Source organism: Enterococcus sp. 5B3_DIV0040 (genome assembly GCF_002140755.1).
Classification (GTDB): domain Bacteria; phylum Bacillota; class Bacilli; order Lactobacillales; family Enterococcaceae; genus Enterococcus_D; species Enterococcus_D casseliflavus.
Genome location: NZ_NGLC01000001.1, coordinates 105944 through 163614, shown reverse-complemented (window position 1 = coordinate 163614; position 57671 = coordinate 105944). Strand labels below are relative to the sequence as shown.

The 57671-nt window shown below is 43.4% G+C and carries 58 protein-coding genes, 1 tRNA gene and 1 other annotated feature (1 of these 60 cut by a window edge); of the genes, 26 read left to right on the top strand and 33 right to left on the bottom strand.

The window, feature by feature from the left end; translation table 11 throughout:
* The 6 genes from A5883_RS00855 to A5883_RS00830 form a co-directional block, all read right to left on the bottom strand.
* A protein-coding gene (locus A5883_RS00855; protein WP_015510428.1) for a YaiI/YqxD family protein crosses the window boundary here: on the bottom strand, positions 1 to 3 show its 5' end (the start). 450 nt of this gene lie to the left of the window's left edge; the window shows 3 of its 453 coding nt (coding positions 1-3); its start codon is at positions 1 to 3; its stop codon lies beyond the left edge, outside the window.
* 167 nt (positions 4 to 170) lie between these two features.
* Entirely contained in the window at positions 171 to 836 is a 666-nt protein-coding gene (locus A5883_RS00850) for an ABC transporter ATP-binding protein (RefSeq protein ID WP_086337799.1), read from the bottom strand.
* 10 nt (positions 837 to 846) lie between these two features.
* Complete coding sequence (locus A5883_RS00845; protein ID WP_086337798.1) at positions 847 to 2331, bottom strand: ABC transporter permease; 1485 nt, start codon at positions 2329 to 2331, stop codon at positions 847 to 849.
* Between the two features lie 170 nt (positions 2332 to 2501).
* Positions 2502 to 4358: a carbohydrate-binding domain-containing protein gene (locus A5883_RS00840; RefSeq protein ID WP_016621916.1), complete on the bottom strand. Its 1857-nt coding sequence runs from the start codon at positions 4356 to 4358 to the stop codon at positions 2502 to 2504.
* Between the two features lie 15 nt (positions 4359 to 4373).
* Positions 4374 to 5051, bottom strand: a complete 678-nt coding sequence (locus A5883_RS00835) for a DUF4956 domain-containing protein (RefSeq protein WP_086337797.1) — start codon at positions 5049 to 5051, stop codon at positions 4374 to 4376.
* Entirely contained in the window at positions 5041 to 5763 is a 723-nt protein-coding gene (locus A5883_RS00830) for a polyphosphate polymerase domain-containing protein (RefSeq protein WP_015510432.1), read from the bottom strand. The genes A5883_RS00835 and A5883_RS00830 overlap by 11 nt, the downstream gene beginning before the upstream one ends.
* 132 nt (positions 5764 to 5895) lie before the next feature.
* On the opposite strand from A5883_RS00830, the gene A5883_RS00825 reads away from it, so the two are divergent.
* The 3 genes from A5883_RS00825 to A5883_RS00815 are packed head-to-tail and all read left to right on the top strand — an operon-like array spanning position 5896 to position 8377.
* Positions 5896 to 6570, top strand: a complete 675-nt coding sequence (locus tag A5883_RS00825; protein ID WP_005227933.1) for a response regulator transcription factor — start codon at positions 5896 to 5898, stop codon at positions 6568 to 6570.
* A gap of 3 nt (positions 6571 to 6573) precedes the next feature.
* The gene (locus A5883_RS00820) at positions 6574 to 7890 is read left to right on the top strand and encodes a sensor histidine kinase (RefSeq protein WP_005227932.1); all 1317 of its coding nucleotides are present in this window, start codon (positions 6574 to 6576) and stop codon (positions 7888 to 7890) included.
* Between the two features lie 13 nt (positions 7891 to 7903).
* The gene (locus A5883_RS00815; RefSeq protein ID WP_005227930.1) at positions 7904 to 8377 is read left to right on the top strand and encodes a GNAT family N-acetyltransferase; all 474 of its coding nucleotides are present in this window, start codon (positions 7904 to 7906) and stop codon (positions 8375 to 8377) included.
* Between the two features lie 348 nt (positions 8378 to 8725).
* Here A5883_RS00815 and udk read toward each other — a convergent pair whose 3' ends face one another.
* The 3 genes from udk to A5883_RS00800 all read right to left on the bottom strand — a co-directional run bounded on the left by udk (position 8726) and on the right by A5883_RS00800 (position 10847).
* A complete protein-coding gene (udk, locus tag A5883_RS00810; protein ID WP_005227927.1) occupies positions 8726 to 9349 on the bottom strand; it encodes a uridine kinase in 624 nt (207 codons plus the stop codon).
* A gap of 83 nt (positions 9350 to 9432) precedes the next feature.
* Positions 9433 to 10116 (bottom strand): YjjG family noncanonical pyrimidine nucleotidase, encoded by a 684-nt coding sequence (locus A5883_RS00805; RefSeq protein WP_016609901.1) that lies wholly within the window; start codon positions 10114 to 10116, stop codon positions 9433 to 9435.
* Between the two features lie 14 nt (positions 10117 to 10130).
* Positions 10131 to 10847, bottom strand: a complete 717-nt coding sequence (locus A5883_RS00800; protein ID WP_005227924.1) for a 16S rRNA pseudouridine(516) synthase — start codon at positions 10845 to 10847, stop codon at positions 10131 to 10133.
* A 300-nt stretch (positions 10848 to 11147) separates the two neighbouring features.
* Between A5883_RS00800 and A5883_RS00795 the strand changes: the two genes are divergently transcribed.
* The 3 genes from A5883_RS00795 to A5883_RS00785 all read left to right on the top strand — a co-directional run bounded on the left by A5883_RS00795 (position 11148) and on the right by A5883_RS00785 (position 13691).
* Positions 11148 to 11762 carry a 50S ribosomal protein L25/general stress protein Ctc gene (locus A5883_RS00795; RefSeq protein ID WP_005227923.1) on the top strand — a complete coding sequence of 205 codons (615 nt, stop codon included), beginning with the start codon at positions 11148 to 11150 and terminating at the stop codon, positions 11760 to 11762.
* 316 nt (positions 11763 to 12078) lie between these two features.
* Complete coding sequence (locus A5883_RS00790; protein WP_086337796.1) at positions 12079 to 12396, top strand: DUF960 domain-containing protein; 318 nt, start codon at positions 12079 to 12081, stop codon at positions 12394 to 12396.
* Between the two features lie 248 nt (positions 12397 to 12644).
* Positions 12645 to 13691 (top strand): helix-turn-helix domain-containing protein, encoded by a 1047-nt coding sequence (locus A5883_RS00785; RefSeq protein ID WP_005227921.1) that lies wholly within the window; start codon positions 12645 to 12647, stop codon positions 13689 to 13691.
* A gap of 38 nt (positions 13692 to 13729) precedes the next feature.
* Here the strand turns inward: A5883_RS00785 and A5883_RS00780 are convergent, their stop codons facing one another.
* The 6 genes from A5883_RS00780 to A5883_RS00755 all read right to left on the bottom strand — a co-directional run bounded on the left by A5883_RS00780 (position 13730) and on the right by A5883_RS00755 (position 18632).
* The gene (locus tag A5883_RS00780) at positions 13730 to 14584 is read right to left on the bottom strand and encodes a MetQ/NlpA family ABC transporter substrate-binding protein (RefSeq protein WP_086337795.1); all 855 of its coding nucleotides are present in this window, start codon (positions 14582 to 14584) and stop codon (positions 13730 to 13732) included.
* 44 nt (positions 14585 to 14628) lie between these two features.
* Positions 14629 to 15315, bottom strand: a complete 687-nt coding sequence (locus tag A5883_RS00775; RefSeq protein ID WP_005227919.1) for a methionine ABC transporter permease — start codon at positions 15313 to 15315, stop codon at positions 14629 to 14631.
* Complete coding sequence (locus A5883_RS00770; protein WP_005227918.1) at positions 15308 to 16342, bottom strand: methionine ABC transporter ATP-binding protein; 1035 nt, start codon at positions 16340 to 16342, stop codon at positions 15308 to 15310. Before A5883_RS00770 ends, A5883_RS00775 begins: the two co-directional genes overlap by 8 nt.
* Before the next feature lie 71 nt (positions 16343 to 16413).
* Positions 16414 to 16663, bottom strand: a binding site (T-box leader).
* A gap of 77 nt (positions 16664 to 16740) precedes the next feature.
* Positions 16741 to 17079: a glycine cleavage system protein H gene (locus tag A5883_RS00765; RefSeq protein WP_010749086.1), complete on the bottom strand. Its 339-nt coding sequence runs from the start codon at positions 17077 to 17079 to the stop codon at positions 16741 to 16743.
* Positions 17061 to 17438, bottom strand: coding sequence for an arsenate reductase family protein (locus A5883_RS00760; RefSeq protein ID WP_010749085.1), 378 nt, complete (start codon positions 17436 to 17438; stop codon positions 17061 to 17063). The genes A5883_RS00765 and A5883_RS00760 overlap by 19 nt, the downstream gene beginning before the upstream one ends.
* Positions 17439 to 17447: 9 nt before the next feature.
* The gene (locus A5883_RS00755; protein WP_086337794.1) at positions 17448 to 18632 is read right to left on the bottom strand and encodes an FtsW/RodA/SpoVE family cell cycle protein; all 1185 of its coding nucleotides are present in this window, start codon (positions 18630 to 18632) and stop codon (positions 17448 to 17450) included.
* 453 nt (positions 18633 to 19085) lie between these two features.
* Here A5883_RS00755 and A5883_RS00750 point away from each other — a divergent pair, with 453 nt between their 5' ends.
* Genes A5883_RS00750 through A5883_RS00720 form a run of 7 tightly spaced genes read left to right on the top strand, consistent with a single transcriptional unit; the run spans position 19086 to position 25213 of the window.
* Positions 19086 to 21029 carry a BglG family transcription antiterminator gene (locus tag A5883_RS00750; protein WP_086337793.1) on the top strand — a complete coding sequence of 648 codons (1944 nt, stop codon included), beginning with the start codon at positions 19086 to 19088 and terminating at the stop codon, positions 21027 to 21029.
* Between the two features lie 2 nt (positions 21030 to 21031).
* Positions 21032 to 21487, top strand: coding sequence for a PTS sugar transporter subunit IIA (locus tag A5883_RS00745; RefSeq protein WP_086337792.1), 456 nt, complete (start codon positions 21032 to 21034; stop codon positions 21485 to 21487).
* Between the two features lie 15 nt (positions 21488 to 21502).
* On the top strand, positions 21503 to 22840 hold the full coding sequence (locus A5883_RS00740) for a PTS galactitol transporter subunit IIC (protein ID WP_010749081.1): 1338 nt from the start codon (positions 21503 to 21505) through the stop codon (positions 22838 to 22840).
* 15 nt (positions 22841 to 22855) lie between these two features.
* Positions 22856 to 23140, top strand: coding sequence for a PTS sugar transporter subunit IIB (locus tag A5883_RS00735; protein ID WP_015510443.1), 285 nt, complete (start codon positions 22856 to 22858; stop codon positions 23138 to 23140).
* Between the two features lie 12 nt (positions 23141 to 23152).
* Positions 23153 to 24001 carry a class II fructose-bisphosphate aldolase gene (locus tag A5883_RS00730; protein WP_005227902.1) on the top strand — a complete coding sequence of 283 codons (849 nt, stop codon included), beginning with the start codon at positions 23153 to 23155 and terminating at the stop codon, positions 23999 to 24001.
* The gene (locus A5883_RS00725; RefSeq protein ID WP_015510444.1) at positions 24001 to 24693 is read left to right on the top strand and encodes a triose-phosphate isomerase; all 693 of its coding nucleotides are present in this window, start codon (positions 24001 to 24003) and stop codon (positions 24691 to 24693) included. Before A5883_RS00730 ends, A5883_RS00725 begins: the two co-directional genes overlap by 1 nt.
* Positions 24694 to 24697: 4 nt before the next feature.
* Positions 24698 to 25213, top strand: a complete 516-nt coding sequence (locus A5883_RS00720) for a YjbQ family protein (protein WP_005227898.1) — start codon at positions 24698 to 24700, stop codon at positions 25211 to 25213.
* 102 nt (positions 25214 to 25315) lie between these two features.
* Here A5883_RS00720 and A5883_RS00715 read toward each other — a convergent pair.
* Positions 25316 to 25388 (bottom strand) — tRNA-Thr (locus tag A5883_RS00715).
* A gap of 126 nt (positions 25389 to 25514) precedes the next feature.
* Between A5883_RS00715 and A5883_RS00710 the strand changes: the two genes are divergently transcribed.
* Positions 25515 to 25751: a hypothetical protein gene (locus A5883_RS00710; protein WP_005227896.1), complete on the top strand. Its 237-nt coding sequence runs from the start codon at positions 25515 to 25517 to the stop codon at positions 25749 to 25751.
* Positions 25752 to 25925: 174 nt separating this feature from the next.
* Here A5883_RS00710 and upp read toward each other — a convergent pair whose 3' ends face one another.
* The 9 genes from upp to A5883_RS00660 form a co-directional block, all read right to left on the bottom strand.
* On the bottom strand, positions 25926 to 26555 hold the full coding sequence (gene upp, locus A5883_RS00705; protein ID WP_005227894.1) for a uracil phosphoribosyltransferase: 630 nt from the start codon (positions 26553 to 26555) through the stop codon (positions 25926 to 25928).
* A 248-nt stretch (positions 26556 to 26803) separates the two neighbouring features.
* Positions 26804 to 28048 (bottom strand): serine hydroxymethyltransferase, encoded by a 1245-nt coding sequence (gene glyA / locus A5883_RS00695; protein ID WP_005227890.1) that lies wholly within the window; start codon positions 28046 to 28048, stop codon positions 26804 to 26806.
* Between the two features lie 81 nt (positions 28049 to 28129).
* A complete protein-coding gene (locus A5883_RS00690; RefSeq protein WP_086337790.1) occupies positions 28130 to 29158 on the bottom strand; it encodes an L-threonylcarbamoyladenylate synthase in 1029 nt (342 codons plus the stop codon).
* A 176-nt stretch (positions 29159 to 29334) separates the two neighbouring features.
* The gene (gene prmC / locus A5883_RS00685) at positions 29335 to 30192 is read right to left on the bottom strand and encodes a peptide chain release factor N(5)-glutamine methyltransferase (protein ID WP_086337789.1); all 858 of its coding nucleotides are present in this window, start codon (positions 30190 to 30192) and stop codon (positions 29335 to 29337) included.
* Positions 30185 to 31258 carry a peptide chain release factor 1 gene (prfA, locus tag A5883_RS00680; RefSeq protein ID WP_005227884.1) on the bottom strand — a complete coding sequence of 358 codons (1074 nt, stop codon included), beginning with the start codon at positions 31256 to 31258 and terminating at the stop codon, positions 30185 to 30187. Before prfA ends, prmC begins: the two co-directional genes overlap by 8 nt.
* A 3-nt stretch (positions 31259 to 31261) precedes the next feature.
* Positions 31262 to 31846, bottom strand: coding sequence for a thymidine kinase (locus tag A5883_RS00675; protein WP_005227882.1), 585 nt, complete (start codon positions 31844 to 31846; stop codon positions 31262 to 31264).
* 135 nt (positions 31847 to 31981) lie between these two features.
* Positions 31982 to 32563 carry a GNAT family N-acetyltransferase gene (locus tag A5883_RS00670; protein ID WP_074934063.1) on the bottom strand — a complete coding sequence of 194 codons (582 nt, stop codon included), beginning with the start codon at positions 32561 to 32563 and terminating at the stop codon, positions 31982 to 31984.
* A 100-nt stretch (positions 32564 to 32663) separates the two neighbouring features.
* Positions 32664 to 33053, bottom strand: coding sequence for a GNAT family N-acetyltransferase (locus A5883_RS00665; RefSeq protein WP_254907807.1), 390 nt, complete (start codon positions 33051 to 33053; stop codon positions 32664 to 32666).
* A gap of 91 nt (positions 33054 to 33144) precedes the next feature.
* On the bottom strand, positions 33145 to 33576 hold the full coding sequence (locus tag A5883_RS00660; RefSeq protein ID WP_254907806.1) for an AAA family ATPase: 432 nt from the start codon (positions 33574 to 33576) through the stop codon (positions 33145 to 33147).
* Between the two features lie 92 nt (positions 33577 to 33668).
* Between A5883_RS00660 and msrA the strand changes: the two genes are divergently transcribed.
* Positions 33669 to 34187 carry a peptide-methionine (S)-S-oxide reductase MsrA gene (gene msrA / locus A5883_RS00655; RefSeq protein WP_016609916.1) on the top strand — a complete coding sequence of 173 codons (519 nt, stop codon included), beginning with the start codon at positions 33669 to 33671 and terminating at the stop codon, positions 34185 to 34187.
* A 162-nt stretch (positions 34188 to 34349) separates the two neighbouring features.
* Complete coding sequence (locus A5883_RS00650) at positions 34350 to 35414, top strand: iron-containing alcohol dehydrogenase family protein (RefSeq protein WP_086337788.1); 1065 nt, start codon at positions 34350 to 34352, stop codon at positions 35412 to 35414.
* A gap of 150 nt (positions 35415 to 35564) precedes the next feature.
* On the opposite strand, the gene A5883_RS00645 is transcribed toward A5883_RS00650, so the two are convergent.
* The gene (locus tag A5883_RS00645; RefSeq protein ID WP_333493769.1) at positions 35565 to 36359 is read right to left on the bottom strand and encodes an HAD family hydrolase; all 795 of its coding nucleotides are present in this window, start codon (positions 36357 to 36359) and stop codon (positions 35565 to 35567) included.
* Positions 36360 to 36673: 314 nt separating this feature from the next.
* On the opposite strand from A5883_RS00645, the gene A5883_RS00635 reads away from it, so the two are divergent.
* The 7 genes from A5883_RS00635 to A5883_RS00605 all read left to right on the top strand — a co-directional run bounded on the left by A5883_RS00635 (position 36674) and on the right by A5883_RS00605 (position 44738).
* Positions 36674 to 38131, top strand: a complete 1458-nt coding sequence (locus A5883_RS00635; protein WP_223597487.1) for a TrkH family potassium uptake protein — start codon at positions 36674 to 36676, stop codon at positions 38129 to 38131.
* 198 nt (positions 38132 to 38329) lie between these two features.
* Positions 38330 to 39679 (top strand): Mur ligase family protein, encoded by a 1350-nt coding sequence (locus A5883_RS00630; RefSeq protein WP_005227862.1) that lies wholly within the window; start codon positions 38330 to 38332, stop codon positions 39677 to 39679.
* Positions 39672 to 40343 carry a type 1 glutamine amidotransferase gene (locus A5883_RS00625; protein WP_005227859.1) on the top strand — a complete coding sequence of 224 codons (672 nt, stop codon included), beginning with the start codon at positions 39672 to 39674 and terminating at the stop codon, positions 40341 to 40343. The genes A5883_RS00630 and A5883_RS00625 overlap by 8 nt, the downstream gene beginning before the upstream one ends.
* A gap of 187 nt (positions 40344 to 40530) precedes the next feature.
* Positions 40531 to 42123 (top strand): alpha-glucoside-specific PTS transporter subunit IIBC, encoded by a 1593-nt coding sequence (locus tag A5883_RS00620; protein ID WP_016609922.1) that lies wholly within the window; start codon positions 40531 to 40533, stop codon positions 42121 to 42123.
* Positions 42124 to 42136: 13 nt separating this feature from the next.
* Positions 42137 to 43468 carry a 6-phospho-alpha-glucosidase gene (locus A5883_RS00615; protein ID WP_008379332.1) on the top strand — a complete coding sequence of 444 codons (1332 nt, stop codon included), beginning with the start codon at positions 42137 to 42139 and terminating at the stop codon, positions 43466 to 43468.
* A gap of 63 nt (positions 43469 to 43531) precedes the next feature.
* A complete protein-coding gene (locus A5883_RS00610) occupies positions 43532 to 44305 on the top strand; it encodes a MurR/RpiR family transcriptional regulator (protein ID WP_005227853.1) in 774 nt (257 codons plus the stop codon).
* Positions 44298 to 44738, top strand: a complete 441-nt coding sequence (locus tag A5883_RS00605; protein ID WP_074934056.1) for a hypothetical protein — start codon at positions 44298 to 44300, stop codon at positions 44736 to 44738. The genes A5883_RS00610 and A5883_RS00605 overlap by 8 nt, the downstream gene beginning before the upstream one ends.
* 56 nt (positions 44739 to 44794) lie before the next feature.
* On the opposite strand, the gene A5883_RS00600 is transcribed toward A5883_RS00605, so the two are convergent.
* Both A5883_RS00600 and A5883_RS00595 read right to left on the bottom strand, forming a co-directional pair.
* Positions 44795 to 45625, bottom strand: a complete 831-nt coding sequence (locus A5883_RS00600) for an endonuclease/exonuclease/phosphatase family protein (protein ID WP_016609923.1) — start codon at positions 45623 to 45625, stop codon at positions 44795 to 44797.
* Between the two features lie 93 nt (positions 45626 to 45718).
* Positions 45719 to 47893 (bottom strand): PTS transporter subunit IIBC, encoded by a 2175-nt coding sequence (locus tag A5883_RS00595; RefSeq protein WP_086337787.1) that lies wholly within the window; start codon positions 47891 to 47893, stop codon positions 45719 to 45721.
* Between the two features lie 251 nt (positions 47894 to 48144).
* Here A5883_RS00595 and A5883_RS00590 point away from each other — a divergent pair, with 251 nt between their 5' ends.
* Positions 48145 to 50409, top strand: a complete 2265-nt coding sequence (locus tag A5883_RS00590; RefSeq protein WP_086337786.1) for a glycoside hydrolase family 65 protein — start codon at positions 48145 to 48147, stop codon at positions 50407 to 50409.
* Between the two features lie 107 nt (positions 50410 to 50516).
* Positions 50517 to 51536: a LacI family DNA-binding transcriptional regulator gene (locus A5883_RS00585; RefSeq protein ID WP_005227844.1), complete on the top strand. Its 1020-nt coding sequence runs from the start codon at positions 50517 to 50519 to the stop codon at positions 51534 to 51536.
* A gap of 77 nt (positions 51537 to 51613) precedes the next feature.
* Here the strand turns inward: A5883_RS00585 and A5883_RS00580 are convergent, their stop codons facing one another.
* Positions 51614 to 52579 carry a ribose-phosphate diphosphokinase gene (locus A5883_RS00580; RefSeq protein ID WP_010749060.1) on the bottom strand — a complete coding sequence of 322 codons (966 nt, stop codon included), beginning with the start codon at positions 52577 to 52579 and terminating at the stop codon, positions 51614 to 51616.
* 71 nt (positions 52580 to 52650) lie between these two features.
* On the bottom strand, positions 52651 to 53190 hold the full coding sequence (locus tag A5883_RS00575) for a C39 family peptidase (protein WP_005233534.1): 540 nt from the start codon (positions 53188 to 53190) through the stop codon (positions 52651 to 52653).
* A gap of 140 nt (positions 53191 to 53330) precedes the next feature.
* Here A5883_RS00575 and A5883_RS00565 point away from each other — a divergent pair, with 140 nt between their 5' ends.
* Positions 53331 to 55223, top strand: coding sequence for a M13 family metallopeptidase (locus A5883_RS00565; protein ID WP_086337785.1), 1893 nt, complete (start codon positions 53331 to 53333; stop codon positions 55221 to 55223).
* A 63-nt stretch (positions 55224 to 55286) separates the two neighbouring features.
* Here A5883_RS00565 and A5883_RS00560 read toward each other — a convergent pair whose 3' ends face one another.
* From A5883_RS00560 to A5883_RS00550, 3 genes are all read right to left on the bottom strand, one after another.
* Positions 55287 to 55898, bottom strand: a complete 612-nt coding sequence (locus tag A5883_RS00560; RefSeq protein WP_254907805.1) for a hypothetical protein — start codon at positions 55896 to 55898, stop codon at positions 55287 to 55289.
* 106 nt (positions 55899 to 56004) lie between these two features.
* The gene (locus A5883_RS00555; RefSeq protein WP_086337784.1) at positions 56005 to 56613 is read right to left on the bottom strand and encodes a hypothetical protein; all 609 of its coding nucleotides are present in this window, start codon (positions 56611 to 56613) and stop codon (positions 56005 to 56007) included.
* Between the two features lie 137 nt (positions 56614 to 56750).
* Positions 56751 to 57335, bottom strand: coding sequence for a hypothetical protein (locus A5883_RS00550; RefSeq protein WP_254907804.1), 585 nt, complete (start codon positions 57333 to 57335; stop codon positions 56751 to 56753).
* Positions 57336 to 57671: the final 336 nt, after the last annotated feature.

The following is a 57671-nucleotide window of genomic DNA, read 5'->3' as shown; positions in this document are numbered from 1 at the left end:
CATCTCCACACTCCCCTCACAAGTTTCTTCGTTTACAATTACTTCTATTGTAAGAGGAGCAAGGCGAAGATGCAAGCAGACTTTACAGCCGTTTCCTTGAGGATGTATTTAAAGCCTCAAGAAGAGCAACTGCCTCCGCCCTAATAACTAGCAGTTGCCATAAGTAAAGCTTATCCTTCAATTCTAGAAAATGCTCGTTCTTTTAGCTCATAAACGACATCGCAAGCTTTTGCTACCTCTTGTTCATGGGTCACTAAGATGATACATTTTTTTTGCTCATGGGCAATTTCTTGAAACAGTTTGACGATTTCTTTAGATGTCGTTTCATCCAAATTTCCAGTCGGTTCATCGGCTACGATCAGCTCATGTTCACAGCACAACGCGCGAACGATAGCGACCCGCTGCTGTTGCCCACCCGATAATTGGGTCACTTTTTTCAGTGCCAGCTCTTCCGTGATGCCAACTTTGGCTAAGTTGGCTAAAGCATAGGCCTTTTTATCGGCTTGCTGCGACTTCGCGATCGCCATGGCTGTGATCACATTGTCCAGTGCCGACAGATAAGGCAATAGATTATACGCTTGGAACACGATGGAAACATCTTTGCGGCGGTATTCTCGCAATCCGATTTTTGCTAACGTTTCTTCATTGTAGAAAATTTTTCCTTCTTTCGGTGTATCTAGGCCCGTGATCAGTGACAGGAAAGTTGTTTTCCCCGATCCGCTGGAACCTAAGATCGCATACATCTTGCCAGGTTCAAAGGTCAAATCAACGTCACGAAACAGCGCTTCTGCTTCGCTTTGATACCAATATCCTAATTGTTCTGTTCGTAATGTCATGTCGTTCCTCCTAAGAAACCAAGATTTTTTTCGGATTCAACCGCAAAATGCCCGCGGAAGAGAGTAAGATCGAGCCAAAACTGATCCCTAGACCGAGTAATGCCAATAAACCAATTTGTTGAGGGGAAACGGTGATCTCCAAGGACTCCACTTCTGCTGATTGGGTGAAGGATGGGAAAGAACCACCACGATTTCCGCCCATTTGCGGCATCTCCCCGCCTCCAGGACCAGCGTTTTCAGTGGCTGCTTGATCAGTCGTTGTCTCTGTTTGTTGTGCCAATAATTGCTCTCCGACGGCATTACCGACAAGATTGCCGCTAGCGGCCGCGATCCCTAAAGCAAACACCATACAGACAAAAATCTCTGTGAAAAACTGTAGGATCACTTTAGCCCGTGACTCGCCTAAAGAGAGCAATACACCAATCTCATAGCGACGTTCCCGAATCGACATCATCACGATCAACGTCAAAATAATGATACCGGCAGCAGCAACTAACACAATAATATTTTTTGCAAAGCTAGCGACATTATTCAATGGTGTCAGCATCGACTGATACATTTGATCGTTGGTTTGAATGCTGTAGGTTTCTGTATCGATCAACCCTTCCGCTTCTTCCACGAATGCTGTCATCTCAGACGGATCACTCAAGGTATAGGTTGCTGAATCAATGGTGTCCTCATTGCCGCTCAACGTATTGGCAAGAGTATAAGAGGCAATGATCGTGTTGGCTGGGTTGAGAAAGTTAAACATTTGGCTCATGCTGTTGCCAACTTCACTCGTTTCATAGATTCCCTTGATCGTCACTTCGACTTCATTGTCCTCTGCATCAGTGATCGAAAACGTATCTCCGACCGCCAAATCATTCGCTTCAGCTAGTGAGGATTCGATCAGGACTTGGTTCGTACCTTCATCCTCAGAAGTAATTCCTTCTCCATCCGTGATCGTCGCTGTTCCTTCCGAAAAAGTCGTATACGCCGCACTGCTTGATACACCAGTGATTTGGAAATCACCCGTACTCATATTCCCACCAGGCATTCCTCCTGGCATACCGCCCATTTGCCCCGATTCGCTGCTGTCGGTTGCTTCTGACTCTGTCGATGAGTCACTGCTGGAGATCGGTTCGATCCCGCTGACGGCATCAGCAGAGGTGCTGACTTCAAAACTATATGAGGCAACCCCGTCTAAATCGGCGATCGCTTGGGCATCAGTAATCGCTACTGGTGTCGATTGAAAACTCCCTGGATCTGGTCGGGTGCTTTGGTCATCGCTGTCAGAAGAAGAGCTCCTTTGCTGAAAAGCCTGCTCGCGGTTTGCTTGCAACGTCACAGTTGCGCCAACACTTTTCTGGGCATTTTCAGTCGCTACTAGTGCCGCACTGCGAATCGTCAGACCCGCCAATACAAAAATCAAGATTGCAGAAAATACGGCGATCAGCAACAGGCTCCGGCCTTTTTTCGCCCATAAACTTTGGAGACCTCGTTTCAAAAAATTCATCTTTGTTCCTCCTGAATAGCTATTTATTGTCTTTCGACTATAAGGATCCTAGCTTAAATTGACCTTAAACCGTCTCCTGATTTTTTGAATCATAGAAACAGACCGCAACGGCTGCCTGCGATCTGTTCGATTTATTGATAACCATTTGGTGATGATCGGTGAAACTTCAACTAACGACCAAAACCACCGCCCATCTGATTGGTTGTCGCTGTTGCACCTGATTGGGTCAAGTTAGCGATAGTATCCGTGACGGACAATGTTCCTAACTCTGTCCCATCACTGAGGGTTCCGCCAGCATAATAACCGGAGACTGCTTGTGCATCATTCGTCCCACCACTGACCAACGTATAGCTGCTATCGGTCAAATCTGGGCTGGAAAGAACCACGTGTTGGTAGCTTTTGCTTGGGGCATAGGACAAGATCGTCTGACCTTGACTGTCCTTTAAGGTCACTAGGGTCTCGGCTGATTGGGTTTGATCGAAACTGATTCCGATCGACTGTTGACTACCACCGCTAACGTTCATGGCCATATCGGTCGTGCCTGCCGCTAACAAGACGCCGCCGGTGAGTTCAAATGTGCCGTTATAGTCCAAAGCACCATTGCCACCGGTCGTTGGACCATTTACGATGACGACGCCATCACTCATGGTGACATTGCCATTACTATCCAGGCCATCCCCTTCGGCATCAATGACCAACGTTCCACCAGTGATCGTGATCTGTTTACTGTCATCCGCGGTATCGCCGCCGCCAGGGCCGCCGCCAAAACTGTCTTGACCAAATTGTCCCGTTGTTTCATCCGTATCACTGCCACCACCGGCATTGATCCCATCATCGCTAGCCACGACGTGTGTCGTGCCACCTGCAATCGTGATTACACTTGCTTCTAATCCTTCATAGGATTCTTCGATAGAAATCGTTCCGTCGGAGATCGTCAATTCATTGTCGGCGTGGATCCCATCATCGCCACTGCTGGCAGTGATCGTGCCACCTGCAATGTTGATCGTATCATTGGCATGCAAGCTATCATCCGCACTATCGATCGTAAAGGTGCCGCTGCTGATGGTCATCACACCGCCAGCTTTCAATCCTTTGTAACTTTCATCCGTCACTAGCGACTGACTTTGGGCTCCGTCAGCCGTTTTGATCGTGATATCAGCTGATTGGATGCTTAAATTTGTTTCTGCTTGGATCCCGTCACGACCACTTTGGATCGTAAAGGTACCACCATCAATCGCAACGTAGCCTTTTTCCGCATCTTCCGTATTATTCGCTTGGATGCCATCTCCTTCAGTGGTGTTCAGTGTGTAGTTCCCCGCCAAGATCGACACGGAATCTTTTCCTTTGATGGCATTGTTTTTCGCTGTGATTTCAATCGTCCCCCCTGCTAAAACCAAATCATCTTTGCTGCGCAATCCGTTGCTGTAATTTCCTGTGATCACCAACGTCCCATCGCCGTTGATGGACAAATCTTCTTTACTATAAAAGGCAGCATCTGGTTCTGTCTCGCCTTCAGCCAAGGTGTAGCTGCTGCCATCCGTCAGAGTATTCGTCGTATCACTGGCTAAGGTCGTGATGACTTTTTCTGCTTGTTCGATGACGACGGCCGCCCCGTCTTCATTGGTGATCGTGACACCGGCAAAGATCAGATGGACTTTTTCTTCTTTGTTGACGTTGACAACCAGTTGGCCATTACTTAACGACCCGCTGACGACATAGGTGCCGGCTTGGGTGATCGTCACGGTTTGGTCTTCCACTGAAACGCCATCAACAGCCGTCGTGTCGCTGCCATTCAATTCAAGTTGCGTAGCAGTTGCCTCATCGTAGGAAGCATCAACATCTTCTTCTTCGTAACTACCGTAATAGTCCACAGAATCATCAAGGGTCGTTGAAACGTTGGTCACTGCGGCAGAACCGGAAACTGCTGCTGCGGAACTGGAACTGCTGCTCGTGCTAGTACTATCGGTTTGCCCGCAAGCGCCTAAGAGCAGCGATGAGAGCAAGAGTGGATAAATGAGTTTTTTCATAAAAGGTTCCTCCTTCTACAGCTCATCGCGGTTAGCGGTGAGCTTGCCTAAAACAACGGGTAAATTGCCATTACGAACCCGAACTTCATCAATGATTTGCTTTTCTTGCGCTTGGTCTTTTAACAGCAACTGATAGCGCAATTCATACAAGCTTCCCATCGTCGTCGTTCGAACCGATGTCAGTTTGGCAGAATGCGTATATTTTTCAAAGAGATCATCGAATAATTGCGGATAATCCAAATCTTCCGGAATCGTGACCTTCAGTTCCCGTTCACTCGTGGCTTGTCGATCGCCAAAGGGCATCGTATATAAAAGGGTCAAGAAAAGCGCCACGATAATGGAAAAAATGACAACATAGCCGACATACCCCATCCCAGTTGCCAGACCGATCCCCATCGACCAAAAGACGCTGGTGATCTCTCTAGAACCCCCGGGAACCGAGCGGAAACGAATCAAACTGAAGGCACCTAAGATTGCCACCCCTGTGCCAAGATTGCCGTTGACTAGCATGATCACCGATTGAACGAGAATCGGTAAGACTGCCAAGGTAATGACGAAGTTTTTCGTATAGACATTGCGGATCATATGGATCGCAGCTACCAATATTCCTAAAAGCAATGAGGCGGCAATACAGATCAATAAGCTACGCCATTCAAGGGTGCTCGTATCGCCAGAAAATAGACTAGATAACATGTAACCATTCCTCCTTCTTGAACAAATGCCGTTGATACGTTTGGGCATATTTTGAAAAGCTACCTTTGCGCACGCTGTATTTGTTCAACAGCTCCACAAACCATAATGGATAAGCGCCGAGGGCTTTCACTTCCATCAACACCCCGATTTCAGGTGCTACCAGCGCCCCCTCACTGCCAGAACCGAACATAAGATCATAGGTGCGAAAGCGAATGTTTTGGTCGAATGTCACGCGAAATTCACTATCATCATCAATAAACAGCGACAAGCGATCATAGGCAATCAACACTTTCGGCAGCAAGTCTGGGTTTTGCTTAAATAGCCAGTGAATCTCTGCAGCGATTTGCGGTGCTTCTGCCATTGACGGCAAGACCCCTGTTTGCAACCAGCCGCAATAGTCAGCATAGGGCATCGGGACTCGGCGTTTGTAGACCACGCCATTGACTTTCTTTTTGATCTCTAAAAAAATTAACTGCTGCTCTGTCGGTATGCCATAGCTGCGGACCCGAAATTTTTCTTTGTATTTCGGTTTGTCCATCGAATGACGAATAAAGCGGTAATCGTGGGTATCGTAATACAAGGACATAATCGTGTGCTGCCCATATTCATCGATCGCCATTCTTTGCTGAAGCTCAGCAAGAAATGCAGGAAATTGCTCCTTGGCTATTAAATATTTTGTCTCTTTTCTTTGAAAGACTTTTTTCAATTTCATAAAAATGTTCCTCCCTTGAAATCCATGCACTGAATTTACGGCAGCTATCTTAAATGCAGCTTAAGGCAAAACAGTTTTTTTAAGCATTTTTTATGCTATTCGTGCTATTCTTATCCTTAAAGAGGTGGGAACATGATTAAACTATTAGTGATCGAAGATGACAAAACATTATCTGATAATATGAAAGAAATCGTCAGCGAGATCGGTGACGTCACACAAGCCTATGATGGCAGTGAAGGCTTATACGAGGCAGAAACGGGGATCTATGATTTGATTATTCTCGACTTGATGATGCCAGAGATGAACGGTTATGAGGTGCTTTCTGCCCTAAGAAAAAAAGGACTCCAAACACCCGTCCTGATTTTAACAGCCAAAGACGGCTTAGAAGACAAAGTGACTGGTTTTCAAAAAGGGGCAGATGATTATTTGACCAAGCCTTTTTATCGGGAAGAATTATTGATGCGGATCAAAGCGTTGCTAAAACGCTCCTTAGGTTTGTTCAATGAAAATACACTGGAATATAACGGATTGCTGTGCAACCTTGGCACCAATGAGGTCAGTTACCAAGGGCAGCTTTTGCCGATCCAAGGGAAAGAATTTGAGCTGCTGCTTTATTTTCTACAAAATAGAAACATTATTTTGACCAAGGAACAGATTTTTGATCGCATCTGGGGGTTTGATTCAGAAACGACCTTGACTGTCGTCGAAGTCTATATGAGCAATCTGCGGAAACACTTGCGCCAGACAGGAATCGACAAAGAAATCCGTACGTTGCGAAATGTCGGCTATATTATGCAAGGAGCCTAGTCTATGAATAAAGAACGCTCTAAGAGACAACGGCTGCACTCCTTTCTCCTAAATGTCAGTGCCTTTGCGTTGGTTTTCTTACTTTTAGGAACCATCGTCCTCCAATTGTTCAACCAATCGGCTTATCGGCAAACCGACATTTCTTTGGAACAAGCAGTCAAAGATACCCGCTTGATCCAAGCAGAGATCAGCGCTTCGCAATCCAATCTAGAGGTATTGCCACCAGATAGTGCCATGCCAAAGATCCCTGGGACCAATCGCTTCAATACCCAGTTGATTCTCTGGTCTGAAGACGGTGAGATATTAAACAAGCAGACCTTGGGCGGCCGCTTTTCACAACTGGCGAGTTTATCTTTAGATACAAGCCACTTAGACAGTATCACATCTTTTTCAGTGGTGGATCAGTCCTTGTCAGAGGAAGAAGAGACCCTTTTGTTTCGTTCGATCACCACCAAAGCACCAACAAATGATGCTGGTGTCGGCTATATCCAAGTCTTGGCGAACACTAACCAAATCAAAAATGCCATGAACAATTTCCAAACAATTTTGATTTTATCGATGATCTTTTTCTGGATTCTTTCGATCGGGATCAGCTATTTGCTTTCCAGCTTGAACATGCGCCCCATTTTAGCCTCCTGGAAAAAACAGCAGGAATTTGTCGAAAATGCATCCCATGAGCTGCGCACACCATTGACGATCATTCAAAACAGTCTGGAACGCCTATTTACCAAGCCCAATCATACGATCATTGAAGAATCTGAAAGCATCGCCCAAGCGTTAGCGGAAACTCGGCGGCTGACTGGATTAACTGCGGATTTGCTGACGATCGCCCGCAGTGATTCCAATCAATTGCTTTTGACAAAAGAAACCATCGAGCTAGCTCCTTTTATCGATGACTTAGTCAAACCTTTCAAAGAAATTGCCGAATTGGATCAAAAACACTTTGTTGTCGAAAACTTTGCCAAAACGACCGCTTGCTTTGACCAAAAGAAAATCCATCAAGTCCTCGTGATCCTCCTAGATAATGCCTTAAAATATACCAGCAGTGGTGATAAAATCACCCTCTTATCGGAGATTTCTAACAAGCAATGGCTGATCGAGGTCAAAAACACAGGACCAGCCATTTCCGATGAAGAAAAAGCCCGTATCTTTGACCGCTTCTACCGCGAGGATCGTTCCCGCTCCAAAGAGACCGGCGGCTATGGTTTAGGCTTAGCGATCGCCAAGCAAATCGTTGAAGAGCACAAGGGACAAATCCAGGTCAAAGATTTGCAGCCACGAGGGGTTATTTTTCAGATTCGTTTACCTAAAGAAGGATAAAGGAGAAAAACAAATGCAGGTCATCACCCTTAAAGAACACCCTGACTACTTAGCAGAAGCCATTCGTTACTTCCAAAAACAGTGGGCTGGTCCCGACTCCCTCATGGTTTATGAGGATAGCCTGACCCATAGTTTTTCAGCAAATCCTTTGCCGCAATGGCTGCTGCTGGTCAACGAAGAAATCGCAGCAGACGGACGTTATCAAATCATCGGCTGCGGTGGCTTGATCCCCAACGACTTCATCAGTCGGATGGATTTGACCCCTTGGCTTTGCGCCTTGTATGTGGACCCTTTGTGGCGTGGCCAAGGCGGTGCCCGCCTTTTGATCGAAACAGCCAAGCAACGTGCTGCTGGAGCTGGTTTTGATTCTCTGTATCTATGTACGGATCTTTCTACTTTTTATGAGAAATTTGCTTTTGAACCGATTGGAACAGGCTACCATCCTTGGGGAGAGTCTTCCACCATCTATCGCTGTTCTCTCACCTAAATGAACAAAAAAAAAGCTGTGAACAAAAATGTTCACAGCTTTCTTCACTCACAGTACTATTGCTAGTAGAATACCCTATCTCCACAAAAGGAATATTCCGACACCCTACAAATCCGGTAGGTTGCTTACGCGGTGTGCCTCTGCTATCAATCTGGTCAGCTAATGCTAGACCTTCTCGACTCGTCGCATGAGGATTACTTTACCATAAAACTAGTCGGAATACTACTGTTTTTTATAAAATTAAAACTGCTGATAAGCATTTCTCAAGAAAGAGTGCCTATCAGCAGTTTTCCATGAATCAATTGTTACTTTTCAAATAGAAACATTCCAATTGATGGATAAAAAAACTTAGGATAAGAAGGTCGCTACTTTGGTCGTAATCAAATCGATGGCTACGTGGTTTTCGCCGCCTTCTGGTACGATGACATCGGCATACCGTTTGGTCGGTTCGATGAATTGATGATACATCGGTTTTACCACCGTCAAGTATTGTTCGATCACAGAATCCAATGTCCGGCCACGTTCTTCCATGTCACGTTTGATTCGGCGAATGATTCGAATATCATCGTCTGTATCAACATAAAGTTTAATATCCATTAAATTACGCAATCGCTCATCTTCTAGAATCAAGATCCCTTCCAAGATAATGACTTCTTTGGGTTCTTGAATGATCGTTGCTTCGCTGCGGGTATGCGCGACATAATCATAGACGGGTTTTTCGATCGTTTGATATGCAAGCAGCTGTTGCAAGTGATCGATCAACAAATCAGTATCAAATGCAAAAGGATGGTCATAGTTGGTGTTCAACCGTTCTTCAAAGCTCAGATCACTTTGGTCTTTATAGTAGGAGTCTTGTTCAAGCATCATAATAGAATGATTGGGGAAATGATTAAAGATCGCCCGACTCACGCTTGTTTTTCCACTACCTGATCCACCTGTCACACCAATAATAATGGGCTTGCCATTCGTCATTCAATTAACCTCTTTCATCTTAAAAAATTCACACTGGTTCTATTATAGCGAAAATTCGGCAAATTACTACTGTTTCTGTAGAATCAGTGCTGCAATAAAGGAAGTAATTGCTGCAAACGTTCGATCTCATAAGTAGGCTGAATCTCACCACTGTTTTTTTTCTTTGGATTGAACCAAATCGTATCGATCCCTGCCAGTTGTCCGCCTAAGATATCTGAAGTCAGTGAATCGCCAATGATGACTGTCTCTTGTTTTTTAACGTTTGGTATGCGAGCAAACACATAGTCAAAATATTCTTTCATTGGTTTTTGATACCCTGTATCTTCTGAAACAAAAATATCACGGAAATACGGCTTTAATTTGGCATCTTCCAAGCGGCGATATTGGGTTTCAGAAACCCCGTTCGTCACCACGTATAGGTCAAAATGCTGCGCCAACTCCGCTAAGATCTCATCACTGTTGTCTAACAGTTTATGTCCTTCATTTAGAAATTCCCGATAGGCCAATTCAACTGCTGGACTATCGACCTGAATGCCTTGCGTTTCAAAAAACAAACCGAAACGCTCATTGATGACTTGGTCTCTCGTGATTTTCCCTTGCTCAAACTGCTGCCACAAATCATGATTGATCGTTTGATAGCTTTGTTTGCGCTCTGGGGTCATTTCCAAGCCATGAGCTTCAAATAGTGCTTTTAAGGCTTGATCTTCGGTATCTTGAAAATCGAGGATCGTGTCATCGACATCAAATAATAATGTTTTATACTTCATTTTCTCCCTCTTTCTCAGCGGAAATGCGCCGCCAGTCCTTTTAATTCTTCTTGCGTCAGCGAGCGATAGCTGCCCACTGCTAAATCATCTGGTAGAACTAGCGACCCCATCGCTGTTCGTTTCAGCTGAATGACTTTTTTCCCTCGGGCTAAAAACATCTTTTTCACTTGATGGAACTTGCCTTCAGCAATTTCTAACGAAACAAAGGAACGAGCCGCTCGGGCATCGATGATCGTTAGGGCAGCTGGTTTGCAAGTGACACCACCATGAAAGGTGATCCCTGTGGCAAATGCCGCCACATCTTCAGGAGTCACCAAGTCATTGACCACCACTTCATATCGCTTGGTCACCTTTTTCGTGGGATGCAGCAAGTCATAGCCTAACTGACCATTCGTCGTAACTAATACCAACCCTTCCGTGTCCCGATCCAATCGACCGACGGCATAAAGATCTGGGTGCTGGTCCTTTGGTGCAATCAAATCGATCACTGTCTGGTGCTGTTGATCAACATTCGCTGTAACAACACCATTGGGCTTGTTGACGATATAATAGCGTTCCTGCGTCTCCAACTGCCGACCCGCAACGATGATTTGATGGATGGCGCTATCGACATTGCGCTCAGGTCGCCCTTCAATCCTTTGATCCACGAGGACTTTTCCTTGCTGAAACAACCGTTTCATCTCTTTACGAGAAGTATTCAATTGTTGCTCGATCACTTTATCTAAACGCATAAATTTTTCTCCATAGTGGCTATTATAGCTCAGGATCTAGTGAAAGGAAACTGCCAGGATTTCAAATGATTTGACTTTCTTTGTCTTTTTGCGTAAGGTTAAAGAGTAAAGTAAATATAGTTTCTCATACACAGCGTTATGACCTGGTGGAGAAAAGTTGAACCAAAACTTTCTGGGGCAGTTGTGTACACAACTGCCCTTTTGCGTGTTTTCACTCACGTACCACTTAATGTGCAGAGTTAACAAAATTTGCTTAAAAAATCTCGTTATTAACGAGAAAACTTTAGGAGGAATTGAGTTATGTCAGTATCATTAGAAGTTACGAAAAGAGAAGTTCGCCCACGTTCTTTACGGAACAAGTTGCGCCACGAAGGAAAAGTACCTGCAATTGTCAATGGGTACAAAGTAGAAAGCACACCGATTGCTGTCAATGCAGCAGAATTAGAAAAAATCTTGCGTGAAAATGGATTGAATACCGTAATCACGATCAGTTTAGAAGGCAAAAAAGTCAATACTCTGATCAAAGAGTATCAATCAGATACCTTCACACGCAATTTAACCCACGTTGAATTCCTATCTGTCGATATGAATGAAGAAACAGAAGTAGAAGCAGAAGTAACCTTAATTGGCGAATCTGCTGGTGTCAAAGCTGGTGGTGTTCTAGCACAAAACTTGTATACAGTCGTTGTATCAGCAACACCAGACAAATTGCCTGAACGTGTTGAGATCGATGTAACGTCATTAGAGATCGGCGATTCATTAACAGTGGCTGATCTGCCTAAGAACGACGAGTACACGATCGTGACCGATCCAGAAGAACAAATCGTTGCGGTTACTGAACCACAAGAAATCTCTGAAGATGAAGAAGCTGGCGAAGCTGCTGAACCAGCAGTTATCGGTGAAGACGAAGAATAATCATAGAACATCGTTCTTAAGATCGCGTCTTCAATCAACAGACACTTCTAAGAAATGCAAGACTCTTGAAGGGCTTTTCCTTTAAGAGTCTTTTTCATTCTTACGAAGAGCTAGTGAGCTGCAACTGACTATTTTCCACTGAAAGACGCCATGGGAAAGCTTGGTCCAGCCAACCCAACAAATTTTTAAAAAAATAGTTAAAATGCGTCGCTGACCAAAAAGAAAAGCAGAAGTAGTTGCATTTTTGACGGTTCTTCATTATGATAAATAGACAAATTTGATGTTATTGGCAAGCCTACTTGAAGGAGGGGTTTTTATGTTTGAAACATTTGATGATCACCGCAGCCGCTACGCTTCTGGCGGGATTGTTCAAACACTGCCTGGCGAACTGATCGATAGTATTTGGTTAATCATCGATCTCGATTTAAAAGGGTTTATTCCGTTGACAAATCTGCTCACCTTTGAAGTCCAAAACAATCACGGTCGTGTCACACTGCTTTTTTCTCAAGCACAAAGTCAAATCGAACTCGGCGTTGATCTGCCTTGCCGTTATTCCGACCTCTATCCCCAAAAAGTCTATGTGTATGACGATGGGCAACGGCAAACGATTTTATTGCCTAGCGAGACTCGTTAACAGCGCTTCGTGTTTCTCTTTTTATAACGTTACTTACATAAAAAACCACCCTTTTTATTTTAAAAGGTGGTTTTTTTTGATTCCTTCCTCTCATTTAATTTCATATTATAAAGGGTTCGAGGAAGCAACCAATGAATCCCCCGTTTTTTATTACGTTTTATTGACTATTTTTTGTATGTGAAAATAACGTGTGAAGTTCCCTTATAATAAGGACAGTTGCAAAATTCAGCTGAAAGAGGTGCCTGGTTTTGAAAAATATCCTTGAAAAAGATATTATGCAAATGCTGCGTCTGTCCACGATGCTCTTGAGCGAAAATCCCCTTCCTTTGAATAAAGCTGCTGCCGACCAAAATCTTTCCGTCAAAACGATCCGTCGGCTACTGTCCAGTTGTTTAAACGAGGACCCTTCCTTCCATTATGATGTGCAGCAAGGACACATTCGTGCCTTTCATGATTTGCAGCAGCCCCTAGCCAGCAAAAACTTCCCCCATACAGAAATGCTTGCTGCATTGTTTAATAAAAGTACAAACTATCAGTTGCTCTTGTTACTGTTAAAAATGCCGACCATTTCCTTTGCAGACCTCCACAAGCGGTATTACCTGAGCCCCTCCAGTTTGCATCGGCGCTTTTTGTCCTTTTCCTTTTTTTTGGCACCTTATCGTCTAAGGATCGACCGTCGCAGTTTTCCTTTGATTACTGGCAATGAACGGCAACTGCGCTATGTGATTTTTCGACTCACCCTCTTAGCAAGCCCAACGCTTTCTTCTAATCAAGCGTTTCAAGAACTGAAGCAGATTCATCAGTTGCGCGCAAACGCTTTTTATCCCAACACCCCCGCCACGTTTACTCAGCAAGTTTATCCAACATGTTTTGTGCCGCGTTTTTATTTAGTTGGTGAACGCAGCTATTTATTTTTGTGGCAACAACTGCTAGCACTGGAGCCTTTTTATGTGCCAACAGAAGAAGCCTTCCTTTTGCGACGAATCATCACGCCGATTTTGTCGGAGCATCCGCTCCAGCAGCCATTAGAAGTGCTTTTGTCGAAAATTTTCCAAGCCCATCTTTTGGGCGCCTTACTGGAAGGCAATTTATTTGTCTATCCGCCACTAAATCCTTGTCTATCTGAACGTTCCCAACGCTTGGTCCAGGCTTTTTTGACTCAGCTTCCCCATTACGAAAAACTCTTAAAAAAGCATCCCGAGTTGCCCTTACTCTATGAATGCATTTGGCAAGAGCTCTCTTTTTTCCAACCGATCATTGCCTTTCCGCAAAAAAAAGAGCGTCCGCTTAAGTAGCGACACGCTCTTTTGAGGTTCATTTAGTTGGCAGTGAATTATTTTGCGTCAGCATCAACGATTTTCACTGAACCTTGCCATTGTTCTTCCACAAAGTCTTTGATTTCGTCTGAATGCAGCACTTCGATCAATTTCTTGATTTTGTCGCTATCTTCGTCACCACTGCGGACAGCGATCACGTTGACATAAGGCGAATTATCCGCTTCTAATAAAACAGAATCATCCGCTGGGTTCAAATCGATCCCGAATGCGAAGTTCGCATTGATGGCGATTAGGTCTGCTTCGTCGTTTTGATAAGCAGTCGCCAAAAGAGATGGATCGACGTCATGTTTAAATTCTAAGTTTTTCGGATTTTCAGCAATATCATCAAAGGTTGCCGTTTCTGTATCAACGCCGTCTTTTAAAGTGATCAAGTTAGCATCTTGTAAAATCGTTAGGATACGACCCCAGTCAGATTCAGAAGTGGAAGTAAGAACCGTTGCACCATCTTCTAGTTCTGAAATATCAGAGATTCGTTTTGAGTAAAGCCCCATTGGCTCGATATGGATCGCACCAGCATTGACAAAATCATAGCCATTGTCGGCGATTTGTTTGTTCAAGTAAGGAATGTGTTGGAAGTAATTGGCATCGATATCGCCATTTTCCAATGCTTTGTTTGGCAACACATAATCATCGAAGGTTTTGATTTCAAGATCAATGCCTTCTTCTGCTAGTAAAGGTTTGGCTTGTTCTAAAATTTCCGCATGAGGCGTAACTGATGCACCAATCACTAATTTTGTTGATTCTCCCTCAGCCGCAGATGAGTCAGAGCTTCCTGAATTTGAGCCTGTGCCACAAGCAGCTAAAGCGGCAGTTAACAATAAGGTTGTTGCAATACCAAAAATCTTTTTCATATCCATTTCCTCCCATATTTTCCACTTTTTGTTCTTCGTTTCATTTACCGTTTATCGGTGGCTTTCGCAAGGAAATCGCCGATTCCTTGGATAATGAAAACGATAATTAAAATAATCACTGTTGCAACAAGCGTAACAGTGTAATTTCCACGTTGAAATCCTTCTTGCCAAGCCAAAGCGCCTAGCCCGCCGGCACCGATCGCGCCTGCCATGGCAGTATAACCAATCATTGAAATCGTTGTGACCGTCAGTCCTGAAATCAATGCTGGAACACTTTCGGGAATCACGATCTTGTAGATGATCTCCCAGTAACTAGCACCCATCGCTTCCGCTGCTTCAATCACACCAGGATTGACTTCACGAAAAGCAATTTCCACCATCCGAGCATAAAACGGTGCCGCCGATAAAACTAATGCTGGGATCGCTGCTTTTGCCCCTAGGAATGAACCGACTAATAATGTTGTAAACGGAATGATCAAGACCATCAAAATCATGAATGGCGTTGAACGAAAGGCGTTACTGATGATGGAAACCACGTTATAGAAAATGTTGGCTCCCGCTGTTTGTTTACGCCCTAGTGAATAAAGCGCCAATCCTAGAAGTAAACCGATCACAACCACTAAAACCATGGAGAAGAAAGTCATAAACAAGGTGTCTAGGGTTGCTTGCTGCATATTGGCCCAGTCGACCTTTTCAAAATTAAAATAGGTTTCTACAAATGACTTATCCACGTTCAATCACCTCCACGCCTACTTGCTGCTCTTTGAAAAAGGCGATCGCTTTTTCGATCTCACTTGCTTCACCTGTCAATAAAACCGTCAAGCCGCCAAAGGATCCCTCATTGGTTTGTTGGATCTTTCCGTAAACGACATTGACATCGATCTGGAAGCGACGGATCGCTTGTGAAATCACTGGTTCATTGGCGTTGTCTTGTGTGAAAGTCAAAGTCACTAAATGCCCTTGCGGATTTTCTCGTAAGAAGGCTTGCCGTAATTCTTCAGCATCTTCTTCTGGCTCCAAATCTTGCTGAACAAAACGTTTGGTCACTTCCTGCTGTGGGTTACGGAAAACCGATTGCACTGACCCTTCTTCCACGATCTGCCCATGCTCCATCACCGCGACCTTATTGCAGATTTTGCGAATGACGTTCATTTCATGGGTAATCAGGACGATCGTCAAATGCAATTTTTTATTGATGGAAAGCAAGAGATCCAACACTTCTTCTGTTGTTTGTGGATCTAACGCACTCGTTGCTTCATCACACAGCAAAATTTCTGGTTCATTCGCTAGTGCACGAGCAATCCCGACTCTTTGCTTTTGTCCGCCAGACAATTGTGCCGGATAGGCATTCTCCCGTCCTTCCAACCCAACTAATTTAATCAGCTCTTGCGCTCGTTGACGGCGTTTTGCTTTTTCAACGCCAGCCAACTCCAATGGCAATTCAATGTTTTCCGCCACCGTTCGAGACCATAAAAGATTAAAGTGCTGAAAAATCATGCCGATTTTTTTGCGGAAGTTTCTCAATTCTTTGTTTTTCAATGCCAAAATGTTTTGACCGTTAATGACTACATCTCCTGCTGTCGGCAATTCTAAGCCGTTCAACAAACGTACTAATGTACTTTTCCCAGCACCAGAGTAACCGACGATTCCGTAGATATCGCCTTTTTCCACTTGCAGTGAAACATCATTGACGGCGTGGACAGCCGTTTGCTTTTTGCCGAATGACTTTTTTACATGCGACAATTCGATTAATGCCATGTTATTCCCATCTTTCCTCTTTGGTTGGTTAAACACAAAAAAAGCTTTCATCCTCTGTACATTATACTGTTACAAAGGACGAAAGCACAACTTCCGCGTTACCACCTTGATTTACTGTCGATTCGCATCAACAGCCTCGCTCAGTACTTGAATTGCTTCGCATACTGCTGCACTGTAACGGGTGCCTCCCGTGATAGGCTTGTTTCCACTCACCTATCATGCTCAAAGACCATCTTCCATCCTCTCTCCGTTGCCCATTTGCACCAAACAGGGCTCTCTGTGTACGTTAAGAACATGTACTCTTCTTTTCAAAGCATTCATTTATTGAGCAAATTATAGCAACGTCTTATCCGACTGTCAATTCTTTTTGAAAAAATAGTCGTTTTTACAGCTTTGACTTACAAGGCTTCAAATTGACTTGGGTCAACCTCTTTGAAGCTGACCAGCCAAGCGTTCATTTCGTCTTCATCATTTAAGGTATCAATCGATTGATCGATTTTTTCATTTACGGAAGAAATCACGCCCGTCAATGGACTTGGAAATTCACTGACTGCTTTTTCCGCTTCCAGCTCAACAAGGGTCTCTCCTTGTTTTAAAGCAGTTCCTGCTTTTTGAATCGAAGCAAACGTGACCGCACCAAGTTCTTCTTGCGCTTCTTTTGTTAAACCGACACAATATTCTTTCCCGTTAAACAAAACCCACAAATTATCTTTTTTTCTTAAGCATTTCTTTTCCATGATTCTAGTAAGACTCCTTCATATTCATTTTCTTTAAATCCATTAATCAAAAAGCGGTCGCCGCTAACCAGCAGTGGGCGCTTGATCAACATACCATCGGTTGCCAGCACATCGGCTGCGTCTTGGGCAGTCATGGTCGGCACTTTTTCTTTTAATTGCAATTCACGGTATTTCATGCCGCTTGTGTTAAAGAAACGGGTTAACGGTGCTTCGCTTGATTGGATCCAAGCCAGCAATTGTTCCGGTTGAGGCGGTGTAGCTACCATATCGATCGCTTCAAAGGGAATCTCGTGCTCTTCTAACCAACGCTTCGCATTTCGGCATGTACTGCATTTTGGGTACCAATAAAATGTAATCATGTGAACTCCTTAAAGTGTTTTTGGTGCGGTCTCAGCTTGATAGCGCATCGATAAAATCAAACCGATCCCAATCATATTGCTTAATAGGGCAGATCCTCCTTGGCTGATAAACGGCAGTGGAATCCCCGTCAACGGTAAGAGACCGATGTTTGCGCCAATGTTTTCAAACACATGGAAGAGAATCATCATAATGATCCCAGTTGCCAAGTAGGCATAAAATTCATTGTTGGTATCGAAACATACGCGGATCATTCGATAGATCAAAATAAAATACAATAAAATGACAAACGCGCTGCCAATAAACCCAAAATTCTCACCGATCACCGAAAAAATCATATCGGATTCTCGGACTGGTACATACACATCGCTGACATTAAATCCTTTCCCGAACATCCCGCCAGAGGCGATCGCCATCAGAGCATACGCCAATTGGAAGGATTGCCCTTGGGTATCATGAAAAGGATCTAGCCACGAATCGATACGGGCGAATTGGTATTCTTTAAAGATTCCTGTATTGTACAGAAACTCGCGACCAATATCGGTGGTCACTAAGAAAATCGTTCCACCGCCGAGAATCACAAATGCCGCAATCACTGGCACGATGATTCGCCATGAGATTCCTGACATCAAGAAGACCCCACCGAAAATCGCTAGAAAGACCAACATCGTACCAAAGTCGTTTTGTAAGGTGATCAGGATCAGGACTGGGATCGTGACAGCTAACATTTTTGCAATCAGTAACCCATCTGTTTTCAGATCCCGTTCCCGATGCTTGACATTGTGCTGCGTGACGACTAACGCCAACATCATAATATAGGCGATCTTCATCAATTCTGAAGGCTGCAAGGTAAAGGGACCAAAACGGAACCAGTTTTTCGACCCTGTCGATGCTTCCATCGTCCGATCATAAAATTTCAGTAGCGCCAACATAACGGCTAACCCAGCTCCATAAATATAGGGCGTCAATTTCCAGAGCCATTTTGATTTGATCTGCATGATAACGATCACGGCAACAACGCCTAACACATACCATAAAGCTTGAAACCCTAACGTTCGCAGCATACTCGGGTTATTCGGATCGTGTGTCAGCGCCACATACAGGGACGCCAAACCAATCAGACATAATAAAAATACGGGTAGAATCACACCGTAGTCAATTCGATTATCGTTCGTTTTTATTCGTGAATTTTCCATGTCCACACTCTCTTCTGTAGAATCTTTATCCATTATAGTGATAATTGAGGAGAAAAGAAAGGATTGTCCATGAGCATTCACAAAAAATTTAGAAACTTTAATGATTTTCGGGAAAAGAGGGTTAAAAACAATCCAAAATTGTTTAGAATTACAACGAAATAATCGCTGAATTCGTCCATTCTTCTTATTAATCAAATACCTTATTCTATGTATTCTTCTTTATTTTTGATAAATCTTTGCTCTATGTAACAGAATAAAGCAACTTTAACTCCATGATAGATCCCCGCCTAGTTTCCGTTTCAAATAAATAGCAACAAATGACTACTTTTTACAAAATATAAATTGATATACGACAATCGTATTTACCACATTAATGTGGTAATGAAATGTTATTTACGCCACCATATAATTTCACTAGAATACAATTAAGGAAGCGCTTCCGGAGGTGAACCAATGATTTTAAGTAATCGAGAACAGCTACTGTTGCAATTGCTATTAGAACAAAAGGAGTTTCGCCCTGCCTCTTTTTTTCAAAAGCAGTTAAATGTATCCCAAAAAACAGTTTATAACAATTTAACGACTTTAGAAAAGAAACTAAAAGATTCGGGACTAGCTATCAAAAAAGTACCAAGAAAAGGAATCTTTTTATCTGGTTCTGAATCAGCGAAACAGAATGGATATCGATTGTTAGCAAAAAAAGAGACTAAACTCGAACTATTTTCACCTAATTATCGTAAAATCTTTATTTTCGCTAACTATCTGTTTTCAGCAAAGCCAATGCACTATCAGGAATTCTCTGAATATTTTTATATTAGCAACCAGTCAATAAAGAAAGATGTTGATGAAATCGTTGCTTTCTGTCGATTCCATCACGTATCTACAAAAATGACTACAAGCGGACTCAAACTAACCTCAGTTGAATCTGCTACTCAAAACGTATTCAAATCTTTTTTAGAGAAGTATACCGACGCCAAAGCCAGTGAAAATCTTTTGGTCAACAATCTCTTTGACTCTAAGGTACTCGATTTAACGAAGAAATTTGTCTCAGATATGACTCAAACAATCGGCCATCCAGTCAATAATTATTCTATTGAATCCTTGAAGCTTTCATTGCGAATTTTTCTTTCAAGACTTCTTATAGATAAACACATTGAAAAACAAGAGCAGCTAGTATTTGACGAACTTAGACGAATGAAATTCTATATGATCGCGGTTGATTTTTCTGAAATGATCCAACAGCAACTACCTGTTCAATTTAGTGATACAGATATTCAATATGTATGTTCCCTGTTATTAGCACACGGTATCGAACCTTTTGGACAAATGGATGAGCCTCACGAATCTACTATCACAAATTGTACGAAACAAATTATTCAAAAAATGTCACATATGTTAAACGCAGATCTGACACAAGATAAATTATTACTGCAAACATTATTGGCTCATATCGTTCCCATGATCCATCGATCAAAGACAGGCATTTTATTGAAAAACCCACTGATAAAAAGTATCAAAAAACAATACTCAACAATGTATACATTGACCAAATATGCAATTGGAGATTTAGAGGAGCGATTTCAAATCTTATTAACAGAAGACGAAGTTTCTTTTCTGACGATCCATTTTCAGTTAGCCTTTGAAAAGATAAAAATTACTAACCATATACTAATTGTTTGCCAATCAGGTTTTGCTACATCGGAGTTGATTTTTAACCGTATCAAACAGACGATCGCGGCTGATACCGTATTGGAGATCATTCCTTTAAGTAAACTGGCCAGTACATCTCTTGAGACTGTTGATCTGATCATATCAACTATTCCATTGGACATTACAGCACCGCCAGTTATTTATATTTCGCCGCTTCCTACTACCGAAGAAATAGGAAGAATCTCAGCAAAGATATCTAATCTTAATGAGAATGAGAAAAATTTTTACTCAAAAAAATACCAGAAAACGACTTTATTACAAAAATATTTAGATCCTACTTTCCTTTTTGTCAAAAAAAAGTTTCGAACAAAAAAAGATGTACTGGATTTTTTAGCAGATGATTATCTGAAAAAAAAGCTTGTTACAACAAAATTTAAGCATTCTCTATTTGAACGAGAGGAACTAGGAAGCACTGGATTAAAGACGGGAGTAGCCATTCCACATGCTGATCCACATACAGTGAAAGAAACAAAACTTGCTTTTCTCACCCTCGATGCGCCAATTACTTGGGGAGACACAAAAATCCAACTAATTGTTTTGCTTGCGATTGCTGAAGAAAACATGATAGAGGCAAAAGAGTTGATCGCTTCGATTTACGGATTGTTTAACTCAGCCGAAGAAATTCAATGGATCGTTAATAGTCAAACGCAAGAAGAACTGTATCAAAGATTGTTAAGAGGAGGAAATTGATCATGTTTTTTGATCACCAAATCGTGTTACTTGAAAAAGATTCTAAAACAAAAGAGGAAGCTTTTCGACTATTAGCAGACGAACTCATCAAAACTCATTGTGTAAATGATCAGTTCTATCAAAATATCGTACGGCGAGAAGAAACCTTTCCTACAGGTTTAAAAATTAACGGCATTGGGGTAGCGATCCCACACACGGACAGCAAATTTGTTTTACGATCCCAAGTCGCTTTTATGTCACTTGCCTCTCCCCTTTCATTTATTGAAATGGGTTCACAAGAAAAGAAAATCGATGTATCCCTGTTGTTCATGCTTGCACTGAAGGAACCACATGAGCAATTGGGTATGCTGCAAAATCTTATCTCTATGTTTCAAACACCCGGGGTTTTGGAAGCCCTATCCTCAGTAACGACTAAAGAAGCGTATCTTTCGATTATTGAAAAAAATGGACTGCAATAAAAAGGAGGAACAATTATGTTAAATGCATTACAGTGGTTCGTTGATCTAGGTTCAATCGTTGTTTTGCCGATTTTAATTTTTATTTTTGGAATAATTTTGGGGACAAAACCTAGCAAAGCCTTTACTTCAGCCTTAACTGTTGGTGTTGGGTTTGTTGGATTGAATTTGGTGATTGACCTTCTAAGCAGCAGTTTGGGTCCCGCAGCACAGCATATGGTTGAACGTTTAGGATTAAATTTGACAACGATTGATGTCGGATGGCCTGCCGCAGCGGCAATTTCTTACGGGACGATTTTAGGAAGTCTTGCGATTCCGATTGGTGTGGTCCTAAATGTTCTACTCATCATTTTAGGGTTGACTAAAGTATTGAATGTAGATATTTGGAATATTTGGCACGCAGCCTTCATCTCTTCTCTGATTTATGCCCTCACTGGAGATTTTGCAATGGGAATCGCGGCGACCGTCATCTATTTGATGATGATTCTTTTAATGGGAGATATTTTAGGTCCGATCATTAATAAGTTCTACGGATTTCCTAATATTACTTTTCCTCATGGAACCGCCGCACCAGGATTCATCTTTGCACTACCTATGAATTGGCTCTTTGATCGTATTCCAGGACTAAAAGATTGGAAAGCAGATCCAGAAACCATTCAGAAAAAATTTGGTGTCTTTGGCGACTCTACTGTTATGGGCTTTTTGATTGGTCTCATCATGGGAATACTTGCCGGATATGACACAGCAGGGGTCGGCCAATTAGCCGTCCAAACAGGCGCTGTGATGGTTTTGATGCCCAAAATGGTGGCTTTACTGATGGAAGGTCTAACGCCTATTTCTGAATCTGCAAATGAATTCGTCAAAAAACGGTTTCCTGGAAGAGAGCTTTACATCGGTATGGATGCAGCATTATCGGTTGGTCATCCAGCTGTCCTATCTTCCTCATTGCTTTTAGTTCCGATCACTATTTTGTTAGCCGTAGTTCTACCAGGCAATACGACCTTGCCTTTTGGTGATTTAGCAACTATTCCCTTTCTGATTTGCTTGATGGCTGCTGTTTTTGGAGGAAACATTATTCGAACAGTAATTGCTGGAACGATTTATATGGTAAGCATTCTATATATTACTTCGTGGGCAGCACCGCTTGTCACTACTGCTGCTCGATCCGCAAACTTTGATCTACAAGGAAACTCTATGATCACTGCTATGGCTGAAGGTGGTTTATGGACCACATTCCTTTATGTCGGCTTAACCAAAATATTAAGCTGGGGCGGTTTAGCCATAATTGGCGTCTCTGTTTTGTTTGGATTGATTTATGTAAATAAAATTCGTCCCAAGAAACAAACATCGAAATAATAGGAGGAAATGATAATGAAAAAATTACTGATTATGTGTGGCACAGGTGTTGCAACTTCAACGATTGTAACAAATAAGGTAAAAGAATGGTTGAAAGAAAAAGGATTAACTGATCAAGTGAAACTGTATCAATCCAAAGTGGCAGATGAGATGAATAAAATTGATAACTATGACATCGTGGTGAGTACAACGGTTGTTCCAGACTCAATCAAAGATCGTGTAATTATGGGGCTACCGCTCTTAACAGGGATTGGTACAGAAGAGATGTACGCGGAAATCGAAAAGAAAATCAAAGAGTAAGGAGAATGCCCTATGTTGGTCACAACAAAAGAACTATTCGCACATGCAGAAAAACACAACTATGCATTACCCGCAGCAAATTTTTTCGACTTAACTAGTGCAAGAACATACGCGGAAACTGCTGAAAGTTTGAACAAACCTTTGATATTGGCCTTCGCTCAATCCCATATGAACATGTTGACTTTAGAAGAGGCTGCCATGATTGGAAAATTTTTAGCAAAAAAAAGCACTACACCTATCGCTCTGCACCTAGATCACGGTACCGATGAAGAGGTCATCAAAAGAGCCATTCATTTAGGTTTTACTTCCGTAATGATCGACGCTTCTGAGGAGTCATTCGAAGAAAATGTCCGTCGGTCAAAGGAGATCGCCGATTACGCTCATAAAAATGGTGTCGTTGTTGAAGCGGAAATCGGGCACGTTGGGTCGGAAAACAGTCTGGAATCAGCCCTAAATAGTCAATCTATTTACACAGAACCTTCTGAGGCTGTTGCATTTGCCAAATTAACCGGTGTTGATTCGTTGGCAGTTTCTATTGGCACCTCTCACGGACATTATCAAGGGATACCCAAAATAAATTTTGACGTTTTAAATGAAATACACCATGCCGTCAATGTTCCTCTTGTTCTGCATGGCGGATCCTCTTCTGGCGATGAAAACCTTGAAAAATGTGCCTTAGAAGGTATCCGTAAAATAAATATTTTTACGGACTTCGTCACTGCTGCTATGAATGAAATTCATAAAAATCAACCAAATGACTATTTCGATCTACTTCACTCAGCAAGCAATGGAATGTCCAAGACACTCGAGCACTATTTTAAAGTCTTTCATACCAAATCTTATCGTGAAGGAGAAAGCTAATGAAAAAAAGAACTTTAAGAACGCCATTCTTTGTCGTCAATCCCAAAGCCTATCTTTATGGAAAACAAGCATTGGCATTGGCAAAAGCTGCTGATGAGTTGTCGTCTTTATATGACATCGACATTCTATTTACTGTGCAGCAAGCAGACGTTTCTCTAATTAAACAAGCAACAACACATTTATTCATCACTGTTCAACATTTAGACGGAATCGAAATCGGTCGAGGAATGGGTTATGTTTTACCCGAAGCAGTGGCAGAAGCCGGTGCTGAAGCTACCTTTTTAAACCATGCTGAACACCCCATGACATTGCAAGAACTGACTAAAGCGATGCAACGCTCAAATGAATTGGGAATTTTAACAATTGTTTGTGCGAATTCATTGACTGAAGCAAGAGCCGCAGCTTCCCTAAAACCCGATGTGATGGTTTGCGAGCCAACAGAACTAATTGGAACAGGACAAACCAGTGATCTTCAATACATGACGGAAACAAATCGTGTTGTTCGTGAAATTGATCCAGAAATCCTAATTCTGCAGGCAGCTGGTATATCTAGTGCTGTCGATGTTGAAAAAGCTTTGTCGTCAGGGGCTGATGGCACTGGTGGGACAAGCGGCATTGTGCAAGCAGAAGATCCAGTTCAAACCCTTACAGAAATGATCAAACAAGCGGTGAAGTATAAAAAGGAGGATTAACACTGTGAAATTTTTAAAAGAGCAACTGACGTTAACTTCTAACGGGAATCGAGTGTCTTACCACAACATCACAGAAGAAGTGAAAACGATGGTTGAAAAAAGTGGAATTTCAAATGGAATCTGTCTCGTACAGTCTCCTCATACGACCTGTTCGGTTATCTTTGAAGAATACATGCATGATACAGACTTTAACGGAGATGAATTTCTTCAAGTTGATTTAAACCGAATTCTCGATAAGATTATTCCTCGTGAGTTATCAGAAAATACCGATTACCGTTATCCTGGACCAAAGCATTTAGAATTTTTGATGAGTCTGGACGATCCAAACTACCCAACAGATCCAGCAACGATTTTAAACGGCGATGCACATATTCGCTCGAGTTTTTTCGGTGCAAGCGAAAGCTTTATTTTAAGTAACGGCAAGCTAGAGATCGGTTCCGTAGGCTATATCTATTTTGTTGATTTCGATCAAAATCGTGTGCGAAATAGGACATGCCATGTAATGCTAATGGGCGAATAAAAACAGTTACCGGGTAAACCAGAAAAAATTGAGATTACTTATCGCATGCAAAAGAAAAACCATGAATCCTCTAAAAGAAGATTCATGGTTTTTTATTTCTTATGCCAGCTGCAGGATTCGAACCTGTGACCTACGCGTTACGAGTGCGTTGCTCTACCAACTGAGCTAAGCTGGCGTTGTATGGCACAAAGAAAATTATATGCAAAAACGGTTGTTTTGTAAAGAGGTCTGCTGAAAAAAATCTACTTACTGAAATTTTCCGAAAATTGTGATATAATAGAAGTATCAAGGAGGTTTTTACATGGCAACATTTGGTAAATTCGAAACAACAATTGTCCCGTCACAAGAAGGTTCAACGTTTGAGGTCGCTACTCCTGTCATGTTCACGTTCCATGGGAAGAAACAAACTGGTACCATCACAAAGCAGTTGAAAAACTCTGCGGTGGTCGAGCTGAACGAAACCCCAGAAAACCAGAAATTAGTTTCGCAAAGTAATGGTGTATTGATCATCAATTACAAACAATTAACCAAACTATAACCCGTTTAATGCAAGGAGAAAATCAGTTGATTTTCTCCTTTTTTCATTGTCTGATTTTATGAAAAGCTAAAAAAAGCCATGGATAACCGATCGAACCGTTTTGGCTGTCGATCTTCTTCCATGGCATCATTGACGAGGCAAAACTTCAGTTGCCTTTGTCTTATTTGTATTGATTTATTTTGTACCGAATAGACGGTCACCGGCATCGCCCAAACCAGGAACGATATAGCCGTGTTCATTTAGGCGTTCATCAAGATTTGCAGTATAGATGTCAACATCTGGATGGGCATCTTGCAATGCTTTCACGCCTTCTGGTGCAGCAACTAAGCAGACGAATTTCATGTTTGAAGCGCCGCGTTTTTTCAGTGCGTCGATCGCCATGATCGCTGAACCGCCCGTAGCTAACATTGGGTCAACGATAAATAATTGACGTTCATCGATGTCTTCAGGTAATTTTACGAAGTATTCGTGTGGTTCTAGCGTTTCTTCATCACGGTACATCCCGATATGACCAACTTTTGCGGCTGGGATCAATTCAAGGATACCATCAACCATGCCTAGACCTGCGCGCAGGATCGGAATGATCGCTACCTTTTTACCAGATAGTGTTTTTTGTGTTGATTCTTCAATTGGTGTTTCAATCACTAGATCTTCAAGCGGCATGTCGCGAGACACTTCATACGCCATCAACATTGCGATTTCATTAACAACTTCACGGAAAACCTTTGTTCCACAGTTCTTGTCGCGGATCATTGTTAATTTGTGTTGGATCAGCGGGTGATCGATTACTTGAAATTTACCCATTTAAAAAAATCTCCTTTGGTTTTTCTCTTATTTTAAAGCAAATCGGCTCTTGTTACAACCATCTGCCACAGGCAATACTGCTTTTCCTCAAAAAAAGGATTGTGTTAGAAGGAAGGAGACAAGACGGCATGAAAAGCGCCTCTGCGTTCATTGTAGCCCCTTTTTCACTTTCGGTGATCAAAGAGCTGTAGCGCAGGAAAAACGCGTGAGACGTCTTGTCTGACCTTAACTTCTGTCACAGTCCCCTTTTATTTATTTTTATAAAGTGGATAGTTGTCCGTCAATTCTTTGACTTGCGCCGTGACTTCTGCCAAAACGGCTTCATCATTTGGTTTTTCTAAAACTTTGACGATCAATTTCGCCACTTCGACACAATCTTCTTCTTTAAAGCCGCGACTAGTGATCGCTGGTGTCCCCACGCGAATTCCACTCGTTTTGAAAGGACTTAATGATTCGAAAGGAATCGAGTTTTTATTGACGGTGATATTGACTTGATCCAGCAAAGCTTCTGCTTCTTTGCCGTTCAAATCAAAGCCGCGCACATCGATCAATAATAGGTGATTGTCTGTTGCACCAGAGACCAAGCGGGCTTGTGGTGCTTGGTTGAAGACTTTCGCCATTGCTTGTGCATTGCGGATGACTTGCTCAGAGTACTCTTTGAACGACTCATCTTGTGCTTCTTTAAAAGCAACAGCTTTCGCTGCGATCACGTGCTCTAATGGGCCGCCTTGGATACCAGGGAAAACGGCACTATTGATTTTTTTCGCTAAGTCTTCATCATTTGTTAAAATCAAGCCGCCTCGAGGGCCGCGTAATGTTTTATGGGTCGTAGAAGTCGTGATGTCCGCATAAGGAACTGGGTTTGGATGAAGACCAGCCGCTACTAAACCAGCGATATGCGCCATATCCACCATCAATTTTGCGCCGACTTCATCAGCGATTTCACGGAACTTCGCAAAATCGATCGTACGTGAGTAAGCACTGGCACCAGCAACGATCAGTTTCGGTTGATGCTTACGCGCCAAAATACGAACGACATTGTAGTCGATGACTTCTGTTGCAGGATCAACACCATAACTAACAAAATTATAGGTCTTGCCGCTGAAATTCACTGGTGAGCCATGAGTCAAATGACCGCCTGCGGAAAGATCCATCCCTAATACTGTATCGCCTGTTTCGATCAACGCTAAATAAGCTGCTGTGTTGGCTTGAGAACCAGAATGCGGTTGAACATTGGCATATGCCGCACCGAAAATACTTTTCGCCCGTTCAATTGCTAAGTTTTCTACCACATCAACAAATTCACAACCGCCATAGTAACGACGACCTGGATAACCCTCAGCGTATTTATTTGTCAAAATACTACCTTGCGCAGCCATTACACCTTCTGAAACGATATTTTCAGACGCAATCAATTCCAAATTGTTTTGTTGACGATTCGTTTCTTTTTCGATCGCTTGCCACAATTCGGGATCAAACGTTTGATAATCCATGCTTACAACACCCCTTTACCTTAATGGTAGCATTGTATCACATTTCTTCATAAGCTACCTATAATGAATTCTGGTTTTTTGCTAATTTTCTTGAAAGAAACTTTGATTTGCAGCTTTTTTCAACCGATTCATATAAGCAACCCCTAAGCCGCTTTCTGGAAACGTGGGTGCAAATAAGACATCTAACTCAGCAATCGATTCATCTAACGCCCGTAAACCAGCAAACAGCCCTTTTGTCGCGGCTTCCACACTGTCATCAAAAAATAAATAGATGGCTGCAGCTTCAAAGCGGACTTGCTCGGCGATCGTTGGTCCAGCTAAAACCCCTACCTTAAACTGCTGTTCTTTTGCCCAAGCCATGGCTGCCGGCCAATCTTGGTCATTGACCATCAGGACATTGGTATTCGGTGCATAGTGCTTGTATTTCATGCCCGGCGCTTTGGGTGCTTCACTTTCTGTTACTAAGTGCTGATCGACGAGGACTTTTGTTTGTAAAACTGCTTCAAGCTGTTCTTTAGAGATCGCACCAGGACGTAAGATGATCGGCGGCGCCGTTGGGTCACTCAAATCTAAGACCGTTGATTCGACACCGATCTGCGTCACCCCATCATCCAAGATGCCAGCGATTTTGCCTGCCAGATCATGCTGAACATGCGCAGCTGATGTTGGGCTTGGTTTACCAGAAGTATTCGCGCTAGGGCCAACCAATGGCTGTTGGGCTTGTTTGATCAACGCTAACGTCTTGGTGTTGTTTGGCATCCGAAAAGCCGCTGTGGATAAGCCGCCAGTAACAATGCTAGGTAAACTGTCTTTTTTGATCGAAAAGATCAAGGTTAAAGGCCCAGGCCAGAAAGTTTCCATCAATTTATCAGCAAAAGGATGCTTGTTATCCACAAACGGTTCCAACTGCTCTGGCTCGGCAATATGAACGATCAAAGGGTTGTCACTAGGTCGCCCTTTGACTTGATATACTTGCGCAACAGCCGTGGGCAAAAGCGCGCTAGCCCCTAGTCCATAGACGGTTTCCGTCGGGAACGCCACCAATCCCCCCTCAGCTAAAATAGCTGCTGCTTCGTTCAACTGTGTTTGATCAAAAATTTTTGTTTCCACAATTTATCCACATCCTTTTTTGAGAAGTTTCCACACTTATCAACATTTTCTCGTTTCTTTTCCACATTTTGTGGATAAGTCGTTTGTCAAGTGTGGATAACCCTGTTTATAACTCGGTTTATTTAGAAGTCGTTCATTTCATAAGGTTTTTGCAATTTTTCTGTAGCAAAAAAAATTTATTTATCCACATCTTGTGGATGACTGACGAACACCATCCGGTCTTGACCCGCAAGATCTTTTACTACAGTGACTTCTTTGTTGGGAAAAGCGGCTGCAAAAAGCTGTTGAACAGCTAATCCTTGCTGAAAGCCGATTTCTAGCGCCATTTGCCCGTTAGGCGTCAAACAATTCGGTGCTTGCTGTGCCAATTGCTTATAGATCGCCAATCCTTGTTCTTGTGCAAAAAGCGCCATTTTAGGCTCTTTTTCTCTTACGCTGATATCCATCAGCGGCCACTCTTCAGCGCTGATATACGGTGGGTTGGAAACGATCAGATCCCATTGCTGATCTGCCACGGGCTCTAAGGTATCTCCTTGGAAAAAGCGAATCTTCGCGCCTAAGGCTGCCGCATTTTCTTTAGCAACGGCTAATGCCTCTGCTGAAAGATCTACGGCACTCACGGCCCACTGGGGACGTGCTAATTTCAAGGCAATGGCGATCGCTCCAGTACCTGTGCCGATGTCTACGACTTGCAGCGGCTGATCTGCTGGTAATTTTGTCAGACAGTTTTCCACCAGCTCTTCGGTTTCTGGACGCGGGATCAAGGTTGCAGGAGTTACTTTTAAGCGATGCCCATAAAATTCTTCATATCCTAATAAATATTGCGGTGGTTCATGCTGCAACAGCTGTTCAAGATCTGCTGCGATCTGTGCCTCATCTTCCCTTAAGATGGGTTGGTCCATCTGCAGCAGCCAATCGAGTTGCTGCCAGTTTTTTCGCTGTAAAAACAGGTATTGGATCGCATACCCGTCCAGCCCTTTCGTTTCTAAAAAAGAAGAAGCCCGTGAAAGGACTTCTCGATAGGTTTTAGCCATTTTGCATCTCATCTAATTTTGATGTTTGATCGTAAACGATCAGTGCATCAACAATTTCATCGAGTTTTCCAGCTAAAATTTGATCCAATTTTTGAATAGTCAACCCGATACGGTGATCTGTTACGCGGTTTTGCGGGAAGTTATAGGTGCGAATCCGTTCAGAACGATCGCCGGTACCCACTGCTGATTTACGGTTTGCATCGTATTCACTTTGTGCTTCTTGCTGCATTTGGTCATAGACCCGCGCCCGCAAGACTTTCATCGCTTTCTCACGGTTTTTCAGCTGTGAACGCTCATCTTGCATCGCAACAGCGATCCCTGTTGGCAAGTGCGTCAGACGAACAGCAGAAGCTGTTTTGTTGACGTGCTGACCACCAGCACCAGAGGCATGGTAAATATCGGTCCGAATATCTTTGTCTGCGATATCGATTTCGACTTCTTCAGCTTCGGGCATAACCACGACCGTTGCCGTAGACGTATGGATTCGGCCTTGTGATTCGGTAGACGGTACCCGCTGCACTCGGTGGGCGCCGCTCTCATATTTCAATTTTGAAAAGACGTTGTCGCCAGTGATCATCATGATGACTTCTTTGTACCCACCGATCCCAGTGACGTTGGCATCCATGACTTCGACTTTCCAGCCTTGGTTTTCCGCATATTTTTGATACATATTGAAAAGATCGCCAGCAAATAAGGCTGCTTCATCGCCGCCTGCTGCACCACGGATCTCCATGATGATGTTTTTGTCATCATTCGGATCTTTTGGCAATAACAAGATTTTGATGCGTTCTTCTAAAACATCTTTTTCTTTTTTCAAGTCAGAGAGTTCTTCTTTGGCCATCTCTGCCATTTCCGCATCAAGGTTTTCCCCAAGCATTTCTTCGGTATCCTTGATTCCCTCAACGACTTCTTTGTAACGACGGTAGACTTCCACCGTTTCCCGTGTATTGGCTTCTTCTTTTGAAAGCTGCATGAAGCGTTTGGTGTCAGAGATCACGGCTGGATCACTAAGTAATTCGCCTAATTCTTCGTAACGGTCTTCGATTGCTTGTAACTGATCGTACATTGATTATTCTCCTTCTTTTTTCATTCCCGGGTGAAAGTAATGTTTGCGGCAAACAGGATAATACGCTTCGTTACCGCCGATTTGTACTTGGTCGCCCTCGTAAACGGGTTTTCCGTCGATATAGTGCAAGTTCATGGTTGCTTTTTTATGACAGAACCAGCAGATGGTTTTCATCTCTTCGATTTTATCTGCGTAAAGCAGCAAGTATTTTGAGCCTTCAAATAATTCATTGCGGAAATCATTTTTCAAACCAAAGGCCATCACAGGGATACCTAGCTCGTCCACGATTTTGGTGAAAGCCAACACGTGATGCTTCTTTAGGAACTGTGCTTCGTCGATCAAAATACAATAAGGTTTGTAACCGAGGTCTTTGATCAAATGGAACAGATCCGTTTCATCAAAAATCGGGATCGCGTCTCGTTCTAAGCCGATGCGGCTCGAAACATTTCCCACACCGCTTCTCGTGTCCAATCCACTTGTCATGATCACGACTGGTTTGTCTTGTTCTTCATAGTTGTGAGCAACTTTCAGTATCTCGATCGTTTTCCCACTATTCATTGCGCCATATTTAAAAAAAAGCTGTGCCATCTCGCCCATCCTTCCTCATACTCCTTTGGTATTATACTTGAAAAAGGAGAATTTTTACAGACTTAAATTCGACACCTGCCGCCTTTTACGCAAGAGTTTTACGAAAAATTAACGGATTTTTGCCGCCGCCATCTCTTACTCGTTTCTGGCTTTTTGAGCAACTTCTGCCAATACTTGACAAGCCAGCGGATATTCTGGATTTTCATTCCCATTGATATCCGTTGCAATGATCACAAATCCGAGCTGCTGATACAGCGTGATTGCTGCATGGCTCCAGGTTTGCGTATGAAGATACATCGGCTCGTTGGCTGCCTCCAACACAGAAACGACTTGCGTGACCAAGCCGCGAGCGATTCCTTGACGTTGAGCTTGCGGCATTACTGCTACCCAATGGACTAGTGGAACCGGTGTGCCGTCTTGCTTGGCTTTTTTCCAAGCGGTAGCCGTACCGACCGGTGTACCTGATTGATCAAGGGCAAAAAACATTCGCTGTCCTAGCTGTGCTTGCTCGGGCATAAATTCCTTTTCAAAATACGCCAATGCCTCGGCCTCATTGTCAAACTCTCCGACGGATGTTTCAATCCGTGCCCAGTGCCTTTCGTCTCCTATTTGGTAGCTGCGTAGCGAATAGTTATCGGATTGAATGGGCTGGATCGGTGTGCTTTTGTGCGCTCGTTTCATCCAGATTTCTGCATATGGAATTGATTTATCTAACATTGGTTGTGCCTCTCTTTCATTGGTTTTTTCCTTGTTCAAAGGTTTATTTGAGAATCAATTTGGAATCAATCATGTAATTTCTTTACTAGAAAAATTTCTGTTAGCTGATTTTGCGTATGGGCGATTCTCCCAATTTCATCATAGCCCATTCGCTGATAAAAATCTGGCGCTTGAAAATCAAAGGTTGCCGTCTGACAATTTTCACAGCTAATGCTTTCAACTGCTGTTCAAGAGCAGTAAGAATCTGCTTACCATACCCTTTCCCCCGCTCGGATGCTTTGACCCACAGAGTGTCAAGATAACCGATGTGATACATCGAGGCATAGGCAATGCCACCAGCAATCACCATCCCCTCTTTTTTGATTACACAACTGAAGCTCTGATAGGTTTCTGTTTGCGTAAATGGTTTTTGGTGCTTTGTATACGCTGTTAACGCTGATTCTAAAGCAGCCAATTCTTGCTCGTTTCCTTGTTCAATGACTAGCGCCACAGTCAATCCCGCCTTCTTATTTCTTCATAGTCAGCCATGATCTGATTAACCGTTTCTGCTATCGTTTGCCCTTCTTTAATCAGCCTTTCCTTTAAGGACTCCTGCGGGAAAAGCAAATCACGCGCAAGCCACCATTCGCGCATGTTCTCCTCGGAAAAATGGTCTCGCTGCATTCGGGTCTGATGCCTTTGACCGTTTCCTCAAAAGAAAGATCAAAATAATAAACGAGATTACTTTCGGGAAAGAGTTGAATCAGAAAGTCGAGAAAGTCTTGGTATTTTTCACGAGAATAAATTCCTTCAACAAGTACCAATGGCACTTTCCCCTTCGCATACAAGACGGCTTCTTTCATCAAACCGATTGCTAAATTATTGGGGCTATCTTTGACACAAAAAATTTCTCTGCGAAAAACATCTTGTGAAATCAACACTGCTTTCTCACCGAAAATATGTTGAACAGCTCTGGCAATAGTGGTTTTGCCGCTGCCAGAATTACCTCGAAGTAAAATCAAAATACTTTCCATGCAAACTTCCTTTCTTCATTGCCCTGTTTTCTAAGCATATCTCTTGTTTTTCTCTACTAGAAGCATACCATAGAAGCAAAGGAGGAATACCTATGAAAGATACGGCAATTTTTGCTGGCGGTTGTTTTTGGTGCATGGTGAAACCTTTTGACTCGCAGCCAGGCATCCTCAAAGTGGTTTCTGGCTTTACTGGCGGCCATGTGCCTAACCCAACCTACCAACAAGTAACGACAGGAACCACCGGTCACACCGAAGCAGTTGAGATCACCTTTGATCCTGAGGTCATCTCTTATGAAGAATTGGTTGCCATCTATTGGCAGCAGACAGACCCCACGGATGCGTTTGGTCAGTTTGCTGACCGTGGTGATTCCTATCGTCCAGTGATTTTTTACAATAGTGAAGAACAAAAAGCGATTGCGGAAAAATCAAAGGCGCAGTTGCAAGCTAGCGGCCGCTTTGACCGTCCGATCGTAACGAAGATCGAACCAGCAGAACCTTTTTATCCTGCAGAAGACTACCATCAAGATTTTTACAAGAAAAATGCAGCCCATTACAATGCTTATAGCGAAGGCTCCGGTCGAGCTGGCTTTATTCGCCAAAACTGGGCCTAACATTTTTGGAGCATGCCTCCCGATTCATCATTAACAGCCGATTTGCTCTCAAGGCAGATCGGCTGTTTTCTGTTTCTTTTGCCAAAAGGAAATTGACAGTCAGGGCATTTTCGCGATACACTGATTAGAAAATTCTGACGATTATAAAGGAGTGTTTGTTTGATGTTAGCCAATGAAGTCCGTCCAGGTCCTAATCGGTATATTACTGGCGATGGGGTCTTAGCTGATTTGCCAGAGTATTTAAGTGAGTTCCAAGAAGTTGCCGTGATCACTGGGGAGCAGTCATTCGATGTGTTTTCAGCCTATTACCCCCATTCATTTGACTACCCGATCTACCGCTACGATGGATCATCGAGTTATGAAAATGCGCAAGCCTTAGCTGAAGCGATCCAGCAAGCGGATGCCGTGGTGGCAATCGGCGGCGGCAAGGTCGCTGATACAGCAAAAATCACCGCCCAAACCCTTGACGCAGAATTGATCGTGATCCCTACATTGGTTTCCAACTGTGCACCCTTCACCCCGGTGATCGTCGCCTATTACCCCGATCACACGATTTGTAAAATCGACTATGCCAAAAAAGGCGCCTACATGACGATCGTCGACACCCGTTTTTTACTAGCTACACCCGTTGATTACTTTATCGCTGGGATCGCTGATACGTTAGCCAAATATTATGAAATGGAAGCCATCGTCCGCAACATGGCAGAAGACGACAAGACTGCCTTAGTACGGCTAGGTTTCCAAAGCGCTCTTTTGATCAAAAACTTGCTGATTGCCGATGCGATCCAAGCCGTCAAAGACCTAGAAGTCGGGCAGCTGACCCCCGCCTTTGCCCGTATCACCGATGCGATCATTGCTTTGGCAGGCGAAGTTGGCGGTTTTGCAGTCGAATTTGGCCGCACGTCTGGTGCGCATGCGCTGCATGACGGCTTGTCTTATTTGAGTGAGACTCATAGCGTCTTGCATGGCAACAAAGTCGCCTACTGCATTTGGGTCCAGCTTGCCTATACCAATGATTTTGATGTGATTGAAGAATTACGGCCATTTTACGAAGCTTTGCACTTGCCAATGAAGCTGAAGGATCTCCACGTGACACGCCTTGATCGAGATTACTTCGCCTCGGTTCTGACCTATGCTGTCAAAGAAGAAGAAACCTTTATTTTGATCGATCCTGCGATCACACCCGAAAAAGTCTATCAGGCGATCGAAGCGGTGGAGGTGCTGTAAACCGTACTCATTGCTAAACAACTTTCTATCAAAAAAACTGTTTCCCTAATACATTTCGGAAACAGTTTTTTTATTTGATCAAACAGACACGCAGTAGCGATCCTGGCTGCGCATATTCTTAGCGGGCGACAGCAACTGGCGCATTGTCCATCACTGCACGACTTCACCCAGCAGCCCGTTTTCTAAGCAGTAATGATAAATGCCTTCCTCGGCTACGTGACCGATCACTTCATCGGCGATTGCTTTTAACTCATCCGAAGCATTATTCATTGCGAGACCCCAGCCGACTGCCTCTAGCATCTCAATGTCATTGTTGCCATCGCCAAAGGCAATGGCTTCAGATTTATCCAAGCCATAGTAAGCCAGCATTTTGGCAATGCCGCTTCCTTTCCCACTGCTGGCTGGAATAATATCGACTGCGCGATCCCACCAGGCGGTGATTTTCGCCTCCGTGGTATTTGCCATCACTTTGGCGTAGTCTTCTTTCCCTGAGCCTAGCATCACTTGAAAAATGTCTTGCTGTTGGATCACCTCATCAAAATCTTCTGCCACGATCACTTCTTGGTGGGCAAAGGAAAAATACTCAACTAAATCAGCATCTTTGCCATTGGCAACCGTTCGGTCCTTCGTAGCGATCGCTACTGGACGCTTGAGTGCCGTCGCATTTTCAATGATTTGCTGAACATCTTTTTTAGGAATGGGGTTTTGGTGGATCCCCTCGGCTTGATTAAAACAATACGATCCGTTAAAGGTCAAAAACGCATCGAAGGTCACGCCTTCAAATTGCGGCAACGCGATGGGACTTCTGCCAGTCGCAATGCACAACAGGATCCCTTGCTTCTTCAAGGCTTTTAATGTGGCTAACATTCTTTCAGAGATTTGCTTTTTGCTCATATCGATCAGTGTGCCATCAACATCGAAAAAAATAATTTTCACGTTCTTCATGATACTCCCCATTTCCGTCTCGATTTTCAAAAAATTTGATGCGCTTTTTTTTGTCCGCTTTCTCGCTATTGTTCCGTGCGGATCGTCGCTGCTATCTTTTTCTTCTTTTATCTTCTCATAAATTGCCAGCGTTTTCTTCTGAAATCGCGAAATCCTTACTGATTTGCTTCGAGTTTTTAAGTTTCTTAAGCAATCAAGCTGCCGCAAGAACCACAGCCTGATCGTTTCCTTTATCCCAACGGCCCTTTCCAAAAGCTTTTCCTTACACAATTTCTGCTGCTCATGAATTCTGTCCTGCTTTCTTTCAAATCTACTTGGTTCTTTGGTATACTGGGGATAGTTTATTTAGTGAGGGGTTTTTTGTAATGAACTTTACCCGCTTTGCCCGCTTGACGCAGCGCAGGAGCAAGACGTTTATTTCCCAGAATGTGTCTTCAATCCAAGTGATTGTTTTTTATTATATCGTGATGACGGTGGTCTCTTTGGGGCTTTTTTCACTCCCCTTCTTTCGAGAACCCGGCTCTCATGTCGCGTTTATCGATCTGTTCTTTATGGCGGTCAGCACGGTCAGTGTCACTGGGCTGACTACTTTTCCGATCAATGACGTGTTTAACGACCACGGGGTCATCTTATTGGAAGTCCTCTTTCAAGTCGGCGGTTTAGGGATCATGATGATCTCGACCTTTTTTGCGATCGTCTCACGGCGCAAAATCAGTTTAAAGCAGCGCCAGTTGATCATGACGGATATGAATCAGCCAAAGCTTAGTGGGATCGTTCGGATGATTCGAACGACGTTTACAATCATCTTGCTTTGTCAGGTGGTAGCAGGCACGATCTTTGCTGTTTATTTTCATCTTTACGGCTATTATGACAATTGGCGAGATGCGATCTTTTATGGATTTTATCAAGCGATCTCTGCTGTGACCAACTCAGGGTTTGATGTGACGGGCAATTCCATCTTGCCGTTTTCTCATGATTATTTCTTCCTGACGTGTATCATGATTTTGATTTTTATCGGGGGGATCGGATTTCCAGTAATTATGGACTTTCGGGAATGGGTCCTTTTTAAAATGAAAAAACAACGCCGCCGCTTGCCGTTTCGCTTTTCATTATTCACAAAAATTGCTGTTTTGGCTTTCGTGATCCTCTTTGTCGGCGGTACATTAGCGATCTTTTTCCTTGAGAAAGATTATTTGTTCAAAGATTACAGCTTTAGCGGTATGTGGATGAACAGCATGTTTTATTCCATGACAACGCGGAATGCTGGCCTACAGATCCATGACTTAGGCAACTTCCAAACCACGACGTTGATCGTTTTCTCCTTGCTGATGTTTATTGGTTGTAGTCCCAGCTCTGTTGGTGGGGGGATTCGGACGACGACCATTGCCATCATTGGGCTGTACCTCTATGCCTTCTTGAAAAGTGAGGACAATATCAATATCTTCGGTCGCCGGATCGATCAAGATGACGTCCGCAAATCAGTGGTGGTCTTCATGCTTTCGATGGGCATGTGCTTCTTTTGTGTCTTATTCTTGACCGCCATCGAGGATATCCCTTTGATCGCCATCATTGTTGAAGTTTCCTCGGCCTTTGGAACCACAGGGCTTTCTTTAGGAATCACGGGCGATTTATCAACCATCGGCAAACTCGTGATTGCTCTTTTGATGTTTATCGGCCGTGTCGGTATGCTGTACACCTTGATGTTATTCGTACCAAAAGAAACACGTGACTTAGGCTACGAGTACCCAACGGAAAAAATCATTATCGGTTAAAGCAGCAGCAAACCTTCTGCCAGGTTTGCTGTTTTGCTTTTCAAGCCTTTGATCATCGCAAGTAAAAGAGCCATTTATCAGAATGGTCTTTGCAGAAATTTAAAGAATCGCAAAAGCAATTTAACCTTTTTCTTGGTATATGGTATGATAAATTGAATTTGCACAATGAAAGCATTCGCTCTAATGGAGGGTTACATTATGGGAATACGAAGTCATCTGGCTGTTTCAGTCGGTAAGACCTCTCAATGGGTATTAAAGAACTTTTTCAAAGGCGGCTCAAGCCTGCCTGGTAAATTAGCATTAAAAGTTGATCCACATATATTAGATCATTTGGCGAAAGATTACCAAGTCGTCGTGATCACAGGCACCAACGGCAAAACATTGACGACTGCCTTGACTGTCAATATTTTGCGCCAAGAATTTGATGAAGTATTGACGAACCCCACCGGCGCCAATATGGTCCAAGGGATCGTTTCAACCTTTCTATCGGCACGCCCTAAAAAAGGTAAAAAATTTGCGGTTTTAGAAATCGATGAAGCCAGTCTCAGCAAAGTAACGAAGTACATCAAACCGGAATTATTCGTTTTCACCAATATTTTCCGCGATCAAATGGACCGTTATGGTGAGATCTATACGACCTATAAAATGATCGTTGAAGGTGCCGCAAACTCACCAGAAGCTACGATCCTCTGCAATGGGGATTCGCCACTGTTCAATTCGGTAGCAACTGTCAATCCGCGGAAATACTATGGATTTGATCATTTGCCAGATGAAGAGCAGATGGCCCATTACAATACGGATGGCGTGTTGTGTCCTGAGTGTCATCACATTTTACACTATAAAATGATCACCTATGCCAATCTTGGAAAATACTACTGCCCAAATTGCGGTTTCCATCGACCAGAATTGGATTATAAACTGACGGAAATGACCGCAATGGACAACACCTCTGCTGACTTTGTGATCGATGGCAACGACTATCGCATCGAAGTTGGTGGGATGTACAATGTCTACAATGCGCTGGCGGCAACTGCGGTTGCGGAATATTATGGCGTAGCACCTGCAAAAATCAAATCTGGTTTGGCCTATGACGAAAAAGTCTTTGGTCGCCAAGAAGTGATCCGCATCGGGGACAAAGAATGTACGTTAGTCTTAGTTAAAAACCCTGTTGGTTTGAACCAAGTCATCGATATGATCGGCCTGTCGCCCTATCCTTTCTCGCTAGTCAGCTTGTTGAATGCCAACTACGCAGATGGGATCGACGTCAGCTGGATTTGGGATGGAGACCATGAAGCGTTTGCCGATATGGGGATTCCTCAAGTGATCGCTGGTGGTGATCGTCACAAAGATATGGCGTTGCGGCTAAAAGTTGCGGGGATCCCTGAAGAAAAAATCATTGAAACCCCTGAACTTGATGACGTCATCAAGCAAATCGCAGACTTACCAACAGAAAAAGTCTATATTTTAGCGACTTACACTGCAGTCTTGCAGCTACGCAAAAAGCTTGCGGAAAAAGGCTATATCAAAGGAGGAATGAGTCGTGACTAAGTATCAACTGAATGTTGCCCACTTGTATGGAAATCTTTTGAATACTTATGGCGACAACGGCAATCTCTTGATGCTGCGCTACGTGGCCGAAAAACTAGGCGTGACCTTCAACGCAGAGGTCGTCAGCATTCACGAGCCCTTCGATCCTGAAAAATATGATCTCGTCTTCTTCGGTGGCGGACAAGATTTTGAACAAGTGATCGTTTCACAAGATATCCAATCAAAAAAAGAAGCTCTGACCAGCTATATCGAAAATGATGGCGTCATGCTGGCGATCTGCGGCGGCTATCAATTGCTGGGTCATTACTACATCGGTGCCAACGGTGAGAAAATCAATGGGATCGGCGCCTTGGATCATTACACCTTAAGCCAAGAAAACAACCGATTCATCGGTGACATCGTGATCCACAATGAAGAATTCGATGAGACCTATTATGGCTTTGAAAACCATAATGGCCGTACTTTTTTAGGTAAAGGGGAAAAACCATTGGGGAAAGTCATCCAAGGACAAGGGAACAATGGCGAAGACCAAACCGAAGGCGTGGTTTACCGCAATGTGTTCGGCTCTTACTTCCACGGACCGCTCCTTGCAAGAAATGAGCATTTGGCAGAGCGCTTGATCCGCACCGCCCTTGCCAATCGTTATGGCAACGTCGAAATTTAAATACACGTACGTAGCAAACAAACCTGTTTTTCGCAGGTTTGTTTTTTTATGGGAAATTTCCCCGCAGTTGCCACTTTTTCTCTTTGTTTGCTTCTACGTTCCTATGCTGCCTCGCTTTATTGTAACCGCTATCTTTCTTTTCTATACTGAGGTTGTAGTAAAAATTGAAAGGAGATGTTAAGAAATTATGATGGAAAAAGTTCAGCGGTTTGGCGGTGCGATGTTTACCCCGGTCCTCTTGTTTTCCTTTTCAGGGATCATGGTCGCGCTGTGTATTATCTTTAAAAATCCGATGCTTGTGGGGAGCATCGCCACTGAAGGCTCTACTTGGTACAACATTTGGACGATCATTGAAAACGGAGCGTGGACGGTCTTCAACCAAATGGAATTATTATTTGTCATTGGATTACCGATCGGTCTCGCAAAAAAAGCCAATGCACGAGCGGCAATGGAAGCCTTTGTCGTCTATATTACTTGTAATTATTTTATTTCTGGCATGATCGAGTACTTTGGTAACTTCTTCGGTGTCAACTTTGCAGCTGATCCCGGCGGTGAGAGTGGTTTGAAAATGATCGCTGGCATCAAAACATTAGATACTGGTATTATCGGAGCAATTTTTATTTCGGCGATCGTCGTCTATCTTCACAACAAGTTTTTCGATACGAAGCTGCCTGATTTTCTCGGAATCTTCCAAGGCTCTTCCTTTGTCGTGATCCTCGGTTTCTTTTTAATGCTGCCAGTTGCTTTCTTGATCGCATTGATTTGGCCGAAAGTCCAAGCTGGCATTGGGTCCATGCAAGGGTTTCTAGCAAGTGCTGGGGTCTTTGGGGTCTGGCTCTATACTTTCTTAGAGCGAATATTGATTCCCACAGGTCTCCATCATTTCGTGTATACCCCCTTTGTTTTTGGTCCCGCTGTCGTCGAAGAAGGAATCTCCAAATACTGGATGGCACATTTACAAGAATTTGCCCAATCCACCAGACCATTGAAAGAGCTTTTCCCTGAAGGGGGCTTTGCTTTACATGGCAATTCTAAGATCTTTGCTGCACCAGGGATCGCTGCTGCTTTTTATTTCACAGCCAAGCCTGAGAACAAAAAGAAGGTCTTAGCGATTTTGATCCCTGCCACTTTAACTGCCGTTTTAGCTGGTATCACTGAGCCATTGGAATTCACCTTCCTCTTTATCTCACCACCCCTCTTTGCGGTGCACGCTGTTTTAGCAGCGACCATGGCGGCAACGATGTTTGCCTTCGGGGTCGTTGGAGATATGGGGGGCGGCTTGATCGATCTGTTGGCGAAGGTCTGGATTCCGCTATTTCAAAATCATCGCAGTATGATCTTCACGCAGCTGGTGATCGGGTTAGCCTTTACTGCCCTTTATTTCCTTGTTTTCCGCTTCTTGATCCTCAAATTTAAGTTAGCCACACCAGGACGGGAAGAAAACAATAGCGAAGTCAAACTATACACCAAAAAAGATTACAAAGAAAAACAAGCCAACACTGGAACGCCAGTGATTGCTGGTGCCAATCGCTACACCGAACAAGCCGCAGTCTACTTAGAAGGGTTTGGCGGTCGCGACAACATTGATAAAGTCACTAATTGTGCCACTCGCCTAAGAATCACCGTCAAAGATCAAGACCAAGTGCTGCCAGATGACATCTTTAAAGGCGCTGGTGCCCATGGTGTCGTTCGCAACGGCAACGCCTTCCAAGTGATCGTTGGCCTGGATGTGCCACAAGTGAGAGAACAATTCGAAAAATTATTAGCTGTATCAGACTAAGGAGGAAACAAAAATGAAAAAATTTTCAATCGTGATCGCCGGAGGCGGCAGTACCTTTACCCCAGGAATCGTCTTGATGCTTTTGGAACACTTGGATCGTTTCCCGATTCGCCAAATCAAGTTTTACGACAATTTGGAAGAACGACAAGAAAAAGTTGCACAAGCTTGCGAGATTTTATTGAAAGAACGCGCACCGGAAATCAGCTTTTTAGCAACCACTGATCCCGAAACCGCATTTCAGGATGTCGATTTTGTGATGGCGCATATCCGAGTTGGCTTGTATGCGATGCGCGAAAAGGATGAAAAAATCCCTTTGAAATATGGTGTGGTCGGCCAAGAAACTTGTGGTCCTGGCGGGATCGCTTATGGGATGCGTTCTATCGGCGGTGTCTTGGAGTTAGTCGATTACATGGAAAAATATTCCCCTGATGCATGGATGTTGAATTATTCCAATCCTGCAGCGATTGTCGCAGAAGCGACTCGTAAATTGCGCCCTGATGCCAAGATCATTAATATTTGTGATATGCCAGTGGGAATCGAAGAACGGATGGCGCAAGCGATCGGTTTAGCTTCTCGCAAAGAGTTGGTGGTTCGCTATTATGGCTTGAATCACTTTGGCTGGTGGACAGATATACGAGACAAAGCTGGCAATGATTTGCTGCCGCAGATCCAGGCGCATGTGGCAAAATACGGCTATTCATTGCCAGAAGAAATCGAAGCGAGCCAACATGCTGATGCCAGCTGGATGCACACCTTTGCCAAAGCAAAAGAAGTGTACGAAGTTGATCCATCCACTTTGCCAAATACCTACTTGAAATATTACTTTTTCCCTCAAGATGAAGTGGCGCACACCAACCCATCTTTTACACGGGCAAATGAAGTCATGGCTGGCCGCGAAAAACACGTCTTTGGTGAATGCCAACGCATCGTAGAAAACCAGACAGCGACTGACACCACGCTTGAAGTGGATGAACACGCCAGCTACATCGTTGACCTTGCACGAGCGATCGCTTATAACACGCAAGAACGGATGCTGTTGATCGTGCCTAACGAAGGAGCGATCGTCAACTTTGATGAACAGGCAATGGTGGAAGTGCCTTGTATCGTCGGCAGTAACGGGGCAGAACCAATCACACAAGGCAAGATCCCTCGCTTCCAAAAAGGATTGATGGAGCAACAAGTCGCCGTAGAAAAATTAGTCGTGGAAGCTTGGGCAGAGGGTTCTTACCAGAAATTATGGCAAGCACTGATTCTTTCAAAAGTGGTCCCAAATGCCCGTGTAGCCAAAGAATTACTCGATGAATTGATTGAAGCAAATCAAGCCTTTTGGCCAGAATTACACTAGCCAGCGTTCTTCGCCTCCCCTCCTGGCTTTTCAGCTATACTTAATCCATAAGGAGGGGTTTTTGTGAAATTACAGTATTTGATTCAACAGCACCAATCAGAGTTAAGTGAACTTGATCGTGGCATTCTAAACTACATTCTTTCCAACGGCGACACCGTTCTATCTATGGGGATCGTCGAGCTATCCGAGCAGGTTCACGTCTCCAAGTCTTCTATTTTACGGTTGACGAAAAAACTTGGTTTTTCTGGCTATTCCGAGTTCAAATATTTTCTACGGCATCAGCAAGAACAGGCAACAACGATTTCGCAACAAAAAACGATTTTTGAAAAGCAACAAGAGGATATTTTCGCCACCCTCAACTATTTAAAAACGGTAGACTTAGCTGCCCTCAACCGCTTGTTTGACCGCAGCAAAACCATCTACTGCTACCCAACTGGGTTTTCCCAAAAGAAAGCACTGGAGGAGTTTTCCAAAATGATGCTTTCTATGGAAAAACGAGTGATCGTATTGCCGAACAAAACGGAATTTGATATGGTCATGCCGATGATCACTGCCGAAGATTGTGTGATCATCGCATCACTGAGCGGCGAAACAGAAAACGTCAAAGAGAATCTGACGACTTTTGCGATTCGTCAGATTCCCGTTTTGACATTGAGTGCGCCAGGAGATAATTATTTTGCTCGCCATTCAACCTTTCACCTGACCTATTATTGCGATTTTTTTCAAATCGGTCGCAAGAAAATCCCTAGCCAGTCTTTGATTGGACTAAGCTGCTTGATTGATTATTTGATCCGTTCCTACGGACTATTCACTTTACAGGAGGGCAACCATGACTAAACGAAAATGGGCGTTTCCATTGATTTTACTGAGTTATTGGGTTTTGATCGCCGGTGCTTACTATCTTTATCTTTCCTTGACTGCCTTCAACCATGGGATGACCTTTGCCCAGTACCTCAACTCGCAACCGTTAGCCGCTTTAGGGGTCTTGTTAAGTAGTCTCCTTTTGCTGCAAGGGGCTTGCCTGTACTTTATTCAACGGTTTTCCATGAGTAAAAAAGGCCTTTTGGGTCAGTATTTATTCCTGATCTTCTTTCAACAGTTGCTAACAGCGAATGTCATCGGCGCAGGACTCGTCTTTTTTACAAGAAGAAGTCTTTCGAGTCAGGAGGAAAACGCAACCTGGGGCGAAAAGAGTTTTACCTATGGGGCATTAGCATTCATTCTTTTATTAAGTTTATTCTTTTTCCTCCTTGTTCGATCAGCGATTTAACTTCCCCAAAAAGAAAAGCAGTGCCAGTTGGCACTGCTTTTTTGCTGTCGCTTCTGCTAGTTTGGCTCTGTTTTTGAAGCAAAAACCACTTTGATTCCAAAGTGATCGCTGACGATCGGAGTACGCGTTCCGTCAAAAACGACTTCATATTCCGTTGCTTGCAGGTCATTGGATGCAAAAACATAATCGATCCGCAATGCTTCTCGATTGTCTTGCCAACCATCAATGGCTTTAACGACAGAGGCTTCACCGATCGTTTCGGCAGCCGTTAAAAAGCTGTCTTGCAGCTGTAAGGAGCTGTCAAGGACGAGTTGATGACCAGAACTGGCCGCATCGTTGTTGAAATCTCCTAGGATCAATAAGGTATCTGCCCGTTCTGCTAAAAATGCTTCTGTCTGTTGCCACTCGTAGGCAAATTTACCGTCTTGCCACCAAGAAAAATGACAGCTAACGACTTGTACGATCTGTCCATCGGCTTCAGTCACGCCGCTCAGGTTTTTGCGTGTGGTATGATCCCAGACATCCGTGGCTTGTGAAGCAAGGTATTCTTTGGCAATGATGGGCTGTTTGGACAATAAGGCATTGCCTTCGTGGTAAATGTCATAGCCTACGTGACTGTAGGTCCATGACCAGTAGTAATCACAGTCTAACAGTTGCAGTTCTTCCACTAGGCGTAAAGCAAAATTGTCCTCCTTGATTTCCACCAGCGTATCTGTGGGGCAATATAGCCCATCAGGAACGATGGTTTGAGCAGCGATCGTTTGGTTGACTTCTTGCAAGGCGATGATGTCATAGTCGCCTGTTGCAATCTCTTGTGCGATCATCTTGCATTTTTCTAGCTGATTTTCTTCTAACCAGCTATGGGTGTTCAATGTTAATACCTTCATGAATAAGGCTCCTTCTCTCGGTTTGCTTGTACGATTCCTTAAAAAAATAAAAGAGAGCGGGTCAACAAAAGAGTCGACCCGCTTGTCATTTTATTATAGTTTTACGATTCCAACAACTGTGGCTGCTTGTTGCTTGCCGATTTGGGTCAATTCAAAGGAATCGATTTGATCGCTGTTGGTCAACACTACAACGATGGTGGTGTCTTTACCAGCAGCACTTACTGCAGCGAGATCCATCTCCGCTAACTTGTCACCCACCGCCACTTGTTGTCCTTCAGTGACAGCTACCGTAAAGGGGGCACCGTTTAAGTCAACGGTATCTAAGCCCATGTGAACCAATACTTCGATGCCTTCATCAGAAAGCAAGCCAATCGCATGTTTCGTTGGGAAGATGTTGGTGACTTTCCCGCTGATTGGTGCGACAACTGTCGTCTGCTCTGGGCGCACGCCATAACCGTCACCCATCATTTTTTCCGCAAACACTTGGTCTTTGACAGAGGTGATCGGCATCACTTCTCCAGTGGCAACGGCAGCTAGTTCAGCTGTCACGCCTTGGCTTTGGTGGGTAGTGGTTTCTACTGGTGCTTGACTAGCAGTCGGTTCGGGAATCGTGACACCAGAATCTAAGATATCTTGAATGTCTGATTTTAAGACATCTGCTTTCGGTCCATAGACTGCTTGCACACCGTTGTCTTTTACGATCAAGCCTAAAGCCCCTGCGGCTTTCCATGCTTTTTCATCGCCGACCGCTTCTCGATTTTTCACAGAAACCCGTAAACGGGTCATACATGCATCAACGTCGGCGATATTTTCACGTCCGCCTAATAAATGAATGATTTTCACGACTTGCGAATCTGGGTTCAAATTGCCATCCGCCGAAGCTGTTGCTGGCGCATCGCTGGCTCCTTCTGTTTCGTAGTTGCCGTTTCTACCTGGTGTTGTAAAGTTGAATTTTTTGATCAAGAAGTTGGCCAAGAAATACATCCCAACACCAAAGACGATGGTCACTAACACAAAGTTGATCAAATCTTGTCCTAAGCCGGCATTGATCGCCATTGGGGTACGGGTCAACAACTCGATATTCCCAAAAGAGTGGACCCGTAAGTTGACGATATCCGCCATCGCAAACGCAGCCCCTTGTACGACTGCATAAACGATGTAAAGCGGTACGGCAGCAAACATAAACATGAACTCCAACGGTTCCGTTACCCCTGTCAAGAAGACAGCGATGGCAGCTGATAAATACATAGAGGTATATTTGTGCCGTTTGTCCGCATCGACATTGCGATACATGGCATAAGACAAGCCCATCAAGATCCCAGATGACCCAATCATTTGTCCAACTTTAAAGCGGGCAGGAACAAAGTTTTCCAATAAAAATTGATATTGTGACGTATCGCCAGCATTGCGCATGTTCACTAGATCCGTTGCCCAAGCAAGCCATAATGGGTCTTGTCCAAAGACTTGGGTGCCGGCTTGTGCGCCAGAAAGAATCGTGTAAGTTCCACCTAATTCGGTGTAATTGATCGGGATCGTCAACATGTGATGCAGCCCGAATGGTAAGAGCAGCCGCTCCAAGGTTCCAAACAAGAACGGTGCTAAAACGGGCGCACTTTCTTGTGATTGCGCGATCCATAAACCGAAGTTGTTGATGCCTGCCTGAATGTAGGGCCAAACAATCGATAACACTAATGCGACGACTACTGAACGGGCGATCACTACGAAAGGTACGAAGCGTTTGCCGTTAAAGAAGGAAAGCGCATCCGGTAATTTGCGGAAATTATAGTATTTGTTGTAAGCTGTTGCTCCCACAAAACCGGCGATGATCCCGACAAAGACACCCATGTTCAAAGCAGGTGCTTCTAATACACTAGTAAAGAAGCCGTCGATCATGATCTTCGTCCCAAACAACGTATGGGTAAAGGCGCCTTCTTCGGTTAACATCGCGCTCGTCACGCCAAAGATCGAACCAGTGATTCGGTTGATCAAAATAAAGGCGATCCCAGCAGCAAATGCCCCACCAGCTCGCTCTTTAGCCCAACTACCACCAATAGCTAATGCAAATAATAAATGCAGGTTCCCAATAATTGCCCAACCAATGTTTTCAATGACGCCTCCTGTAGTGATCAAAAATGCCCAGTCGGCATTGATCATTGGGATCGTTTTCCCAATACTGATCATCAAACCAGCGGCTGGCATAACAGCGACAACCACCATTAGCGCTTTTCCGAATTTTTGCCAAAATTCGAAGCTCAATAATTTTTTCATCTTCCTTCTTCCTTCCCTGAATCGATTTACGCAATCGGTTTCTTAATGAGTTCATTCTAACGGAGAAAAAAGATTTTGTAAACCCAGAAATATCAAAAGGGATTCTATTCGCTTTTACACCTTTATATAACTGAATCTCTCTTTCTCGATGTTTCCTTACAGGAAATTCTTTAAACGCAACAACTTTCACTTGACGATGCAATCGTTTGCGCTTATGATAGAGATATCAAAAAGATTCTGGAGGGACTTTCATGAAAAAAATCCAACGATTGTTCGAGATCGATCCATGGAAAATCGCGACATCTACCTTAGATAAAGAAAACCGTCGACTGCAAGAGTCGCTAACAAGTATCGGGAATGGCTACATGGGAATGCGCGGCAACTTTGAAGAACAATACAGCGGCGATCATCACTTAGGTACTTATATCGCTGGTGTCTGGTACCCAGACAAAACCCGTGTCGGCTGGTGGAAAAACGGCTACCCTGACTATTTTGGCAAAGTGATCAACGCGGTCAACTTTATTGCAATGGACCTATTTGTCAATGACCAATTAGTCGACTTAGCAAAAATCAGCCCAAGTGATTTCCGTTTAGAACTAGACATGGAAACCGGGATTTTACGCCGCAACTTTACTGTCACTTTGGCAGGCGCCACAGTAAAATTCTCTTTTGAACGCTTCTTGAGCATCGTAAAACGTGAACTTGCCCTCATTAAGATGGACGCTGAGATCATTGAAGGCGACGCTGAGATCAAAGTCGTTTCTAAACTAGATAACAATGTCCATAACGAAGACAGCAACTACGACGAACGTTTCTGGGAGGAATTGGCTCATGGCCAAACCGAAACCTTCCATTACTTGACCACTCGGACCGTAGAAAATAATTTTGACATTGAACGCTTTACTGTCACTTCTGCTATGCGTCATAGCCAAACACCGATCGATTCCATGAAGAGCGAGCTTTGCGTTGCTGATACCTTTGCCTTTTCTGGAACAGCCGGTGACACCTTCTCATTGATCAAAGAAGTCTTGATCGTTACGAGTCGTGATGTTCCCGCTCATGATCATCCAGCAAAAGTCACCGAATTAGGTACTTTATACAAAGCAGATTACGATGCATTGCGTGCAGAACAAGTCGCTGCTTGGAAAGCCCGCTGGGATTTAGCCGATGTGATCATTGAAGGCGATGCTGCAGCGCAACAAGGGATTCGTTTCAACCTGTTCCAATTGTTCTCAACCTATTATGGCGAAGACGAGCGCTTGAACATTGGACCGAAAGGCTTTACTGGTGAAAAATATGGCGGTGCGACTTACTGGGATACCGAAGCCTATGCAGTTCCATTGTATTTGGCATTAGCAAAACCAGAAGTGACCCGGAACTTGTTGAAATACCGTCACAACCAATTGCCGCAAGCCCATATCAATGCGCAAAAACAAGGCTTAGCAGGTGCCCTTTACCCAATGGTGACCTTCACTGGGATCGAATGCCACAATGAGTGGGAGATCACTTTCGAAGAAATCCACCGAAACGGTGCCATCGCTTATGCCATCTACAACTATACGAATTATACTGGCGATACAAGTTACCTGAAAAAAGAAGGATTAGAAGTGTTAAGCGCGATCTCACGTTTCTGGGCAGATCGTGTCCACTATTCAAAACGCCAGCAAAAATACATGATCCATGGCGTTACAGGACCAAACGAATACGAAAACAATATCAATAACAACTGGTACACCAATAAAATGGCTACTTGGGTCTTAGCTTATACCTTAGCCAGCTATGAAGCCTTCAAAGACGAAGCGACTGTCACGATCTCTGACGAAGAACAAGCCAAATGGCAAGACATCATCGACAATATGTACTTCCCAGAAGACCAAGAGCTTGGTGTGTTCGTCCAGCATGATACCTTCTTAGACAAAGACTTGATGCCCGTTTCCGATCTTGATCCAAAACATTTGCCGTTAAACCAAAATTGGTCGTGGGATCATATCTTGCGCTCTTGCTTTATCAAACAAGCCGATGTTTTGCAAGGAATCTACTTCTTCGGCGATCAATTCAGCAAAGAAGAAAAACAACGGAACTTTGATTTCTATGAGCCGATGACAGTGCATGAATCTTCCCTTTCTCCAAGTATCCATGCGATTTTGGCAGCGGAATTAGGCATGGAAGAAAAAGCGTTGGAAATGTATGAGCGGACTGCTCGTCTTGATTTGGACAATTACAACAATGATACCGATGATGGCTTGCACATCACTTCTATGACCGGCAGCTGGTTAGCGATCGTTCAAGGTTTTGCTCAAATGAAAACTGATCACGATCACTTAGGGTTTGCGCCATTCTTACCTAAAACTTGGAGCCGCTACGCCTTCCACATCAACTATCGTGGACGTCTGCTCTTTGTTTCCGTCAATGAGTCAACGGTGACTTTGAAGAAAATCAGCGGTGAGGCATTGCCAATCAAGTTGTATGGCAAAGATTATGTTTTAGAAGACGAAATCAGTACAGCGATCAACTAAACAAGCCTTCTGAAAGAAGAAATGTCTGCATTTCTTCTTTCTTTTGATTGGCTCTACCCTTGTGCCGACACTTTGTGATACTATAAGCTAAAAAAGGAGGGAAATCAGTGAGCATTACGGTCAAAGATGTCGCCAAAAAGGCTGGCGTCGCTACATCCACGGTTTCTCGTGTCGTAAACGATCATCCCAGCATTTCTGAAGATACCAAGAAGAAAGTGCGCAAAGTAATGGCAGAAATGGGCTATGTCCCCAATCTTGCGGCTCGAAATCTCGGCAAACAGATATCCAGTGCCATCGGCGTGATCTTGCCGCCTCTTGATTCGAAAGAACGACTAGGAAACCCCTTTTATTTAGAAACGATCGAAGCCATCAATGAAGAGGCCCGCCATCATCAAATGACGGTTGCCGTTGCCTCCGCCCGTGACTTTGCTACATTACTAAAAAACGTGGAACGGATGCACCTGCAAAAACAAGTAGATGGCTTTATCTTGGTCTATTCCGATGAAAAAGACCCCATCATCGACTATCTGGTCGAAAAAGAAGTCCCTTTTACCTTGATTGGTCAACCATACAGCAATGAAGACAAAATCGTTTTTGTCGATAATGACAACCAGTTGTTAGGCAAGCAAGCAACCGAGCATCTGATCGCCCAAGGGCATACGAAGATATTATTTGCTACCAATACGACCCATGAAAACCTGTATTTCGAGCGTTTCTTCGGCTACCAAAAAGCCATGATGCTGGCAAATCTCCCCTTTTATCCAGCATTGACCTTTGAAAAAGCGGAAGATTACGTCACGTTTGAAGAAACGATCAAAGAATCCCAAGCAACAGCCATCGTCGTGATCGATGATCTGTTCGCTGTGCGGATCATTCAATTAGCGACGATGTATGGCTACAAAGTCCCCGACGACTTATCCATCATCAGTTTCAACAATTCGATCTTTGCTACTTTGACCCATCCGTATTTGACTAGTATCGATATCAACGTGTTGTCCTTAGGAAAAATCGCTACCGAACGGCTGATGGCGCAATTGAATCACGAAGATTCAAACGGCGTACAGCTGGTCGTACCACATAAGCTGATCAAACGAGAAACGGTCTTAAACCGCAACCAGTTGAACTGATCCGCTGGTCTGATCCACTTCCCCTTACATGCAAAAGCACCCGCTATCCCTAAGGATAGCGGGTGCTTTTCATATTTTTATTTATACTCTTTGCTTTCCAGGCGGAACAATGGACTCATTGGTGTATTTTCGTGAATGCGGCGAACGGCTTCCCCCATCAATTCGGCACAAGAAATGTAGTGCAGTTTTTCTGGATGGCGTTCTTCGCTGGTCCAGCAAGAATCGGTGACACAAATACTTTCAATCGCTGATTGATCCAAAATTTCTTTAGCAGGCGGTGAAAGCAAGGCGTGAGAGACACAAGCATACACTTCGCTGGCACCAGCTTCCTTCAACAAGTCTGCCGCTTTTGCCAATGTATGGCCGGTATTTAAAATGTCATCAACCAAAATACATTTTTTCCCAACGACATCACCGATCACATAGCCGCCATCGGCTTCATCTTGATCGACGATCGCGATCGCTGTATCTAAGTATTCTGCCAAACTACGGGTCCGTTGGACACCGCTGTTTTTTGGTGAAACTACGACATAGTCGTCACCAGTCATTTTTTGTTCGCGATAGTAATGGGCAAACAATGGGATCGTAAAGAGATTATCCACTGGGATGTCGAAAAATCCTTGAACTTGGACGGCATGCAGATCAAGCGTCAAGATTCGAGAAGCCCCTGCTTCCACCAGCATATTGGCAATCAATTTTGCAGTGATCGGCTCATGCGGGTTGGCGGTTCGGTCTTGCCGTGCATATGCGTAATAAGGCAAAACGACATTGATGGTCTTCGCACTAGCCCGTTTCATCGCATCGATCATGATCAATAGCTCTAAATAGTGATCATTGACGGGTTCATTCGTCGATTGAATGATATAAATATGGTCGCCCCGCACACTTTCTTCGATATTGATGGCAATCTCTCCATCACTAAACTGTGTCACTTTTGACTTCCCTAGTTCTGTACCGAAAACTTTCGCAATGTTTTCTGCTAATGGTAAATTTCCATTTAAACTAAAAATTTTCAACGAACTATCTTTATAACTTTCGCCCATGATTGCCTCCAATGAATGTGGTTGTTTTCTTCTATTCTAGCACAAAGTGACTGTTTTTTTAACCGTCTCGTTCAAGGAAGTGTGACGGTACCGTTTACCCAACTGGCGGGAATCACTTTTTTGTAGTTGCCCCAGTTGTCATGAACTTTAAAATAGCGTTCTCCGCTGGCGGTTTCAGCGTAGGCGTAAGCCACGACCCAATGATTGCCATATGTGCTGCCTAAAGGCTTCAAAATACCGATGATCACCGGTTTGCCTTCATCGATTCGTTTGCACGCTCGATGCCAGCCGCCAACAACAGTCGCACGTCCGCGGTAAGGCAATTGGAATTGATCGAAAAACCGAGTCAATCCATGACTGACCTGCCAAGCGATCGTCGGCAACCCATGAGGCTGAATCAGCACCCGCAGCATTTCCGTCACTACTGTCAGATCCCGCTGTTTTTTTCTACGAAACGCTTTCGGGATGATCGTTTCATCGATGTAATCTTGATAGTAGGCCAAAAAGACGGCTGCCGCATAGGTGCCGCATAAATACCCTGAAGGAGTGACCCACTGCTTATACGGACGAAACCGCTCTTCGGCGATCCCTTTCCACTCTACTTGTTCCATCTCGTTCACCTGCCTTTTTTCTTATTATACCTTAGATTCTCCTCCTACTTGGATCAAAACCCTTTTTCGTCTAGAAAACTTTTCTTTGCGTCCTTACAGATTTTGTTTCATAATAGTAGAAAGCGAGAGGAGCGAAAGACATGACAACCTTGTTAAAAGATGATTTTTATGACTATGTAAATGGCGAGTGGCTGGAGACCGCTGTTATTCCAGCAGATAAACCCGCTACGGGTGGATTCCAAGATCTCGTTGACGGAATCGATTCCTTAATGATCGCAGAATTTGAAAATATGGCACACGATCCCCATGCTACGCCAAAAGGCCGCATGAAGGATGCTGTGGCTTTTTACCGCTTAGCCAGCGATTTTGCCCAACGAGAGGCAGCTGGCGCTACTGAAGCAAATGCACTATTAGCAAAAATCGAAGCGTTGCCTTCTTACGAGGAATTGAATCAGCAACTGGCAAGTTTCGTTTTAGAGGGCATTGCCTTGCCTTTCCAACTAGATGTCGATGCAGACATGAAAAATGCGCAAATGAATACTTTGTCGGTCTATCCGCCTGCTACTATTTTACCGGATAAAACCTATTACACAGAAAATCCCCAAGCAAGCGAAATGCTGCAAGTCTACTTTGAGATGGCCGTCAACGTTTTAGTTGCTTATGGAAAAGACCAAGCAGAAGCGGAATCGTTGGTAGAGCAAGCGATCGCTTTTGATAAATTGATCGCCCCTCACGTCCGCAGTGCGGAAGAAAGTGCGGATTATAGCAAAAATTACAATCCTCGCTCCTTGGAAGAATTTGCAAAGCAAGCCAGCAAGATCGATTTTAGACAACTCTTGACGGCCCTTTTACCAGGGACACCAGAAGAGCTGATCGTAACGGAACCCGCTTACTTTGAAGCCTTTGACATTATTGTTTCTGATAGCCATTTTGAACTCTTGAAAGGCTGGATGATCGTCAACCAAAGCTTGCGCTATACTAGCTATCTGAGTGAAGAATTGCGTCAGTTAGGCGGAACCTACAGCCGCTACTTATCAGGGATCGATGAAGCGGCTCCCCAACAAAAAGCGGCTTATTACTTAACGATGGGTCATTTTAGTCAAGTGATCGGTGATTATTATGGACGCAAGTACTTTGGGGAAACGGCGAAAAAAGACGTCAAACACATGGTGGAAACAATGATTGCTGTCTACCAAGATCGTTTGCGCAACAACACGTGGTTAAGTGAAGAAACTCGCCAAAAAGCGATCATCAAATTGAATCGTTTAGGCATCCATGTCGGGTACCCTGATCAAGTTCCTGCCATTTATGACCAATTGCATACCGATGAAGAGAAAAGTCTGCTGGCAAATGCCCTGCATTTCAATCGTTTGTTCCGAGAAGATGCCTTCAAAAAATGGCAGCAGCCCGTGGATCGCGAGGAATGGGAAATGTCCGCCGCTACCGTGAATGCCTACTATCACCCATTTAAAAACGTGATCGTTTTCCCAGCGGCAATCTTACAAGCACCTTTTTATAGTTTGGAACAATCCACCAGCGCAAATTATGGGGGGATCGGCGCGGTCATTGCTCATGAGATATCCCACGCCTTTGACAACAACGGGGCAAAATTTGATGAACATGGTAATTTAAACAATTGGTGGACAGAAGAAGATTTGGCCCACTTTGAACGCTTAGCTCAAGCGATGATCGACGAGTTTGATGGCCTGCCCTTTGCCGGCGGTACCGTAAATGGAACGTTGACTGTTTCTGAAAACATCGCCGATGCAGGCGGACTAAGCTGTGCGCTAGAAGCAGCGCAAAAAGAAAGCGATGTTTCTTTAGCAGACTTCTTCACCAATTGGGCGAAGATCTGGCGTACAAAAGCCAAAGAACAATACCAACAGCTCTTACTATCGATCGATGTCCACGGACCAGCGAAACTACGTGCCAATATCCAAGTTCAAAACATCGATGAATTCTATACAACCTTTGATATCAAACCTGGTGACCCTATGTATCGTGCACCAGAAGATCGTGTGCAGATCTGGTAAACAAAAGCGTAAGAAAAAGACAAACCATAGATAGCTAGGGTTTGTCTTTTTGCTATGGATTTTTTAGAAGTGATAGATGAACGAGACAACTAACGAAAGAACCCCCAGGAGAATATGAATGATACCTATGCCTACGAAAAAACAAAGCAAGACATGGTACATCCTGCATTTTCTATCTTCATAATAAAAGGCTTGATAATAGTCGAATGCCAATACACACCGCAGTAAAACATAGAACATCATAAAAAAATGAAGAAAGTAGAGCCGTTCCAGATGGTAGGTGATTTTCTCTAAGGGTATCGTTCGGGATAGTAAACCAATCAAGGGATCGGCAGTGAAAATCAAGATAAAAAAACCAGCCAAGAAGAAGAAAAAGTGCTCAATTCCAGCGAGATGCTTTTTGTATTCAGGAACAAGCTCATGACGGTTTAAACTTGAAGTTGTATTCCAGGCTAGTATCATAATCATTGCACTCACAGCCGTTAACCCAATCTCTCGAATATCTGAAGTTCCAAGAGTTCCAATAGGTCTGATTGGGGGTCTATAAGGCCTGAGTGGGAATCTATGATATTTCTCAAAAATTATTGCGCTCCCAAAGATTACATAATCAATGATGGAATAGATCTTCCCTTTTCGCTGATAACTATCAAGGGGTTGATATCTTTTTTTCAACACATTAAAAACCTCCTCACAATTTAAATAAAGCAATCCTGTAACAAACTTATTCGATTGAAAGACAATCTTTTAATCAGCTGAGTCTTGTCTTTTGCTAATGGATTTTTTAGAAGTGATAAATGAACGAGACAACTAACGAAAGAACCCCTAGAAGAACACGTGTGATAACTATGCCTACGAAAAAACAAAGCAAGACATAATACATCCTGCATTTTCTATCTTCATAATATAAGGCTTGATAATAATCGAATGCCAATACACACCGCAACAAAACATAGAACATCATAAAAAAATGAAGAAAGTAGAGCCGTTCCAGATGATAGGTGATTTTCTCTACCGGTATCGTTCGAGATAGTAAACCAATCAAGGGATCGGCAGTGAAAATCAAGATAAAAAAACCAACCAAGAAGAAGAAAAAGTGCTCAATTCCAGCGATATGCTTTTTGTATTCAGGAACAAGCTCATGACGGTTTAAACTTGAAGTTGTATTCCAGGCTAGCAAAAGTATCATTGCGGTTACAGCTGTCAACCCAATTGCGCGAATATCTGAATTTCCAAGAGTTCTTATAGGTCTAATCGATAATCTACGAGGCCAAATTTGGGAGCTATGATATGCTTCAAGTAATATTGCAGTCCCCATAATTATATGATCAATGATGGAATAGATTTTTCCTTTTCGTTGATCACTATCAAGGGGTTGATATCTTTTTTTCAATACATTAAAAACCTCCTCACAATTTAAATGGAGTAATCCAGTAACAAACTTATTCGATTGAAAGACAATCTTTTAATCAGCTGAGGCTTGTCTTTTGCTAATGGATTCTTTTAGAAGGGGTGAATAAATGAGACAAATTAAGTAAGAGCTGCACGAAGAATACGAATGACACCTACGCCCACGAAAAAACAAAGCAAGACATAATACATCCTGCATTTTTTATCTTCATAATAAAAGGCTTGATAATAATCGAATGCCAATACACACCGCAACAAAACATAGAACATCATAAAAAAATGAAGAAAGTAGAGCCGTTCCAGATGGTAGGTGATTTTCTCTACCGGTATCGTTCGCGATAGTAAACCAATCAAGGGATCGGCAGTGAAAATCAAGATAAAAAAACCAGCCAAGAAGAAGAAAAAGTGCTCAATTCCAGCGAGATGCTTTTTGTATTCAGGAACAAGCTCATGACGGTTTAAACTTGAAGTTGTATTCCAGGCTAGTATCATAATCATTGCACTCACAGCCGTTAACCCAATCTCTCGAATATCTGAAGTTCCAAGAGTTCCAATAGGTCTGATTGGGGGTCTATAAGGCCTGAGTGGGAATCTATGATATTTCTCAAAAATTATTGCGCTCCCAAAGATTACATAATCAATGATGGAATAGATCTTCCCTTTTCGCTGATAACTATCAAGGGGTTGATATCTTTTTTTCAACACATTAAAAACCTCCTCACAATTTAAATAAAGCAATCCTGTAACAAACTTATTCGATTGAAAGACAATCTTTTAATCAGCTGAGTCTTGTCTTTTGCTAATGGATTTTTTAGAAGTGATAAATGAACGAGACAACTAACGAAAGAACCCCTAGAAGAACACGTGTGATAACTATGCCTACGAAAAAACAAAGCAAGACATAATACATCCTGCATTTTCTATCTTCATAATATAAGGCTTGATAATAATCGAATGCCAATACACACCGCAACAAAACATAGAACATCATAAAAAAATGAAGAAAGTAGAGCCGTTCCAGATGGTAGGTGATTTTCTCTA

What these genes read in the sequence shown, in the direction of transcription:
- A5883_RS00850 (WP_086337799.1), bottom strand. Translation starts at nt 836, where the DNA reads ATGACATTACGAACAGAACAATTAGGATATTGGTATCAAAGCGAAGCA.
- A5883_RS00845 (WP_086337798.1), bottom strand. Translation starts at nt 2,331, where the DNA reads ATGAATTTTTTGAAACGAGGTCTCCAAAGTTTATGGGCGAAAAAAGGC.
- A5883_RS00840 (WP_016621916.1), bottom strand. Translation starts at nt 4,358, where the DNA reads ATGAAAAAACTCATTTATCCACTCTTGCTCTCATCGCTGCTCTTAGGC.
- A5883_RS00835 (WP_086337797.1), bottom strand. Translation starts at nt 5,051, where the DNA reads ATGTTATCTAGTCTATTTTCTGGCGATACGAGCACCCTTGAATGGCGT.
- A5883_RS00830 (WP_015510432.1), bottom strand. Translation starts at nt 5,763, where the DNA reads ATGAAATTGAAAAAAGTCTTTCAAAGAAAAGAGACAAAATATTTAATA.
- A5883_RS00825 (WP_005227933.1), top strand. Translation starts at nt 5,896, where the DNA reads ATGATTAAACTATTAGTGATCGAAGATGACAAAACATTATCTGATAAT.
- A5883_RS00820 (WP_005227932.1), top strand. Translation starts at nt 6,574, where the DNA reads ATGAATAAAGAACGCTCTAAGAGACAACGGCTGCACTCCTTTCTCCTA.
- A5883_RS00815 (WP_005227930.1), top strand. Translation starts at nt 7,904, where the DNA reads ATGCAGGTCATCACCCTTAAAGAACACCCTGACTACTTAGCAGAAGCC.
- udk (WP_005227927.1), bottom strand. Translation starts at nt 9,349, where the DNA reads ATGACGAATGGCAAGCCCATTATTATTGGTGTGACAGGTGGATCAGGT.
- A5883_RS00805 (WP_016609901.1), bottom strand. Translation starts at nt 10,116, where the DNA reads ATGAAGTATAAAACATTATTATTTGATGTCGATGACACGATCCTCGAT.
- A5883_RS00800 (WP_005227924.1), bottom strand. Translation starts at nt 10,847, where the DNA reads ATGCGTTTAGATAAAGTGATCGAGCAACAATTGAATACTTCTCGTAAA.
- A5883_RS00795 (WP_005227923.1), top strand. Translation starts at nt 11,148, where the DNA reads ATGTCAGTATCATTAGAAGTTACGAAAAGAGAAGTTCGCCCACGTTCT.
- A5883_RS00790 (WP_086337796.1), top strand. Translation starts at nt 12,079, where the DNA reads ATGTTTGAAACATTTGATGATCACCGCAGCCGCTACGCTTCTGGCGGG.
- A5883_RS00780 (WP_086337795.1), bottom strand. Translation starts at nt 14,584, where the DNA reads ATGAAAAAGATTTTTGGTATTGCAACAACCTTATTGTTAACTGCCGCT.
- A5883_RS00770 (WP_005227918.1), bottom strand. Translation starts at nt 16,342, where the DNA reads ATGGCATTAATCGAATTGTCGCATGTAAAAAAGTCATTCGGCAAAAAG.
- A5883_RS00765 (WP_010749086.1), bottom strand. Translation starts at nt 17,079, where the DNA reads ATGGAAAAGAAATGCTTAAGAAAAAAAGATAATTTGTGGGTTTTGTTT.
- A5883_RS00760 (WP_010749085.1), bottom strand. Translation starts at nt 17,438, where the DNA reads ATGATTACATTTTATTGGTACCCAAAATGCAGTACATGCCGAAATGCG.
- A5883_RS00755 (WP_086337794.1), bottom strand. Translation starts at nt 18,632, where the DNA reads ATGGAAAATTCACGAATAAAAACGAACGATAATCGAATTGACTACGGT.
- A5883_RS00750 (WP_086337793.1), top strand. Translation starts at nt 19,086, where the DNA reads ATGATTTTAAGTAATCGAGAACAGCTACTGTTGCAATTGCTATTAGAA.
- A5883_RS00745 (WP_086337792.1), top strand. Translation starts at nt 21,032, where the DNA reads ATGTTTTTTGATCACCAAATCGTGTTACTTGAAAAAGATTCTAAAACA.
- A5883_RS00740 (WP_010749081.1), top strand. Translation starts at nt 21,503, where the DNA reads ATGTTAAATGCATTACAGTGGTTCGTTGATCTAGGTTCAATCGTTGTT.
- A5883_RS00735 (WP_015510443.1), top strand. Translation starts at nt 22,856, where the DNA reads ATGAAAAAATTACTGATTATGTGTGGCACAGGTGTTGCAACTTCAACG.
- A5883_RS00730 (WP_005227902.1), top strand. Translation starts at nt 23,153, where the DNA reads ATGTTGGTCACAACAAAAGAACTATTCGCACATGCAGAAAAACACAAC.
- A5883_RS00725 (WP_015510444.1), top strand. Translation starts at nt 24,001, where the DNA reads ATGAAAAAAAGAACTTTAAGAACGCCATTCTTTGTCGTCAATCCCAAA.
- A5883_RS00710 (WP_005227896.1), top strand. Translation starts at nt 25,515, where the DNA reads ATGGCAACATTTGGTAAATTCGAAACAACAATTGTCCCGTCACAAGAA.
- upp (WP_005227894.1), bottom strand. Translation starts at nt 26,555, where the DNA reads ATGGGTAAATTTCAAGTAATCGATCACCCGCTGATCCAACACAAATTA.
- glyA (WP_005227890.1), bottom strand. Translation starts at nt 28,048, where the DNA reads ATGGATTATCAAACGTTTGATCCCGAATTGTGGCAAGCGATCGAAAAA.
- prmC (WP_086337789.1), bottom strand. Translation starts at nt 30,192, where the DNA reads ATGGCTAAAACCTATCGAGAAGTCCTTTCACGGGCTTCTTCTTTTTTA.
- prfA (WP_005227884.1), bottom strand. Translation starts at nt 31,258, where the DNA reads ATGTACGATCAGTTACAAGCAATCGAAGACCGTTACGAAGAATTAGGC.
- A5883_RS00675 (WP_005227882.1), bottom strand. Translation starts at nt 31,846, where the DNA reads ATGGCACAGCTTTTTTTTAAATATGGCGCAATGAATAGTGGGAAAACG.
- A5883_RS00670 (WP_074934063.1), bottom strand. Translation starts at nt 32,563, where the DNA reads ATGTTAGATAAATCAATTCCATATGCAGAAATCTGGATGAAACGAGCG.
- A5883_RS00660 (WP_254907806.1), bottom strand. Translation starts at nt 33,576, where the DNA reads ATGGAAAGTATTTTGATTTTACTTCGAGGTAATTCTGGCAGCGGCAAA.
- msrA (WP_016609916.1), top strand. Translation starts at nt 33,669, where the DNA reads ATGAAAGATACGGCAATTTTTGCTGGCGGTTGTTTTTGGTGCATGGTG.
- A5883_RS00650 (WP_086337788.1), top strand. Translation starts at nt 34,350, where the DNA reads ATGTTAGCCAATGAAGTCCGTCCAGGTCCTAATCGGTATATTACTGGC.
- A5883_RS00645 (WP_333493769.1), bottom strand. Translation starts at nt 36,359, where the DNA reads ATGAAGAACGTGAAAATTATTTTTTTCGATGTTGATGGCACACTGATC.
- A5883_RS00630 (WP_005227862.1), top strand. Translation starts at nt 38,330, where the DNA reads ATGGGAATACGAAGTCATCTGGCTGTTTCAGTCGGTAAGACCTCTCAA.
- A5883_RS00620 (WP_016609922.1), top strand. Translation starts at nt 40,531, where the DNA reads ATGATGGAAAAAGTTCAGCGGTTTGGCGGTGCGATGTTTACCCCGGTC.
- A5883_RS00615 (WP_008379332.1), top strand. Translation starts at nt 42,137, where the DNA reads ATGAAAAAATTTTCAATCGTGATCGCCGGAGGCGGCAGTACCTTTACC.
- A5883_RS00605 (WP_074934056.1), top strand. Translation starts at nt 44,298, where the DNA reads ATGACTAAACGAAAATGGGCGTTTCCATTGATTTTACTGAGTTATTGG.
- A5883_RS00600 (WP_016609923.1), bottom strand. Translation starts at nt 45,625, where the DNA reads ATGAAGGTATTAACATTGAACACCCATAGCTGGTTAGAAGAAAATCAG.
- A5883_RS00595 (WP_086337787.1), bottom strand. Translation starts at nt 47,893, where the DNA reads ATGAAAAAATTATTGAGCTTCGAATTTTGGCAAAAATTCGGAAAAGCG.
- A5883_RS00590 (WP_086337786.1), top strand. Translation starts at nt 48,145, where the DNA reads ATGAAAAAAATCCAACGATTGTTCGAGATCGATCCATGGAAAATCGCG.
- A5883_RS00580 (WP_010749060.1), bottom strand. Translation starts at nt 52,579, where the DNA reads ATGGGCGAAAGTTATAAAGATAGTTCGTTGAAAATTTTTAGTTTAAAT.
- A5883_RS00575 (WP_005233534.1), bottom strand. Translation starts at nt 53,190, where the DNA reads ATGGAACAAGTAGAGTGGAAAGGGATCGCCGAAGAGCGGTTTCGTCCG.
- A5883_RS00565 (WP_086337785.1), top strand. Translation starts at nt 53,331, where the DNA reads ATGACAACCTTGTTAAAAGATGATTTTTATGACTATGTAAATGGCGAG.